The 56,650-nt window shown below is 71.4% G+C and carries 49 protein-coding genes and 1 pseudogene (1 of these 50 cut by a window edge); 23 read left to right on the top strand and 27 right to left on the bottom strand.

Translation table 11 applies throughout. The features are described 5' to 3' along the window. On the top strand, positions 1–24 hold the 3' portion of the coding sequence (locus ACWD0J_RS22645; protein ID WP_451497614.1) for a globin domain-containing protein. 747 nt of this gene lie to the left of the window's left edge; 24 of the gene's 771 nt are visible here — the last part of the coding sequence; its start codon lies beyond the left edge, outside the window; it ends in the stop codon at positions 22–24. A gap of 177 nt (positions 25–201) precedes the next feature. Here ACWD0J_RS22645 and ACWD0J_RS22640 read toward each other — a convergent pair whose 3' ends face one another. Continuing rightward, positions 202–1,119 carry a helix-turn-helix domain-containing protein gene (locus ACWD0J_RS22640; RefSeq protein ID WP_451497613.1) on the bottom strand — a complete coding sequence of 306 codons (918 nt, stop codon included), beginning with the start codon at positions 1,117–1,119 and terminating at the stop codon, positions 202–204. A gap of 173 nt (positions 1,120–1,292) precedes the next feature. Here ACWD0J_RS22640 and ACWD0J_RS22635 point away from each other — a divergent pair, with 173 nt between their 5' ends. Continuing rightward, positions 1,293–2,333, top strand: a complete 1,041-nt coding sequence (locus ACWD0J_RS22635; RefSeq protein ID WP_451497612.1) for an NAD(P)-dependent alcohol dehydrogenase — start codon at positions 1,293–1,295, stop codon at positions 2,331–2,333. 209 nt (positions 2,334–2,542) lie between these two features. Next, complete coding sequence (msrA, locus tag ACWD0J_RS22630; RefSeq protein ID WP_451497611.1) at positions 2,543–3,055, top strand: peptide-methionine (S)-S-oxide reductase MsrA; 513 nt, start codon at positions 2,543–2,545, stop codon at positions 3,053–3,055. Positions 3,056–3,194: 139 nt separating this feature from the next. Here msrA and ACWD0J_RS22625 read toward each other — a convergent pair whose 3' ends face one another. The 5 genes from ACWD0J_RS22625 to ACWD0J_RS22605 form a co-directional block, all read right to left on the bottom strand. Beyond that, entirely contained in the window at positions 3,195–4,199 is a 1,005-nt protein-coding gene (locus tag ACWD0J_RS22625) for a MerR family transcriptional regulator (RefSeq protein ID WP_451497610.1), read from the bottom strand. Positions 4,200–4,202: 3 nt separating this feature from the next. Continuing rightward, on the bottom strand, positions 4,203–4,877 hold the full coding sequence (locus tag ACWD0J_RS22620; protein WP_451497609.1) for a HEAT repeat domain-containing protein: 675 nt from the start codon (positions 4,875–4,877) through the stop codon (positions 4,203–4,205). 87 nt (positions 4,878–4,964) lie between these two features. Further along, positions 4,965–6,083, bottom strand: a complete 1,119-nt coding sequence (locus ACWD0J_RS22615) for a hypothetical protein (RefSeq protein ID WP_451497608.1) — start codon at positions 6,081–6,083, stop codon at positions 4,965–4,967. A 1-nt stretch (position 6,084) separates the two neighbouring features. Next, positions 6,085–7,707, bottom strand: coding sequence for a M48 family metalloprotease (locus ACWD0J_RS22610; RefSeq protein WP_451497607.1), 1,623 nt, complete (start codon positions 7,705–7,707; stop codon positions 6,085–6,087). Between the two features lie 175 nt (positions 7,708–7,882). Beyond that, entirely contained in the window at positions 7,883–9,001 is a 1,119-nt protein-coding gene (locus ACWD0J_RS22605) for a hypothetical protein (RefSeq protein WP_451497606.1), read from the bottom strand. A gap of 234 nt (positions 9,002–9,235) precedes the next feature. Between ACWD0J_RS22605 and ACWD0J_RS22600 the strand changes: the two genes are divergently transcribed. After that, positions 9,236–10,390 carry a cystathionine gamma-synthase gene (locus ACWD0J_RS22600; RefSeq protein ID WP_451497605.1) on the top strand — a complete coding sequence of 385 codons (1,155 nt, stop codon included), beginning with the start codon at positions 9,236–9,238 and terminating at the stop codon, positions 10,388–10,390. A 22-nt stretch (positions 10,391–10,412) separates the two neighbouring features. Here ACWD0J_RS22600 and ACWD0J_RS22595 read toward each other — a convergent pair whose 3' ends face one another. The 3 genes from ACWD0J_RS22595 to ACWD0J_RS22585 form a co-directional block, all read right to left on the bottom strand. Then, the gene (locus tag ACWD0J_RS22595; protein ID WP_451497604.1) at positions 10,413–10,661 is read right to left on the bottom strand and encodes a hypothetical protein; all 249 of its coding nucleotides are present in this window, start codon (positions 10,659–10,661) and stop codon (positions 10,413–10,415) included. A 31-nt stretch (positions 10,662–10,692) separates the two neighbouring features. Further along, on the bottom strand, positions 10,693–11,196 hold the full coding sequence (locus tag ACWD0J_RS22590; RefSeq protein ID WP_451497603.1) for a sigma factor-like helix-turn-helix DNA-binding protein: 504 nt from the start codon (positions 11,194–11,196) through the stop codon (positions 10,693–10,695). Between the two features lie 251 nt (positions 11,197–11,447). Next, the gene (locus ACWD0J_RS22585; protein ID WP_451497602.1) at positions 11,448–11,951 is read right to left on the bottom strand and encodes a MarR family winged helix-turn-helix transcriptional regulator; all 504 of its coding nucleotides are present in this window, start codon (positions 11,949–11,951) and stop codon (positions 11,448–11,450) included. A 164-nt stretch (positions 11,952–12,115) separates the two neighbouring features. On the opposite strand from ACWD0J_RS22585, the gene ilvA reads away from it, so the two are divergent. From ilvA to ACWD0J_RS22570, 3 genes are all read left to right on the top strand, one after another. Then, on the top strand, positions 12,116–13,345 hold the full coding sequence (ilvA, locus tag ACWD0J_RS22580) for a threonine ammonia-lyase (RefSeq protein WP_451497601.1): 1,230 nt from the start codon (positions 12,116–12,118) through the stop codon (positions 13,343–13,345). Positions 13,346–13,540: 195 nt separating this feature from the next. Next, complete coding sequence (locus ACWD0J_RS22575) at positions 13,541–14,560, top strand: ATP-binding cassette domain-containing protein (RefSeq protein WP_451497600.1); 1,020 nt, start codon at positions 13,541–13,543, stop codon at positions 14,558–14,560. After that, positions 14,557–15,414, top strand: a complete 858-nt coding sequence (locus ACWD0J_RS22570; RefSeq protein ID WP_451497599.1) for an ABC transporter permease — start codon at positions 14,557–14,559, stop codon at positions 15,412–15,414. Before ACWD0J_RS22575 ends, ACWD0J_RS22570 begins: the two co-directional genes overlap by 4 nt. A 101-nt stretch (positions 15,415–15,515) precedes the next feature. On the opposite strand, the gene greA is transcribed toward ACWD0J_RS22570, so the two are convergent. Together greA and ACWD0J_RS22560 are read right to left on the bottom strand one after the other, a co-directional pair. Then, entirely contained in the window at positions 15,516–16,016 is a 501-nt protein-coding gene (greA, locus tag ACWD0J_RS22565; protein ID WP_451497598.1) for a transcription elongation factor GreA, read from the bottom strand. A gap of 167 nt (positions 16,017–16,183) precedes the next feature. After that, a complete protein-coding gene (locus ACWD0J_RS22560) occupies positions 16,184–16,582 on the bottom strand; it encodes a DUF4307 domain-containing protein (RefSeq protein ID WP_451497597.1) in 399 nt (132 codons plus the stop codon). A 201-nt stretch (positions 16,583–16,783) separates the two neighbouring features. Between ACWD0J_RS22560 and mca the strand changes: the two genes are divergently transcribed. Together mca and ACWD0J_RS22550 are read left to right on the top strand one after the other, a co-directional pair. Continuing rightward, entirely contained in the window at positions 16,784–17,665 is an 882-nt protein-coding gene (gene mca, locus ACWD0J_RS22555) for a mycothiol conjugate amidase Mca (RefSeq protein WP_451497596.1), read from the top strand. Then, positions 17,658–17,954, top strand: coding sequence for a hypothetical protein (locus ACWD0J_RS22550; protein WP_451497595.1), 297 nt, complete (start codon positions 17,658–17,660; stop codon positions 17,952–17,954). Before mca ends, ACWD0J_RS22550 begins: the two co-directional genes overlap by 8 nt. A gap of 31 nt (positions 17,955–17,985) precedes the next feature. On the opposite strand, the gene ACWD0J_RS22545 is transcribed toward ACWD0J_RS22550, so the two are convergent. The 4 genes from ACWD0J_RS22545 to ACWD0J_RS22530 form a co-directional block, all read right to left on the bottom strand. Further along, positions 17,986–18,969, bottom strand: a complete 984-nt coding sequence (locus tag ACWD0J_RS22545; RefSeq protein WP_451497594.1) for a hypothetical protein — start codon at positions 18,967–18,969, stop codon at positions 17,986–17,988. Next, positions 18,966–20,288 (bottom strand): CHAT domain-containing protein, encoded by a 1,323-nt coding sequence (locus ACWD0J_RS22540; protein WP_451497593.1) that lies wholly within the window; start codon positions 20,286–20,288, stop codon positions 18,966–18,968. The genes ACWD0J_RS22545 and ACWD0J_RS22540 overlap by 4 nt, the downstream gene beginning before the upstream one ends. A gap of 2 nt (positions 20,289–20,290) precedes the next feature. Beyond that, a complete protein-coding gene (locus ACWD0J_RS22535; RefSeq protein WP_451497592.1) occupies positions 20,291–23,161 on the bottom strand; it encodes an AAA family ATPase in 2,871 nt (956 codons plus the stop codon). A gap of 74 nt (positions 23,162–23,235) precedes the next feature. After that, a complete protein-coding gene (locus tag ACWD0J_RS22530; protein WP_451497591.1) occupies positions 23,236–26,475 on the bottom strand; it encodes a tetratricopeptide repeat protein in 3,240 nt (1,079 codons plus the stop codon). A 183-nt stretch (positions 26,476–26,658) separates the two neighbouring features. On the opposite strand from ACWD0J_RS22530, the gene ACWD0J_RS22525 reads away from it, so the two are divergent. The 6 genes from ACWD0J_RS22525 to ACWD0J_RS22500 all read left to right on the top strand — a co-directional run bounded on the left by ACWD0J_RS22525 (position 26,659) and on the right by ACWD0J_RS22500 (position 35,849). Further along, on the top strand, positions 26,659–27,063 hold the full coding sequence (locus tag ACWD0J_RS22525; protein ID WP_451497590.1) for a hypothetical protein: 405 nt from the start codon (positions 26,659–26,661) through the stop codon (positions 27,061–27,063). 30 nt (positions 27,064–27,093) lie between these two features. Continuing rightward, complete coding sequence (locus tag ACWD0J_RS22520; RefSeq protein WP_451497589.1) at positions 27,094–29,121, top strand: thioredoxin domain-containing protein; 2,028 nt, start codon at positions 27,094–27,096, stop codon at positions 29,119–29,121. 200 nt (positions 29,122–29,321) lie between these two features. Then, complete coding sequence (locus ACWD0J_RS22515; protein WP_451497588.1) at positions 29,322–30,590, top strand: glycosyltransferase; 1,269 nt, start codon at positions 29,322–29,324, stop codon at positions 30,588–30,590. Further along, positions 30,587–32,245: an ArnT family glycosyltransferase gene (locus tag ACWD0J_RS22510; RefSeq protein WP_451497587.1), complete on the top strand. Its 1,659-nt coding sequence runs from the start codon at positions 30,587–30,589 to the stop codon at positions 32,243–32,245. Before ACWD0J_RS22515 ends, ACWD0J_RS22510 begins: the two co-directional genes overlap by 4 nt. Beyond that, complete coding sequence (locus ACWD0J_RS22505; RefSeq protein ID WP_451497586.1) at positions 32,242–33,435, top strand: glycosyltransferase; 1,194 nt, start codon at positions 32,242–32,244, stop codon at positions 33,433–33,435. The genes ACWD0J_RS22510 and ACWD0J_RS22505 overlap by 4 nt, the downstream gene beginning before the upstream one ends. After that, the gene (locus tag ACWD0J_RS22500) at positions 33,432–35,849 is read left to right on the top strand and encodes a galactose oxidase-like domain-containing protein (RefSeq protein WP_451497585.1); all 2,418 of its coding nucleotides are present in this window, start codon (positions 33,432–33,434) and stop codon (positions 35,847–35,849) included. The genes ACWD0J_RS22505 and ACWD0J_RS22500 overlap by 4 nt, the downstream gene beginning before the upstream one ends. Here ACWD0J_RS22500 and ACWD0J_RS22495 read toward each other — a convergent pair. The 3 genes from ACWD0J_RS22495 to trhA all read right to left on the bottom strand — a co-directional run bounded on the left by ACWD0J_RS22495 (position 35,846) and on the right by trhA (position 38,173). Beyond that, on the bottom strand, positions 35,846–36,580 hold the full coding sequence (locus tag ACWD0J_RS22495) for a Mut7-C RNAse domain-containing protein (protein ID WP_451497584.1): 735 nt from the start codon (positions 36,578–36,580) through the stop codon (positions 35,846–35,848). The genes ACWD0J_RS22500 and ACWD0J_RS22495 overlap by 4 nt on opposite strands. 99 nt (positions 36,581–36,679) lie before the next feature. After that, entirely contained in the window at positions 36,680–37,318 is a 639-nt protein-coding gene (locus ACWD0J_RS22490) for a TetR/AcrR family transcriptional regulator (RefSeq protein WP_451497583.1), read from the bottom strand. Positions 37,319–37,465: 147 nt separating this feature from the next. After that, complete coding sequence (gene trhA / locus ACWD0J_RS22485) at positions 37,466–38,173, bottom strand: PAQR family membrane homeostasis protein TrhA (RefSeq protein ID WP_451497582.1); 708 nt, start codon at positions 38,171–38,173, stop codon at positions 37,466–37,468. 337 nt (positions 38,174–38,510) lie between these two features. On the opposite strand from trhA, the gene ACWD0J_RS22480 reads away from it, so the two are divergent. Next, positions 38,511–40,334 (top strand): phosphoenolpyruvate carboxykinase (GTP), encoded by a 1,824-nt coding sequence (locus ACWD0J_RS22480; protein ID WP_451497581.1) that lies wholly within the window; start codon positions 38,511–38,513, stop codon positions 40,332–40,334. 726 nt (positions 40,335–41,060) lie between these two features. On the opposite strand, the gene ACWD0J_RS22475 is transcribed toward ACWD0J_RS22480, so the two are convergent. Further along, on the bottom strand, positions 41,061–41,486 hold the full coding sequence (locus ACWD0J_RS22475) for an SCO4983 family protein (protein ID WP_451497580.1): 426 nt from the start codon (positions 41,484–41,486) through the stop codon (positions 41,061–41,063). 66 nt (positions 41,487–41,552) lie between these two features. Further along, positions 41,553–42,764, bottom strand: a complete 1,212-nt coding sequence (locus tag ACWD0J_RS22470; protein WP_451497579.1) for a pyridoxal phosphate-dependent aminotransferase — start codon at positions 42,762–42,764, stop codon at positions 41,553–41,555. A 234-nt stretch (positions 42,765–42,998) separates the two neighbouring features. Here ACWD0J_RS22470 and ACWD0J_RS22465 point away from each other — a divergent pair, with 234 nt between their 5' ends. After that, the gene (locus tag ACWD0J_RS22465; protein WP_451497578.1) at positions 42,999–43,844 is read left to right on the top strand and encodes a S1 family peptidase; all 846 of its coding nucleotides are present in this window, start codon (positions 42,999–43,001) and stop codon (positions 43,842–43,844) included. A gap of 100 nt (positions 43,845–43,944) precedes the next feature. Here the strand turns inward: ACWD0J_RS22465 and ACWD0J_RS22460 are convergent, their stop codons facing one another. Both ACWD0J_RS22460 and ACWD0J_RS22455 read right to left on the bottom strand, forming a co-directional pair. After that, positions 43,945–45,555: an N-acyl-D-amino-acid deacylase family protein gene (locus ACWD0J_RS22460; RefSeq protein ID WP_451497577.1), complete on the bottom strand. Its 1,611-nt coding sequence runs from the start codon at positions 45,553–45,555 to the stop codon at positions 43,945–43,947. A gap of 36 nt (positions 45,556–45,591) precedes the next feature. Continuing rightward, positions 45,592–46,857, bottom strand: coding sequence for an amino acid deaminase (locus ACWD0J_RS22455; protein ID WP_451497576.1), 1,266 nt, complete (start codon positions 46,855–46,857; stop codon positions 45,592–45,594). 137 nt (positions 46,858–46,994) lie between these two features. Between ACWD0J_RS22455 and ACWD0J_RS22450 the strand changes: the two genes are divergently transcribed. The 4 genes from ACWD0J_RS22450 (at position 46,995) to ACWD0J_RS22435 (ending at position 50,168) form a co-directional block, all read left to right on the top strand. Next, positions 46,995–48,218 carry a PfkB family carbohydrate kinase gene (locus tag ACWD0J_RS22450; protein ID WP_451497575.1) on the top strand — a complete coding sequence of 408 codons (1,224 nt, stop codon included), beginning with the start codon at positions 46,995–46,997 and terminating at the stop codon, positions 48,216–48,218. Continuing rightward, positions 48,215–48,979 (top strand): IclR family transcriptional regulator, encoded by a 765-nt coding sequence (locus ACWD0J_RS22445; protein WP_451497574.1) that lies wholly within the window; start codon positions 48,215–48,217, stop codon positions 48,977–48,979. Before ACWD0J_RS22450 ends, ACWD0J_RS22445 begins: the two co-directional genes overlap by 4 nt. Further along, complete coding sequence (locus tag ACWD0J_RS22440; protein WP_451497573.1) at positions 48,976–49,386, top strand: RidA family protein; 411 nt, start codon at positions 48,976–48,978, stop codon at positions 49,384–49,386. The genes ACWD0J_RS22445 and ACWD0J_RS22440 overlap by 4 nt, the downstream gene beginning before the upstream one ends. Before the next feature lie 137 nt (positions 49,387–49,523). Next, on the top strand, positions 49,524–50,168 hold the full coding sequence (locus ACWD0J_RS22435) for a hypothetical protein (protein ID WP_451497572.1): 645 nt from the start codon (positions 49,524–49,526) through the stop codon (positions 50,166–50,168). 84 nt (positions 50,169–50,252) lie between these two features. On the opposite strand, the gene ACWD0J_RS22430 is transcribed toward ACWD0J_RS22435, so the two are convergent. Then, on the bottom strand, positions 50,253–51,602 hold the full coding sequence (locus tag ACWD0J_RS22430) for a M14 family metallopeptidase (protein WP_451497571.1): 1,350 nt from the start codon (positions 51,600–51,602) through the stop codon (positions 50,253–50,255). Between the two features lie 316 nt (positions 51,603–51,918). Here ACWD0J_RS22430 and ACWD0J_RS22425 point away from each other — a divergent pair, with 316 nt between their 5' ends. Then, complete coding sequence (locus ACWD0J_RS22425) at positions 51,919–53,229, top strand: Nramp family divalent metal transporter (protein ID WP_451497570.1); 1,311 nt, start codon at positions 51,919–51,921, stop codon at positions 53,227–53,229. A gap of 40 nt (positions 53,230–53,269) precedes the next feature. Here ACWD0J_RS22425 and ACWD0J_RS22420 read toward each other — a convergent pair whose 3' ends face one another. Next, on the bottom strand, positions 53,270–53,461 hold the full coding sequence (locus tag ACWD0J_RS22420) for a hypothetical protein (protein WP_451497569.1): 192 nt from the start codon (positions 53,459–53,461) through the stop codon (positions 53,270–53,272). Positions 53,462–54,378: 917 nt separating this feature from the next. On the opposite strand from ACWD0J_RS22420, the gene ACWD0J_RS22415 reads away from it, so the two are divergent. Further along, positions 54,379–55,128 (top strand): transposase family protein, encoded by a 750-nt coding sequence (locus ACWD0J_RS22415; protein WP_451497568.1) that lies wholly within the window; start codon positions 54,379–54,381, stop codon positions 55,126–55,128. Between the two features lie 9 nt (positions 55,129–55,137). On the opposite strand, the pseudogene ACWD0J_RS22410 reads toward ACWD0J_RS22415, so the two are convergent. The 3 genes and pseudogenes from ACWD0J_RS22410 to ACWD0J_RS22400 form a co-directional block, all read right to left on the bottom strand. Beyond that, positions 55,138–55,296, bottom strand: a pseudogene (locus ACWD0J_RS22410) (RHS repeat-associated core domain-containing protein); the annotation flags it as partial. Next, positions 55,295–55,489, bottom strand: coding sequence for a hypothetical protein (locus tag ACWD0J_RS22405; protein WP_286064374.1), 195 nt, complete (start codon positions 55,487–55,489; stop codon positions 55,295–55,297). The pseudogene ACWD0J_RS22410 and the gene ACWD0J_RS22405, both read right to left, overlap by 2 nt. Positions 55,490–55,497: 8 nt before the next feature. Beyond that, positions 55,498–56,349 carry a helix-turn-helix domain-containing protein gene (locus ACWD0J_RS22400; RefSeq protein WP_451497567.1) on the bottom strand — a complete coding sequence of 284 codons (852 nt, stop codon included), beginning with the start codon at positions 56,347–56,349 and terminating at the stop codon, positions 55,498–55,500. Between the last annotated feature and the right edge of the window lie 301 nt (positions 56,350–56,650).

The raw sequence follows: 56,650 nt of genomic DNA, 5'->3' as shown, positions 1-56,650 counted from the left end.
GCGGCACCGCCGCACCGGGGCTGACGGGAAGCGCGCGCCCACTGTCCGGGGCGCCGGTCCGGACGGGCCCGAACCCGGGGGCAGGGACTCACCGGTCCGGGCGGGCCCGAACCCGGGGGCAGGGACCCACCGGTCCGGACGGGCCCGTCCCCGGGAACAGGTACCCACCGGTCCGGGCGGGCCCTCACCCGCGGACCGCTCTCAAGCCGACGGCGCCGTCGTGCCCGCCCGGGTCGCGTCGGTCCCCCAGCTCGCCAGCAACCGCAGGGCCTGCGCCGACGGCGACCCCGGCTCGGCGTGGTACGTCACCAGGATCTGGTCCTGGTCGCCGACCACACCGAACGACTCGAAGTCGAGGTCGAGGTCGCCGACCAGCGGGTGCCGCAACCGCTTGACCCCGTGGTTCTTCTCCTTGACGTCATGGGTGGCCCACAGCCGCCTGAACTCCTCGCTCTTCACGGAGAGCTCGCCCACCAGGGCGGAGAGCCGCGGGTCGTCCGGATAGCAGCCGGCGTCCATGCGCAGCGTGCAGACGATGTCGATCGCCTTCTGCTCCCAGTCCACGAACAGGTCGCGGTACTCGGGCCGCAGGAACACCATCCGCGCCCAGTTCCGCTCCGCCGGCGGCAGCTCCGCCCAGTCGCCGAAGACCGCGGCGGCCATCCGGTTCCACACCAGGATGTCCGAGCGCCGCCCCACGACGTACGCCGGAAAGCCCTCCATCGAGTCCAGCAGCGTGCGCAGGGCGCCCCGCACCTGCTGGGTGCGGGCGGCCGGCTTCTTCTTGTGCTGCTTCGGCTTCGCCAGATGCGTCAGGTGCGCGTGCTCGGCGTCGGTCAGCCTGAGCGCGCGGGCGATGGCGTCGAGGACCTCCGCGGACACGTTCCGCCCGTTGCCCTGCTCCAGGCGCGTGTAGTACGCCACGGACACCCCGGCCAGCTGCGCCAGCTCCTCCCGCCGCAGCCCCGGCACCCGCCGGTGCCGGCCGAAGTCCGGCAGCCCCACGTCCTCCGGCTTCAGCCGGGCCCGCCGGGTGCGCAGGAACTCGCTGAGCTCGGCACGCCGGTCCAGAGCCGCGCCGACGGCCTCCGGTGGTGCGGATTCGGGGTATTCGTCCATGCCTCAAGTATCAACGGTCGTACGCCCACCATCCTGACCCCGCCAGTGGTACGAACGGCAGACGTACGCAAAGCCGTGACCTGGGTGAATGCCCGAGGTTCGGGCAGGCTGGAGAGCGTGCCCGGCCGGAAGAAGGCAAGCCGGGCGCGAAACCCCCGCAAGGAGAACCCCGTATGACCACTGTTGCCGCGTACGCCGCGCCCACCGCCAAGGCTCCGCTGGAGCGCACCACCATCGAGCGCCGTGCGGTCCGCGAGTCCGATGTGCTGATCGACATCAAGTTCGCGGGCATCTGCCACTCCGACATCCACCAGGCCCGGGAGGGCTGGGGCGAGGCGATCTTCCCGATGGTCCCGGGCCACGAGATCGCGGGCATCGTCTCCGAGGTCGGCTCCGGTGTGACGAAGTTCAAGGTCGGCGACCGCGTGGGCGTCGGCTGCATGGTCGACTCCTGCCGTGAGTGCGACAACTGCAAGGCCGGCCGGGAGCAGTACTGCGTCCAGGGCAACGTTCCGACGTACAACGGCGTCGGCAAGGACGGTGAGCCGACCTACGGCGGCTACTCGGAGAAGGTCGTCGTCGACGAGGACTTCGTCGTCCGCATCCCCGAGGGGCTGGGTCTCGACGAGGCCGCGCCGCTCCTGTGCGCCGGCATCACCCTGTACTCCCCGCTGAAGCGCTGGAACGCCGGTCCCGGCAAGAAGGTCGCGATCGTCGGCTTGGGCGGCCTCGGCCACATGGGCGTGAAGATCGCCCACGCGCTCGGCGCCGAGGTGAGCGTGCTGTCGCAGTCCCTGCGCAAGAAGGACGACGGTCTGAAGCTGGGCGCCGACCACTTCTACGCCACCAGCGACGAGAACACCTTCAGGGAGCTGGCCGGTACGTTCGACCTGATCGTGTCGACGGTGTCGGCCCCGCTGGACTTCGACGCCTACCTCGCGCTGCTGAAGACGGAGGGCGCGCTGGTGAACGTGGGCGCCCCCGAGGAGCCGGTCTCCCTCAACCTCTTCTCGGTGATCGGCGGCGGCAAGACCCTCGCCGGTTCCATGATCGGGGGCATCGCGGAGACCCAGGAGATGCTGGACTTCTGCGCCGAGCACGGCATCGGCGCGGAGATCGAACTGATCGGCGCCTCCGAGATCAACGAGGCGTACGAGCGAGTGGTCAACAGCGATGTGCGGTACCGGTTCGTGATCGACGCGGCGACGATCTGAGCCCGGCAGAACCAGTCGGGGCCCCGGGTGTTCCGGGGCCCCTCGCCGTTTCGCCGTCCGGTTCCGGACGGGCTGACGACATGCCCACCGCCGGACGGGCACGGAATCGCCAGGAGTCCTCACGCGTTGAGGAACGTGGGCAGGGGTGTGCCGGTGATGTGCGACCGAGCAACCCGAGTGAGCGAGCTGACAGATATGAGAGGACCGCAATGGCTGCGCAGACGCAGAGGGCCGTGCTGGCGGGCGGATGTTTCTGGGGGATGGAGGAGCTGATCCGCCGGCTTCCGGGCGTGACGGCGACCCGGGTGGGATACACCGGGGGTGACGTGCCGAACGCGACGTACCGTCACCATGGCACGCACGCGGAGGCCATTGAGATCCTTTTCGACCCCGCGAAGACCGACTTCCGGGCGATCCTGGAGTTCTTCTTCCAGATCCACGACCCGAGCACGAAGAACCGTCAGGGCAACGACATCGGCCTCAGCTACCGCTCGGCGATCTACTACGTGGACGACGAGCAGAAGCGGATCGCCGAGGACACCATCGCGGATGTGGACGCCTCCGGCCTGTGGCCGGGCAAGGTCGTCACCGAGGTGGAGCCGGTCGGCCCCTTCTGGGAGGCCGAGCCCGAGCACCAGGACTACCTGCAGCGCTACCCGGACGGCTACACCTGCCACTTCCCGCGCCCGGGGTGGCGGCTGCCGGCCCGCTCCGAGGGCTGACCGCGAGGCGGCCCGGCGGGAAGGCGGGGGCCGGCGGGCAGAGGCTCCGCGCCGGCCGCGCTTGCCTGCGCGGGCCTCGGCGGACGGTGAGAAGTCCGGGAGCCTCGCGCCGCGTACGCGGAGCCCCGGCGGAGATCCGTCACCGTGCGCCGCGGAGCCGGAGAAGGTACGTCGCGGTCAGCGCGACGGCACGGTCCCCGTCATGCGACAGCTCCACGAGGGCAGCTGATGCCGTGCTCCCCGGGATGTCCGCCAGCGCCTGGGCCAGCCGTACGCGTGCGGGTGCTTCGGTGGTGTCGTGGGCGAGGCGGCCGACGAGCCCGGCGGCGATCTGATCCGCCGTCGCGGTGTCGCTCGCCAGCATGCTCAGCGCATCGGCTGCATCGGTGTCGTTCCTTCCCGCCACGATCATGTCGACGAGTACCGGGATCACCTCGGCGGCTCCACGCGTGCCGAGCGCCAGAGCCGCATGGCATCGGACCACGACATCGGGGTTCGCGAGGGCGTCCCGCAGCCGGGCGGTGGCCTCGCCACCGGGCATCTCGGCCAGGGACCGCACGGCACGTTCCCGCACCGCGGCCACCGGTGAGCCGAGGCCCTCCGCCAGCAGTGCCGTGCCGCCCTCGCCCGACCGCGCCAGCGCCCATCGAAGGGCTCCGGCGACGTTCGGCTCCGACTCCCTCAGTACCGCCTCGACCAGAGCATCCACCGGCACCGGAACCTCGTCGACGGAGGAAAGGGCCGCGCGCTGGCGCGCGGCGGCGCTCTTCGACCCCAGCGCCTGGAGGAACGCGACGGCCTGGAGGACGTCCTCCCAGCCGGCGGGTTCCGAGGCATCGATCCGGCGGAGCCGGGTGAGCAGCTCCGTCTCGGCCGCGATGCGTTCGCGTGTCTGACGGATGAGGTCGTCCACGAGCACCGAGGGCGTGAAGCCGGGATCGTCGAGCGCGCGTCCGATCTCGCGCAGCGACAGCCCCAGCGACCTCAGGCTCTCGATGTGGAAGATCCGCCGGATGTCCTCGCCGGAGTACTCCCGATAGCCGGAACCCGTACGGCCCGAGGGCCGCAACAGGCCGAGCGACTCGTAGTGCCTGAGCATGCGGGCACTGACTCCGGACCGCCGCGCCACCTCACCGATCAACACCGCCTACGATCCCTCCTGGCCGGACCCGCCGAGGGCCACGACGCGCTTCGCCTCCTCGATCGCGCACTCGAATCCGGCGTCAGGGTCGCGCAGCAGCCCTTCCGTGGCGAGCGCGTGCGTGCGCACGCCCCGGTCGGGGGCCGTCGCCGCGCCGCGCAGAGCCGGCAGAACGACCTCACCCAGTGCGACCAGCGCCCGGCTGAGACTGAGCTGCGTCTCCCGCCCACCGCGCCCGAGCTGCGTCGCCAGCACCGCGGCCAACGCGGACTCCTCGCCTTCCGGCACGAGCACGACCGCGGTCCGCCAGGCGCTCCGCGCCACGTCGTCGTCGGCGTCGCACAGGAGCGCCCGGGTGATCGCCGGCCACGCCCGCCGGTCCCCGATCTTGGACAGCGTGTGCAGCGCCTGGCTCCGTGCCTGCGCTCGCTCCGAGCGGACTTCGCGGAGCAGCCCGGGAAGCGTCACGGACACCGGGTGGCGGGTGAGCGCCCAGGTCAGCATGTCGCGGACGAAGAACTCGGGCTCGATCGCGCAGCGCTCGATGAGCGGGTCGACGAAGCGCGGATCCGGCGTCGTGCCGACCGCCAGAGCCGCCCGCAGCCGCACGGACGAACGGCCGTCCTTCAGGCCCTGGAGCGCCCGTGCCGTATCCGCGTCCTGTCGTCCTGTCATGGTCATCGAGACCACCTCCTCGGCAACCAGTGAAGGCCTTCTCACTGTGTCAAGGTCAAAGCAGCAGGAGCTCCGTGGTGGGGCAAGGCGCGGTCAGCCCGGCACCGGCTCGTCCGTGTTCGCCAGGCTCAGGTCCCGCATCCGGCAGAACTCGCCCGCCGGGTCGCCGCGGTAGCGCCACGGGAGGGCACCGACGTACCCGTCCACCAGGCGGAACTGTTCCACGGCCGTCTCGTCCCGGTCCTGGAGGCACAGGTAGTACGCCAGCAGGTGGCGGACCTCCGGCAGGCGCGGGTGGGCCGGGTCGGCGGCGGCCACGTCCGTGAGGACCGCGTCGACCAGGGCCCGCATCTCGGGCGTACGGTCGCCGTCCGCCGAGTCGGAATCGTCGTGCTCGAAGTGCGCGATCAGGGGGAACGCCGTCATCAGGCTGCCCGCAGGGGCGTCCTCGGCGGCCCGCGCCGCGAACGCGCGGGCCAGTTCCTCGGATCCGCGCCACTTGGCGCACCAGTACTGCAGGGCGGAGAAGTGCGCCTCGTAGTGGTGCGGGGCGCGTTGCGAGATCTCCTTCCACAGCCGGTCCATCTCGGAGTGCGGGCAGCCGAGGCCCAGCCCCGTCCAGATCTCGCCGATGTACGGGGTCGGGTCGCCCTCCGGGGCCAGCGCGACCGCGCGTACGTGCTCCTCGCGGGAGCGGGCCAGCATCCGGCGGAAGCCCTCGAACTGCTCGGAGGTGGTGTACTTGGCCCGCTTGCCGCCCCGGATGTCCCACGCCAGGCGCACCGTGCTGCGGGCCCGCAGCAGCGCGGCGCCCGGGTCGCCGGGGCGGGCGGTCTCCCAGGCCAGCAGCCAGGAGTCGTCCTCGGCGGCGAGCGACGCGAGCCGTTCGGTGTGGAAGGCGCGGTACTCCCAGTCGCGCGCCTCGGCCGTCGCGTCGAGCAGGGCCGCGGCCGGCTGCCAGTCGCCGGCCCTGGCCGCTTCGAGCGCCGCGGTGAGCACGGCCGGGACCGGCGCCGCCGACTTCGTGTCCTGCCGTTCGGGCGGCAGCAGGCCGAGGGCGGCGGCCGCGGCGGGCAGCTCGTACTCCCCGTCCTCGTCGCCGCCTCCGCGCCAGCCCTCGACCGCGCCCTGGACGATGGCCTTCGCGAAGTACAGGCCGAGGGCGAGCAGGGGGAGTCCGATGAGGGCCAGGACGACCCAGAGGATGATCACGTCAGACCTCGGTGCTTCGCTCGTGGTGGGTGAGCAGCGCCCGCAGCGGGGCGGTGTCGGGGACGTCGGCGACCGCCGAGCCGACCGCGGCGTCGAGGTCGGCGCCGGTGCCGTCGGCGGCGGGGGGCAGATGCGGGATCGCCGCCCGCTCCCAGGAGAACTCCCAGCGCACCAGGGAACGGGCGCTGAGCTCGGCCAGGGCCATGGTGGTCAGCGACGCGTGCAGGGCGGGCCGTACGAACTCGCGGAAGGCGCGGCCGTTCGCGGCGGCCGCCTCGTCCGACAGGGGCAGCCGCTTCGCCAACTGCCACAGCTGCCCGTCCTCGATGAGCGTGAGCAGCGCGGGCAGCGTCGGCTGCTCCTCGGTGTACGCGGCGAACGCCCCGTGCAGGGGCGTACCGCTGGAGGCGAGCGACTCGGCCATCGCGCGGTCGAGGAGTTCCTGCCAGTCCCGGGTGCGCCCGAAGCGTCGTACGTCGTCCGTCAGGACCGCGTCCTCCAGGGCCGCCAGGGTCCGCCCGGGGGCGGACAGGAGGTCGAGGGCCGCGCCCGGGGCCTCGTCCGTGCGGCCGTCGTCGGGGAGTTCCTCGACGCGGCGCACCCGGTCGGCGATGGGCGGGTGCGAGTCGTACGGTGACCGGGACTCGGTGGGCAGTCCGGTGCGCAGCCCGGCCAGTTCGAGGCGGCGGGCGCTCAGCATCCGGCCGAAACCGCCGAACACCTCGCCGCGCGGCGGCAGCAGACCCGTGTCCGTGCCCAGGGTGGCGTAGCCGCCCATGTAGAACCCGAACGCGGCGTCCAGCACGGGGATCTCGCGCAGGGCCGACGCGGTGGCGTCCCGGCCGGTGATCCGGGCGGCCGCGGCGTCGGCGGCGTACTCCTGGCGCCGGGAGACGGCGAGCGTGGCGCGGAAGTACAGCTTGGCGTACGCCACGTAGATCTTCGCCATCACGCGGTACGTGACGCCCGCGTGGCCGGTGTCGACCTCCTTGGCCTTCTTGCCCTTGGCCTGGGCCTTGGCGTTCTTCTTCTCCTGCCGGGCCTGCTCGCGCGCCGCCGACTTGCCGGCCCGCTGCTCGAAGTGCGTGATGGTGCGCAGCACCTGGGCACGGCCGCGCACGGTGAGGGCGGCCAGGCGGGTGTCGGCGTTCGAGTAGTGGCCCAGTTCATGGGCGAGGACCGCCCGCAGCTGCGCCTCGGACAGTCCCTGCATCAGGGGTACGCCGAGGTACAGGCGGCGTGGCCCGGGCAGCAGGCCGAGCAGCCGGGCGTCCTCGGCGACGGCGGCGTTCACGTCGGCCGTCAGGACGATGCGGGACGGGGCACGGGTGCCGACCTCGTCGGCCATCTCCCGTACCGTGCGCCAGAGTTCGGGTTCGTCGGTCTCCGTGACGGGCAGTCCCGCCGTTTCCTCCTCCCGTGGTGTGCGCAGCATGAACAGGCCGCGTACCAGCGGGATCGCCAGGAGTACGGAGACGATGGTCAGCTTGACCGCGACGCTGCCGGGAGCGTGCCGGTACAGCAGGTAGTCGCCGCCGGCGAGCAGGGCCAGCAGCACGACGCCGAGCAGATAGAAGCCGGCGAGCAGCAAAAGGGCGCGCAGCGCGCGCAGAGTCGTGCCCATCGGGCAGAGGTCCCCCCACAGGACAGATCCGAGGATCGGAAGACGATGAGAAGGCCCGGTTGGCCGGCGGAGGCACGGGATGTGCTCATGACCAACACAGGTGTGACGGCGGAGTATGGCCGAATGACCGCCGGTGAGGCAAGACCTGCCTGGTGGGGGACGGTGCGCGGACGCCTCAGTGGGGCAGGGTGGCCGGGCTGCCGCCGTTCGCCTCGTAGCCCGCGACCGCCAGGGCCCGGTAGACCGCGAACTCCGCGGCCGGGTCGGCGGACAGCGTCCAGGGCAGGGCGCCGACGTGACCGTCGACGTGTATGAGCTGGCTCATCGCCTCCGCCCAGCGCTCGGAGCGGACCAGGAAGAAGACCAGGAGGTGGCGGACGTGCGCCAGCATCGGGTCGTCGGGGCGGGAGGAGTGCACGGCGTACAGCGCGCCGTGCATCGCCTTCGTCACGACCTCGCTCTGGTAGAAGCCGCTGACCAGGTTCACCTCGGGCAGGTGCTCGAAGACCGCGAAGAGCGGCATGGCGGCCAGGAGTGAGCCCCGGGGAGCACGGGCGGCGGCGGCTTCGGCGAAGTCGTACGCCAGCTCGCGGGAGCCGTGCCACTTCTCGCACCAGTAGTGGAGGGCGGCCAGGTGCGCCCCCATGTGGTCCGGCGCCCGGTCCAGGATCTTCAGCCAGAGCTGCTCGAACTCCGCCCGGGGATAGGCCAGTCCGCGCGCCACCGAAAGCTCGATGATGTACGGGATCGGGTCCCCGGGGGCCAGCAGCGCCGCGTCGTCGCACGCCGCCCTGGCCTCCTCCATGATGATCCGGAACTCGTCCGTGCCGGGCGTCGACGTCCGCCACGCCTGCTGGACCAGGAACTCCGCGTGCACCGCCGCGCCGCCCGCGTCCTTGGGGGCCTCCGTCCGCCACACCCGCAGCCACTGGCCGCCCGGCGTCTCGCTGACCCCGCCGGGCCGCTGCCGCAGCTCCAGCGAGGCGGCGCCCGCGAAGGCCTGCACGCGCTGCCAGCGCAGCTCGCCCTCGCTCCCGGTGCCGGCCAGGAGCTGGGCGGCCGCGCGGTGGTCCTGGGTGCGCTGCACCAGGTCCAGGACGTCCAGCAGGTCCTGGTCGGGGCCGGGCATCCGGATGTCCAGCTCCTCCTGCTGCGCGAACCCGTAGTGCGCGGGGTCCGCGGCGTCCGGATGGCCCGGATGCACCTGCTCGATCATGCCGCGCCGGCGCCGCATGAAGGGGAGCAGCACGAAGCCGAGCATGACCAGTGCCATCAGGACCCAGAGAATTTCCATGTCTCAAGGGTTCCAGACGCCGCCGACAATTGGCCAACCCGGTCGACAGCCTGTGGAAAACTTCCGCCGGCCCCGCCCCCACGGCCTGCGCCGGCCCCGTACCCGCACGGCCTCCGGGGCCCCGCCCGCACAACCCCGCGCCGGGACCCCGCGGCCCCGCGTCGGCCGCCGCCCGCTGCCGCCGCCGACCCGCCGTCCGGCATTCGCCGCGTCGGCGCACTACCCTCGGTGCCCATGAGCGACAGGCACATCAGTCAGCACTTCGAGACCCTGGCGATCCACGCGGGCAACACCGCGGATCCCCTCACCGGCGCGGTCGTCCCGCCGATCTACCAGGTCTCGACCTACAAGCAGGACGGCGTCGGCAATCTGCGCGGCGGTTACGAATACAGCCGCAGCGCCAACCCGACACGCACCGCACTGGAGGAGAACCTCGCCGCCCTGGAGGGCGGTCGCCGAGGCCTCGCGTTCGCGTCCGGACTGGCGGCCGAGGACTGCCTGCTGCGTACGCTGCTCAGCCCCGGCGACCACGTGGTCATCCCCGACGACGCGTACGGCGGCACGTTCCGCCTGTTCGCCAAGGTCGTCTCCCGGTGGGGGGTGGAGTGGTCGGTCGCCGACACCGCCGACCCCGCCGCCGTACGGGCCGCCCTCACCCCGAAGACCAAGGCCGTGTGGGTGGAGACCCCCTCCAACCCGCTGCTCGGCATCACCGACATCGCCGCCGTCGCCCAGGTCGCCCATGACGCGGGCGCCCGGCTCGTCGTCGACAACACCTTCGCCACGCCGTACCTCCAGCAGCCGCTGGCGCTCGGCGCGGACGTCGTCGTGCACTCGCTGACCAAGTACATGGGCGGCCACTCGGACGTCGTCGGCGGCGCGCTGATCGTCAGCGACCCGGAGCTGGGGGAGGAACTGACGTACCACCAGAACGCGATGGGCGCGGTCGCCGGGCCCTTCGACTCCTGGCTGGTGCTGCGCGGCACGAAGACGCTGTCGGTGCGGATGGACCGGCACAGCGAGAACGCCACGAAGATCGCCGACATGCTGACCCGGCACGCGCGCGTGACGCGGGTGCTGTACCCGGGGCTGCCGGAGCACCCCGGCCACGAGATCGCCGCCAAGCAGATGCGCGCGTTCGGCGGCATGGTCTCCTTCCAGGTCGAGGGCGGCGAGGAGGCGGCCGTGGAGGTCTGCAACCGTGCCAAGGTGTTCACGCTCGGGGAGTCCCTGGGCGGCGTCGAGTCCCTGATCGAACACCCGGGCCGTATGACGCACGCCTCCGTGATCGGCTCGGCGCTGGAGGTGCCCGCCGATCTCGTCCGCCTCTCCGTGGGCATCGAGAACGTCGAGGACCTCCTGGAGGACCTGCGTCAGGCGCTCGGCTAGGCCGTCGCGAGGGACCCCGTGCTCACCAGCCCGTGAGCGGTGGAGTCGTCTCGGACGGCGGCTCCACCCAGGGCTCGACCATCAGCGCCCACACGACGAACGCCACGGCCGCTCCCCACAGCAGCAGCCACATCAGCCGACGGGCGGCCCTCCTGCGGCGCAGCATCCGGCCACCGCGCCGCACGGCCTGCGCGTACAGCTCCGGCGGCACCGGCGCCGGCGTCCCCTCCAGGATCCGCCGCACGGCGGCCTCCCGCCGCGGCTCGCTCATACCTGCCTCCGCCCCGCCTCGCCGGCCCGCGTCACGACGGTGCCACCTTCGCGCCGGTCGTCACGGGGGCCGGACCCCGGGGCGGGTGGAGAAGGACCGTGATCGCGCGGTCGCAGACCGTGCGGACGCGTTCCGGGGAGAGGCCGAGCAGTGCCGCCGCCTGTTCCTCGGCGACGCCCTCGTACAGGCGCAGGACCAGGATCAGGCGTTCCCGCGGGCTGAGGCGGGCCAGGGCGCCGGGGCGGCGTGAGCGGGGCCGGCCGAGGGCGCCGTACCGGTGCCACGCCCCGCGGGCGAAGCGGGTGGCCAGGTACTGGCGCGCCCGGTCGTAGGGGTCCTCGCCGCGCAACCGGTCCCAGGACGCGTACATATGGGCGAGGACCGGCGTCAACAGGCGCCGCGCGCGCGGGTTGTCACGCGGGTCCTCGGCGGTGAGGAGCGTGGCGGCGTGCAGCAGCCGCCCGGCCGCGCCCGCCACGAACGCGTCGAACTCCCGGGCCCGACGGGCGTCCCGGGCCGCATGCCGTTCTCGCACCGCGCCTCCCGCCTGAGGGAGATCCTGAGGAACAACGGGCCTCGGCCGCGTACGGGCGCCACGGACAAGCCCCGTGTGCGCGTGGCGCGTACGGCGTACGGAGCCGCGGCGGACCGAGGGCCCGGTCTCATCTGAGGCCAGGAGCGGCCCGTCGGTCAAGAGCCGCGCAAGCGCCGAGTACCGCCCGCCGCCGGGAGCCGGCTACGGCCGGCCACCAAGAACGGCAGGGCACGCGCGCGTGGCGGGGCCGTTCAGGAGGCCGGCGGCTCCGTGCCCGGTACGCCCTGGGGCGCCATCCGGGAGGAGAGCGCGCTGTTGAAGCGTGTGAGGAGCGTGCAGAACGCCTCGCGTTCCTCCGGTGCCCAGTCGTGTGTCAGCTCGGCCATCAGCTGACGCCTCGACGAGCGCACTTCCTCGAGCCGCGACAGCCCGCGCGGGGAGAGCTGGAGCACCACGGCGCGCCCGTCCTCGGGATGCGAGGTCCGCTTGACGAGCCCGGTGTCGACGAGCGGAGCGACCTGCCGGGTGACCGTCGACGAGTCGATCCCCATGCTCGCGGCGAGCGCCTTGACGCCCATCGGGCCTTCCTTGTCCAGCCGGTTGAGCAGCAGGTACGCGGCCCGGTCCATGGAGTTGCGCACCTGCCCCACCCCGCCGAGCCGGGTCTGTTCGGCACGGCGGGCGAACACCGCCACCTCGTGCTGCAGCGTGTCGAGGAGACCGCTGTCACCGACGGTCGTCATGTCCATCGACATTTCAGGTGTTGTGGGCATGGCCGGGGGCTCGCTTCATGAATGGGGGAGCTGGGTTGGGGGACAGGGTACGCGGCCGGGACGCGGGCCGTACCGGCGCTGCGCAAACCAGTCTCGGAGGTTGGTCACAGCGGTGGCCCGCCCGTGTGAACTGCGAGACTTGAGTCATGAACTACCGCGAGGCCCAGTCCGTGCCGCCGGTCACGCTCGACGACGTGCGCGGTGCGCAGAAGATGCTCTCGGGCGTGGCGCGGGTGACCGCGATGGAGGGCAGCCGGTACCTCACCCAGCTGGTGGGAGCGCCGGTGCACTTCAAGTGCGAGAACCTCCAGCGGACGGGATCGTTCAAGCTGCGCGGCGCCTACGTCCGGATCGCCGGTCTGCTGCCCGAGGAGCGGGCCGCGGGGGTGGTCGCGGCGAGCGCGGGCAACCACGCGCAGGGCGTGGCGCTGGCGTCCTCCCTGCTCGGGGTCCGCTCGACCGTGTTCATGCCGAAGGGCGCCCCGCTGCCGAAGATCAGCGCCACCCGGGAGTACGGCGCCGAGGTGCGGCTGCACGGCCAGGTCGTGGACGAGACCCTGGCCGCCGCGCAGGAGTACGCGCGGGAGACCGGCGCGGTGTTCATCCATCCCTTCGACCACCCGGACGTCATCGCCGGTCAGGGCACGGTCGGCCTGGAGATCCTGGAGCAGTGCCCGGAAGTGCGCACGATCGTCCTCGGGATCGGCGGCGGTGGTCTCGCGGCCGGTGTCGCGACCGCGGTGAAGGCGCTGCGGCCGGACGTGCGGATCGTGGGCGTGCAGGCGGCGGGCGCCGCCGCGTATCCGCCCTCACTGGCGGCCGGGCGCCCGGTCTCGATCGGGAACCCGGCGACGATGGCCGACGGCATGAAGGTCGGCCGGCCCGGTGACGTGCCGTTCGGCATCATCGGCGACCTGGTCGACGAGGTGCGCACGGTGACGGAGGACGAGCTGTCCGCCGCGTTGCTGCTGTGTCTGGAGCGGGCCAAGCAGGTCGTCGAACCGGCCGGGGCGAGCCCGGTCGCGGCGCTGCTGAGTGACCCCGGCTCGATCGAGGGACCGGTCGTCGCGCTGCTGTCCGGCGGCAACGTCGACCCGCTGCTGCTCCAGCGCATCCTGACCCACGGCATGGCCGCGCAGGGCCGCTACCTGGCCGTACGCCTGCGGCTGACAGACCGGCCGGGCGCCCTCGCGACACTTCTCGGGGTGTTGTCAGTGGTGGACGCTAACGTCCTCGATGTGAGCCACGTACGGACCGATCCACGGCTCGGGCTCACGGAGGCGGAGGTGGAGCTGCACCTGGAGACGAAGGGGCCGATCCACTGCGCCGAAGTCGGCCAGGCCCTGCGCGATGCGGGTTACACGGTCATCGGCTGAGGCTGGGCCGAGGCGTTCCACGGGGGCAGAACCGCAGCTCAGGGCCTTTCCGTCACTCGATCCGGTAATTCCGTTGAGAGACGCGATACATCGCGTTACCGTGTGTCCCGTGGCACTCGCCGACTCAGCCATCCAAGCGCAACGCAAGCACCGACCCAGGCTTCCCGAATTATCCCCGACGACGTGGAGACTCATATGCCAGGCGCCATCTATGCCGAAGGTCTGGTCAAGACCTTCGGAGACGTCAGAGCCCTGGACGGCGTGGACCTCGATGTCCCCGAGGGCACCGTCCTCGGCCTGCTCGGACCGAACGGCGCGGGCAAGACGACCACCGTCCGCTGCCTGACGACCCTGCTGCGCCCCGACAGCGGCCGGGCCGTCGTCGCCGGCCTCGACGTGCTCAAGCAGCCCAACGAGGTGCGGCGGTCGATCGGCCTCTCCGGCCAGTTCGCCGCGGTCGACGAATACCTCACCGGCCGCGAGAACCTGCAGATGGTCGGCCAGCTCTACCAGATGAAGGCCGCGGCCGCCAAGGTCCGGGCCGGTGAGCTGCTGGAGCAGTTCCACCTCGCGGACGCCGCCGACCGTCCGGCGAAGACCTACTCCGGCGGTATGCGCCGCCGCCTCGACCTGGCCGCGGCGCTGGTCGTCTCCCCGCCCGTGATGTTCATGGACGAACCGACGACCGGCCTCGACCCGCGCAACCGCCAGCAGCTGTGGGAGGTCATCAAACAGCTGGTCCTGGGCGGTACGACGCTGCTGCTGACCACCCAGTACCTCGAAGAGGCCGACCACCTCGCCCACGACATCGCGGTGGTCGACCACGGCCGTGTCATCGCCCGCGGCACCTCCGACCAGCTCAAGGCCCGCACCGGCGGCGAGCGCGTCGAGGTCGTGGTGCACGAGCGGGAGCACATCGCGACGGCCTCGGAGGTGCTGCGCGGCTTCGGCAAGGGCGACACCACCGTCGAGGAACACATGCGCAAGATCACCGTGCCGGTCTCCGGCGGCGCGAAGCTCCTGGCCGAGGTCATCCGGGAACTGGACGTCCACGGCATCGAGATCGACGACATCGGCCTGCGCCGCCCCACCCTGGACGACGTCTTCCTGTCCCTGACGGGCCATGTCGCCGAGGTCAGGGACGAGGAGAACGGGGCTGCGGCGGACGCCCGGCGCCCGGCGGACACCCAGCCCAAGAAGGAGGTCTCCGAGTGAGCGCCGTCACCAGAACGACGAGGGCCGTGGCTCCGGCCAACCCCCTCGGCCAGTCCGTGCGCGACTCGCTCGTCGTCGCCAAGCGCAACCTGATCCGCATGTCCCGGATCCCGGAGATGGTGATCTTCGGACTCATCCAGCCGATCATGTTCGTGGTGCTGTTCAGCTACGTCTTCGGCGGATCCATGCAGATCGGCGGCAGCACCAGCTCCACCGACTACAAGAACTTCCTGATGGCCGGCATCTTCGCGCAGACCGTCACGTTCGCCACCGCGGGCGCCGGCGCCGGAATCGCCGACGACATGCACAAGGGCCTCATCGACCGTTTCCGCTCGCTGCCCATGGCCCGCGGAGCGGTGCTGACCGGGCGCACCCTCGCGGACCTGGTGCAGACGGCCCTGACGCTCCTCGTCCTCGCCGTGGTCGCCCTCCTGGTCGGCTGGCGGATGGGATCGGACGGCGACACCAACGCCGGCAAGGTCCTCGGCGCCTTCGGCCTGCTGCTCCTGCTCGGTTATGCCTTCACCTGGATCGGCGCCCTGATCGGCCTGTCGGTCCGCACGCCCGAGGCGGCCACGTCCGGCGGACTGATCTGGCTCTTCCCGGTGACGTTCCTCTCGAACGCGTTCGTGGACTCGGGCAACATGACGCCCTGGCTGCGTCACATCGCCGAGTGGAACCCGTTCAGCGCCACGGTCCAGGCCTGCCGCGTCCTGTTCGCCAACCCGGGCCAGTCGCAGTCCGGCGCCTGGCCCATGCAGCACCCGGTCTGGGCCTCACTGATCTACTCGGTCCTGATCATCGTCGTGTTCAGAACGCTGGCGGTGCGCAAGTACCGGTCCGCGACGGCGTGAGGCGCCACGCGTGAGGTGCCACGGATGACCGCGACCCGGTCATGACGAGGCCCCCGGTGCCGTGAGACACCGGGGGCCCGTCGACACCAGGGCGGTCGCGGTCAGCCGCTGTACGGCTCGGCCTTGAGGATCTTGACCGACGCCTTCCTGCCGTTCGGCAGTTCGTACTGCGCGTCCTCGCCGACCTTGTGACCGATCACGCCGGAGCCGAGCGGGGACTGCGGCGAGTAGGTCTCGATGTCGGAGCTCGCGTATTCCCGCGAGGCGAGCAGGAAGGTCAGCGTGTCGTCCTCGTCGCCGTCGAAGGCGATCGTCACGACCATGCCGGGCGCCACCGCGCCGTCCGTCGAGGTCGGCGCCTCGCCGACCTTGGCGTTGTCCAGGAGCTGGGTCAGCTGGCGCACCCGGAGCTCCTGCTTGCCCTGCTCCTCCTTGGCCGCGTGGTACCCGCCGTTCTCGCGCAGGTCGCCCTCCTCGCGCGCGGCCGCGATCTTGGCGGCGATCTCCGTGCGCGCAGGACCAGACAGGTACTCCAGCTCGGCCTTGAGCTGGTTGTACGCCTCCTGGGTCAGCCAGGTGACGTTCTCGCTGGTCTGGGTCACAGGTGCTCCTCGTAGGTACTGGGAATACAAAGCATCGCCCTACCCAGAAGAATGTTCCTTCATGGAAGGGCGAAACCACGAGCCTAACAATTCGGGGACGGAAGGGGGAGGACATAAGCCGTCGAAGTCGCTTCGGCGCAGGTCACCGCCCCGGTATTGGCGGGAGGTCAGTCCGCGTGACAGCCCAGGAGCTCGGCCGTGGTGCCGGGGGACGTCGTGCGCAGGGTGACGACCTTGTCGATGCGGGTGGCTTCCCCGTCGAAGCGGAAGTCGGCCCGGCCCACCTCGGCGCCGTTCTCCGCCTGGGAGCGCACGGTGCAGTAGCCGCTCGCACCGGCGTCCTTGCGGACCTCCAGGTGCACCTCGACGGAGTCCTTCAAGGGCTTGAACGTGATCACCTGGGCGCTGATCTTGTTCTGGCCCACGTAGTGGTACGCGAAGTAGCCGACGAGGGCGAGCAGCAGGGCCCCGAGGACGGCTCCGGCGATCTTGAGCTTGTGGTCGGCGCGCTCGTCCGAGGAGCGGCTGTAACGGCCCTCGGGCGGTCGGGTGCTCGCCGTACTCATGATCGTCCTCTCGGCAGGGGCGGGACCGCGGTCCCGGAAGGGGTTCCCGGAGCCGGACCCCGGAACAATTCGCCCCCCGATTCGGTCACTATAGAAGCCCCCCGTCCGTCACCCGACCGCCGCCCCTGACCGACGTCCCGCGGGACGGCACCCAATGAATCGCACCCGTTCACACCGGGCGCCGACTACAAGGATTGAGTCTTGACTGACCAACTGCGACTGATGGCCGTGCACGCCCACCCCGACGACGAGTCGAGCAAGGGCGCGGCCACCATGGCGAAGTACGTGTCCGAGGGGGTGGACGTGCTGGTGGTCACCTGCACGGGCGGGGAGCGCGGCTCCATCCTCAATCCGAAGCTCCAGGGGGACGCGTACATCGAGGAGCACATCCACGAGGTACGCAAGAAGGAGATGGACGAGGCCCGCGAGATCCTCGGCGTCAAGCAGGAGTGGCTCGGCTTCGTCGACTCCGGCCTGCCCGAGGGCGACCCGCTGCCGCCGCTGCCGGAGGGCTGCTTCGCCCTGGAGGACGTCGACGTGGCGGCCGGTGCGCTGGTGAGGAAGATCCGCTCGTTCCGTCCCCAGGTGATCACGACGTACGACGAGAACGGCGGCTACCCGCACCCCGACCACATCATGACCCACAAGATCTCGATGGTGGCGTTCGAGGGCGCGGCGGACACCGAGAAGTACCCGGAGGCCGAGTTCGGCCCGGCCTACCAGCCGCGGAAGCTCTACTACAACCAGGGCTTCAACCGTCCGCGCACCGAGGCGCTGCACCAGGCGATGCTGGATCGCGGCCTGGAGTCCCCCTACGGGGACTGGCTCAAGCGCTGGGACGAGTTCCAGCGCACCGAGCGCACGCTCACCACGTACATCCCGTGCGCCGAGTTCTTCGAGATCCGGGACAAGGCCCTGATCGCGCACGCCACGCAGATCGACCCCGACGGCGGCTGGTTCCGCGTCCCGATGGACCTCCAGCGGGAGGTCTGGCCGACGGAGGAGTACGAGCTCGCGAAGTCCCTCGTCGATACCTCCCTCCCCGAGGACGACCTCTTTGCGGGCATCCGAGACAATGCCTGACATGAGCGCAAGCGCAAGCCTGGCAATGACGCACCTCGCCGCCCTCGCCAAGGAGGTGGACGAGGACAAGGTGACCCCCGGTGTCCTCGGCTTCATCGTCTTCGCGGCGATGGCCCTGGCGGTGTGGGCCCTGATGAAGTCCATGAGCCGTCACATGAACAGGGTCGATTTCACGGAGGTCCCGGACCGCGAGGCCCCGGCCCCGTCCGCGGGCACCTCGGCCCCGTCCGCGGACATCCCGGCCGAGTCCGCGGACACCGCGGCCGGGCCCGGGACGAAGCAGGGCTGAGACCCGCGCGAGCCGCCCGCCGCGCGTCCTGTCACCGGCAGTGGCCGGCCAGGGACAGCAGCAGGTGGGCGGACTCCGCCCGCAGATGGTCCGAGTGCGCGCCCGCGGGCCCGCGCCCGCGCACGAAGACGTCGCTCGCGTCGACGCTGACGAAGCGGTGGTCGAGGGCGGCCCGCGGGTACGGCTGCGCGGGCGGCAGCATCCGGATCGCGGAGACCGGCGCGGGCGCGGTGCCGATTCCGGCGTATCCGATGCCCGCCCGTCGCTCCGCGCGCAGATGCCAGAAGCCGGTGGCGCGGTCGTGCCGGGAGTACGTCGCGACGACGGGCCCGCGTAGGGGCGCCCCGGCCAGGGCGGTGAAGGTGGTGGCGAAGGCGTCCCGGGGGGCCGCCATCTGGAGCAGCAGCATCGAATCCACGGTGAAGGGCCGCCCAGGCGGCCCCGGCGTACTCCACCCCAGGGTGACCGGCTCCTCGTCCGCCGCCCACTGCACGGCCTCGCACAGCAGCCGGCAGCCGAAGGAGTGGCCGACCAGGTGCAGGTACTGGCCGGCGTGGTTGGCGAGGACCGGCGGCGCGGCCGGGTCGCCGCGATGCGCGTCCAGGTAGCCGAGCAGCCGGCCGATGACCCGGGCCGCGTGGCCCCGCGTACTCATGGCGTGGGCGCGGTCCCGGATGCGGCGGTAGCCGCCGAGCGAGGGCAGGGAGCGCGACGGCCAGCGGACCAGGACCGTCCACGGCCGCCAGGGAGCCAGCCCCGGGTACGTCACCGGGTCGTACCGCGTGCTCGTCAGCGCCAGCAGCCGGCGCACGGCGGCGAGGGCGGACTCGGGCGCGGTCTGCCAGCCGTGGACGTAGACGACGATGTCCGTGGCCCAGCGCGGGGGCGTGAGCTGCTCGGCGAGGTGGGCGTCCAGCCGGGCGGCCGGCACCGGGAGCGCGCCGGTGGCGGTGGTCCGCGTCAGCCAGCCGTTCTCGTCCAGGTCCACGGCCCGCACGGCGTCCGGGCCCGTCATGGGGTGCGCTCCGGTCGTGGCTGCGGTCCGCGCTCCAGTCTGCGGTCCATGCCGCAGTGCAGCGCGTACGTGAAGCCCAGCGGATTGCGGAAGGTGTCCGCGAAGTGCCGGGCCAGGAGGTGCGCGATCTCGCCCGCCGTGGCGGTGCCGGACAGATACCGCGTGACGAAGGCGTACGCGTACTCGGCGGCGAAGACCTGCGGGATCTCGATCTGCGGCCCGAGCACCCCGCCCGCTCCGGCCCGGATCAGCGCCCCGCCCAGGTGGGTCAGGTCGGCGGAGCCGGGCAGCCCGGCGTAGCAGGCGTTGAGCAGCACCACGGGCTGGTACGGGAACAGCGGGCCCGCCGCGGCCGCCCGCCGGGCCAGCAGGGTGTGCGCGTCGATGTCCCGGTGGTCGCTCAACTGCACGACGAACAGGGCCGGTCCCGACTCGTCGACGGGGCGGAAGTGGCCGTGGCACCAGAAGTACACGAGCTGCTCGTCCAGCCGGTCGGACTTCAGGGCGCTGAGGAGTTCCTCGCGGCGGGTGCGTTCGACGCGTACGGTCCCGTCGGCGAGCGCCGCGGCGACCTCGGCGGCCCGCGTCCGCCCCTCGGGGTCGATGCCGGTGTCGTGGTTCAGGCTCACCACCGGGGTCGGGGGCAGCCGTGCCGCGTCGTCCTCGTCGGGGAAGTCCGGGTGGTGGCCGCCGGTCTGCTCGATCTGATGGCGGTACCCGAGGAAGCGGGCGAGGAGCTCGTCGGGGCCGTCCTTGCTCTGCGGACCGTGTTCGGGGGGCAGGCACAGCATCGGCCAGGGCAGGAACAGGTCGGAATCCACCCGGATCCGCAGAGGCCCCGGGCCGGAGAAGGCGTCCAGCACCACCTTGCGCAGCCGCTCGGCCCCCGGCCCGCCGGCTCCCAGCAGTTCCTCCCACAGCAGGTACGTCCCCTGCTCGACGAGTTCGTCGAGGATGGCCCGCAGCTCGTGTGCGGGCTCGGCGGTGAGATCCGGGCAGGCCGCGTACGGCAGGCGCGGGCGGCCGGGCCGGGGCACGCCGTGGTCGTCGACGGGTTCGTACGCCACCAGCTCCCGCTTCCACAGCGCGCGCAGGCGGGCGGCGGAGGCGCGCAGGGCGGCGGGCGCGACGTCCAGCCTCGCCGTGTACTCGGCGAACGCCGCGGGCACCACGTCGCCGTAGGCCCGGGCCCGGACGTGGTCGCCCGCGTAGGCGTCCAGGACCAGCACCAGGTCCGGGTGGCGGATGGCGCGGGCCGGCCGGCGGGTGAAGCCCTGGCTGGGGTCCTGCGTGATGCGGACGGGCAGGTCACGGGCCACGGTCACCGTCCGCGCAGGGGCTCGGACAGCGGCGTGGCAGCCGGAGGTGCCCCGTCCCCGGCGTCGGCTGTGTCGATCTCCGTCTCGACCTCCTGCAGCACGACGCCGGTGGCGTGGTGCTCGACGACGAAGCGGATGCGGTGCCGGCCCGGCCTCCTCGGGGTGAACCGGAACTCGGCTCCGGCGCCCGGCCCGTCGCCGGCGGAGGGCAGGAGGGCGACGGCGTGCTCGGGCTGCACGTCGGCGGCGGTGAGGGGGATCGCCCGGGCGGACAGCCAGGGCAGCCCGGGCCCGGCGGCGGAGGCCCAGGGATGGTGCACGCCGGGTACCAGCCGCAGGGCGATGCGTGCCGCCCGGTCCGCGCCGGGGGCGTCGTCGAGCAGGGTGAGGCGGAGGTGCGACTCCGTGGTGGGGAAGCGGGGGACGCCGTCGTAACGCGGCTCGGGGACGGTGTGGCGGGCGGCGCGGGGGACGCGGAACCGGCCGCGTTCCTGCGGCCATTCGATGGCGGCGAGCAGGGAGGGCGGACAGCGGCGGGAGAGCTCCCACAGCACGGCGCGGGGAGGGTCCTCGCCGTCGAGGACGGTGCGGGCGAGGTCGGTCCAGGCCCTGCCCGCCTCGTCGCCGATGGAGTCGAAGAGAGCGCGGGCACGGGCCAGCGCATGCCGGCCCGGGCCGCGCAGAGGCTGCCGGATGCCCTGCTCCAGAGCGGTCCAGGCCTCGCCGTGCGGGCACCCGGCGTCGGTGAACCGTCTCGCGGCCACCGCGAGGTACCCCGGGGTGTCGTCGCGGAGCCCCAGGTAGTGCGCGTCCCAGGCGCCGCGCAAGGCGTCCGCCGCGTCGCCGAGCCGGAGGGCCTCCAAGGACCCGGGTGCGGACCCGGCCACGGACCTGTGCCGGGCCACGGACCCGTACTCGTACCCGGCCACCGCCGCGGCCATGGCCACGGACCCGTGGCCGGGCGCAGTGCCCGGCTCCCCCTCCCGCAGCAGGCCGGAGTACAGCGCGCGCCACGCCTCGACCCGGCTGTGGCCCGGCGTCCGCCGCGTACGGACAAACGTCCCCGGCGTCCCCGGCGTCTCGGTGACCGCCAGGCCGCTGTCCCGGGACACGACGGAGAGCCTCAGCAGTTCGGTGTCCGCCCAGTCCCCACCGTGCGGGTCCTTGATGTCGAGGAACATCATCCGTGCGGCACTGAGCTGCTTGACGGCGTCGTCGAAGTCCCCTCGCAGCAGGCACCAGCGCCCGTACTCGAGCACGGCCCACGCCTCGCCCCGCAGGTCCCCCGCGACCTGGTGCGCCTCGATCGCGCGGCGCAGCAACGGCCCCACACCGCGCAGGTCCCCCCGGTCGCAGGCGACGGCGGCCTTGGTGTGCAGGACCCAGCCGTCGGCGCCGCGTCCGGAGGAGAGCCCGGCCAGGTGACGCTCGGCGTCGCGCAGCCGCCCCAGATCACGCCACAACAGCGCGAGCTGGAGCCGCTCGGCCGGTCCGGGGCTGTCGTGGGGCAGCACCTTGCGGGCCAGAGCCGGTTCCTCGCACCGCCGCAGGGCAAGGGCCAGGGGAGCCGCGAACCCCTCGTCCTCTCCGAGCTCGTGCCGTACGCACTCCCGCAGCGCGAGGAGCGCGAACACCCGTCCCCGGTGGGCCAGTTCGTCCGCCAGGTACGCGCTGAAACTCCGCACCTCCGGATCCCGGGCGGACAGCATCCGCGTGACCAGCAGGAGGTACGGCGTCGGATGGTCACCGATGAGGGAGGGGGAGCGTCTGGCCTCCCACAGCAACGGCCGTGCCGCGGCGAGGGCCCGCTCCCGCGCCTCCTCGCGCGGCCAGTCGCGGGTGAGCTGCGCGACGACCGCCCGGTGCAGGCGCACTCCCGTCCCGTCGCGCTCCAGCAGCCCCAGGCCCTCCAGCAGGGCCAGGTCCCGCCGCAGACACTCGGCGCAGCGCGCACGGCGGCCGTCCGAGGCGTCCGCGTCCGGCAGCAGGCGCGCCACCAGTTCGTCCGGCAGCCACAGTCCGTCCGGCGCGGTCAGCGCCGCCAGTGCGTCCCACAGCCGCAGCGCGCTCCCGCGCAGCAGCTCCCGGGCGGACGCGATCAGGCCGGGGAGGGTGTCCGGCAGGTCGCCGGTCCGGTGGCAGACGCCGGCCAGCGCCCCGCCGATGCGCAACGCGAGCGGGGTGAGCGCGGGCCTGCCCAGGGTGGCGGGGCGCACCAGCCTGTCGGCCGCCGCGTCGCTCGTCGTCCTGCCGCTCGTCGTCCCGCCGCTTGTCGTCCCGCCGCTCGTCGTCCCGTCGGCTGTCGTCCCGTCGGCCGTCGTCCCGTCGGCCGTCGCGTCGGGCGCCGACCCGTACCCCGCCGCCTCACCGACGAGCCGCCGTGCCGCCGGCCACGACAGGTCACCCAACTGGCAGCGGTACGCGGAGGGCGGTACGTCGGCCTGCTCGGTGAGGGCGAGAACCTGGCAGTTGGAACCCTGCACCACCGACCGCAGCGCGTCCAGGAGCGGGCCGCCGGCGCCGTCCACGACGAGCACGGGCCACATGCGGTCGGCCAGTTCCCGCCGGCAGAGCTCGACGACCGTGTCGCGGACCCGGTCGGCCGGTGCCTCGACGACGTCCGCCAGCCGCCCGGGCCGCGCTCCCACGGCGTCCAGCAGCCGCAGCAGCGTCGTCTCCGGCCGTTCCCGGACACCGACGTCCTCGATCCGGAACACCTCCGGCGAGCCCGGCCCGGTCCGCGTCACCTGCCGCGCCAGGGCCGACTTGCCGATGCCGGACGGCCCGGTGAGCACGACCATCCGGCGGGGCGCCAGCGCCTCGCGCACCTCCCGCAGCTCCTCCTCGCGCCCCACGAACGGCACACCGCTCACCCAGGACACCTCCCCTGTACCGCTGATGTACCGCCGATGCAGCGCCGTCGTAGCGCCGGGCCCCCGCAGCGCGACTATGCCCGCGACGTCGTCACCGCCACCCCCATCACCTCCCGAGCATGCCTCCCCGGCACCATCCCCAACCGCCAGGCCTGCCAGCCCGCCTCCAGGCTGACCCCGCGCTCCAGCAGCAACCGGTACGCCCCCACACAGTCGTCGAGCTTCTCGTCCCGCACCGGATGGCCCGCCTGCGCCAGCTGCGCCAGCTCTTCCTGCGCCACCGCCGTGCCGACCTCCACGCCGCCCGGGGACGCGTACGGCAGCAGCGTGCAGCGCAGGAAGCGGGCCCAGTCCTCGCCCCGGCGGTCCCCGTACGACGTGAACAGGCCGATCGCCTCGCCGCACAGCGCCAGTGCCTGCGGCGTCCGGGCGTTCCCCGCGTCGACCACCGCCAGTTCCAGGCAGGTCCACGCCTCGCCGTGGGCGACGCCGATGCGCTGGAAGTCGGCCCGCGCGTCGACCAGCAGCTGACGGGCGAAGCCCGAGTTGCGCAACGAGCCCGTCTGCGCCGCCCGTTGGTCACGGGTCGCCCGGGCCGAGTGGTGCCGGGCGCAGGCGAGGCCGTAGACGTCCCGCATCCGCGAGAACATCGTCCGGGACCGCTCCAGGGCGCGGACCGCCTGGTCGAGATCGCCCGTCTCCTCCAGGGCCTGGCCCAGGTAGTAGACGGTCCACGCCTCGCCGCGCGCGTCCTCGTTGTCGCGGTGCCGGGCAGCGGCCAGGTGCAGGGCGTCCAGCGCCTCCGAGGCGTCACCGGCGACCAGCCGGGCCCGGGCCAGCTGGGTCAGGGCCCAGGCCTCGCCGCGGGCGTCACGGGTGCGGCCGTACAGATCGAGGGCCGTGCGCAGTTCCCGTTCCGCGCGCGGTACGTCACCCATGCGCAGGCCGAGCTGGCCGAGCTGGAAGTGGGCCCACGCCTCGCCGTGCACGGACTCGCCGGCCCGGTGCAGGACCAGGGACTCCTCCAGCAGCTCCAGGGCCTCGGACAGGTGCGCCCGGTCCCGCTCCACCGCCGCCAGCGCGTGCATCGTCCAGGCGCGGTCGGTGGCCAGTTCGGGGGCCGACTGGAGGTCCAGGGCCTCACGGAGACGGGCCGCCGCCTCGGTGAGGTTGCCCTGGTGGTGGAGGGTGATGCCGAGCGAGCCCAGGGCGCGGGCCGCGCCCGCGTCATGGTGGGCCTCCATGTACAGGTCGACCACCGAGGTCAGCGTCGTGCGCGCCTTGTCCAGCTCGCCGAGCTGCCGGGCCGCGATGCCCGTACGCCACTGCACCGAGCGGACCAGGAGGCCCTGGTCGACCTCCCCCACACTCGGCTCCGCTCGAGCGGGGGGACCCCCACGCGCCAGCTCGCTGATCTCGCCCAGCCGGTAGAGGTCGCCGCGCAGCAGGCAGTAGTCGCACAGCGCGCCCAGCAGGTTCAGCACGGCCTCCTGGTCGACGCCCTCCGCGTGTCTGAGGGCCGCCGTGATGAAGCTCGACTCGTCGTCCAGCCAGCGCAGCGCCTCGTCCAGGGAGTGGAAGCCGTGCGGGCTGAAACGGTCCGAGCGGGTCGACATGTTGCCGTCCACCAGGCGCAGCACCGAGTCGGCGAGGTCGGCGTAGTTCACGATCAGCCGTTCCTGTGCCGCCGTCCGCTCGGCCGGCTCCTCCTCGTCGAGGAGACGGGCCCGGGCGAAGGCGCGGACCAGGTCGTGGACGCGGTAGCGGCTGCCGCGGACATGGTCGATCAGGCCCGCCCGGGCCAGCGCCGCCAGGTGGCGGGTCGCCTCCGTCTCGTCCGTGGCCAGCAGCGCGGCGGCCGCGGCGGCGCCGAGGGAGGAGCGGCCGGCCAGCGCGAGCCGGCGCAGCAGCCGGCGGGCCGGTTCGGACTGGTCGGTGTAGCGCAGCCAGAGCACCCTCTCGGCCGCTTCGACCGGGCCGTACACGCCGAGGTCCGCGGCCAGCCGGCGGGGCGAGCGCGGTCCCAGGGACGAGCCCGCGACGCGCAGCGCCAGCGGCAGACCGCCGCACAGCTCCCTGATCCGGTCGGTGGACTCGGCGTCGTAGGGGCCGGAGCTGTCCTCGGCGCACGCCCTCAGCAGCTCCTCCGCGCCCGGCGCGTCCAGGGCCTCGACGGGCAGGTGGTGCACCTGGGCGGTGAGGCCGGCGGGCAGCGCGAGGGCCTCCCGGGCGGTGACCAGGACCAGACTGTCGGAGCGGTCGGGGACGAGTGCGCGGACCTGTTCGGGGTCCGAGGCGTCGTCCAGGACGATGGTGACCGGCAGACCGGTCAGATGCTGGTGGTACAGCTCGCTCAGCCGCTTGACCTGCTGGTCCGCGGAAGACCGCTCCCGGAACAGGAGCTGCTCGCGGGGCGCGCCGAGCCGGTTCAGCAGGTGCAGCAGCGCGTCCCGGGTGGACAGCGGCTCCTCCTCCGGGCTGTCGCCGCGCAGATCGACCACGCACGCGCCGCGGAAGTAGTCCTTGAGGTCGTGGGCGGCGCGCACCGCGAGCGTCGTCCGGCCGCTGCCGGACGCCCCGTGCAGCACGACCACCGTCGGACGGGTCTCGGTGGTCGCCCGGGACGCCTGCACCCACTGCCGGATCCGCGCCATCTCCTGGCGGCGGCCCGCGAACGGGCCGCCCAGCTCCGGGAGTTGCCCGAACGACTGTCGCAGCACACTGCGCCCGCGGGCCGCCGCGCTCTTGTCCGCGCCCTTCAGCCGCGGGCCCGTCTTCTTCGGCCCGGTGGACGCGCTCAGCACCCGCTGCTGGTCGAGGAACGGGCGGATGCCGCGCACCTCCAGCGCCGTCAGCCACTGCAACCGCAGCTGTTCGGGCCCGCCGGGCTGGCCGATCGCGCCCGCGCGGTGGTGCGCGGCGGGCAGATGGACGCCGGCCACCTTCACGACGGTCGCCGCCGCGCCCACCACGCCCACGGCCAGCCCGGCGCCCAGCGCCGTGCCCGTGCCGGTGCCCAGGGCCAGGTCGGCGACGGTGGCCGCGACCGCGGCGACGCCCGCCACCAGCAGGGGAGTACCGCCCCCCTCCTGGGCGTACCGCTGCCCGAAGGTGAGCTGACCGGCCTTCGCCTCGTCCAGCGCGCGTGTGTAGGCCCCGTACTCCTCGGCGGCGGTCTGCGCCATGGCGTCCAGCGATCCGCGCGCCCGCGCCAGCAGTACGCCGCCCTCGATCCGCCCGCCGGAGCGCCGCGCCTCCTCCTCCACGGCCCGCGCCAACAGCCGTTCCGCCTCCGCACGATGACTGTCCCGCATGTCAGGTCCCCCTCCGACGGCAGCGGCTTGTCGATCCTTGGTCAAGTGTGCTGCGGACGGCGGGTGGGTGCGAGAGGGCGGCCCCGATCACCGTGCTCCGCAGGGAGAATTGGTGCGGAGGGCCGCCGTGGCTATCGTGATCGCGGCCACAGGGCGGAAGGACGGGGGCGCCACGTCAGTACGGTGAACGACGGGTCGACGGGCCCGCCGCAGGGTTCCCACCAGCCGCGCTGGGCCTGGTGGGTGATCGGGATCGACCTGGACACCTCACCGGCACCGACCGTGTCGGGCGGCAGCACGGACGGCGCGGACATCACGTTCGGCGCGCCCTCCGGCACCCCGGAGCTGTACGTGCCGGACTACGCCAAGAACCTGGTCCCCTGGCCTGCCCCTGATGTCGTTCCGACGGCGGCGGAGTGCGCCGCGAGCGTGGACGCCAACGGCAGCCCGTACGCGGCGGTGAAGCCGGGTGACCGCTTCTGCCTGCGGACCGGCGAAGGCCGGACCGTGTACCTCAGCGCCAAGGCCGCGCCGATCCAGGGAACGGGACGACTCGAGGTCACCGTCTGGGACACGCCTGCCGCGTGACGGACTGGGTACTGCGGCAGGATGGACCACATGCCGAACCGACTGGCGCACGAGACGTCCCCCTACCTCCTGCAGCACGCCGAGAACCCCGTCGACTGGTGGCCCTGGTCGGACGGGGCCTTCGAGGAGGCGCGGAAACGGAACGTCCCCGTCCTGCTCAGCGTCGGCTACAGCAGCTGTCACTGGTGTCACGTCATGGCCCGCGAGTCCTTCGAGGACCAGGAGACCGCCGACTACCTCAACGCCCACTTCGTCAACGTCAAGGTCGACCGTGAGGAACGTCCCGACGTGGACGCCGTCTACATGGAGGCCGTGCAGGCGGCGACCGGGCAGGGCGGCTGGCCGATGACCGTGTTCCTCACCCCGGACGCCGAGCCCTTCTACTTCGGCACCTACTTCCCGCCCGAGCCCCGGCACGGCATGCCTTCCTTCCGGCAGGTGCTGGAAGGGGTGCGGAGCGCCTGGGCCGACCGGCGGGACGAGGTCGCCGACGTCGCCGGGAAGATCGTCCGGGATCTCGCCGGGCGGGAGATCTCCTACGGTGACAGCCGGGCCCCCGGCGAGGAGGAGCTCGCGCAGGCCCTGCTCGGCCTCACCCGGGAGTACGACGCGCAGCGCGGCGGATTCGGCGGGGCGCCCAAGTTCCCGCCGTCCATGGTGATCGAGTTCCTGCTGCGGCACCACGCCCGCACCGGCTCCGACGGCGCCCTCCAGATGGCCCGGGACACCTGCGAGCGCATGGCCCGGGGCGGGATCTACGACCAGCTCGGCGGCGGCTTCGCCCGGTACTCCGTGGACCGCGACTGGGTCGTGCCGCACTTCGAGAAGATGCTGTACGACAACGCCCTGCTGTGCCGCGTCTACGCCCACCTGTGGCGGGCCACCGGCTCGGAGCTCGCCCGCCGGGTCGCCCTGGAGACCGCCGACTTCATGGTGCGGGAACTGCGCACGAACGAGGGCGGGTTCGCGTCCGCGCTGGACGCCGACAGCGACGACGGGACGGGCCGGCACGTCGAGGGCGCCTTCTACGCGTGGACGCCCGAGCAGCTGCGCGCGGTGCTCCAGGACGACGCCGAGCTCGCCGCCCACTACTTCGGCGTCACCGAGGAGGGCACCTTCGAGGAGGGCGCCTCCGTCCTCCAGCTCCCGCAGGACGAGGGCGTGTTCGACGCCGAGCGTGTCGAGTCGGTGAAGCGGCGGCTGTTCGACGCCCGCGCCCGGCGCCCCGCTCCCGGCCGGGACGACAAGGTGGTGGCGGCCTGGAACGGCCTCGCGATCGCCGCGCTCGCCGAGACCGGCGCCTACTTCGACCGTCCCGACCTGGTGGAGGCCGCGGTCGGCGCCGCCGACCTGCTGGTGCGGCTGCACCTGGACGAGCACGCCCGCCTCGCCCGTACCAGCAAGGACGGCCAGGCGGGCGCGAACGCGGGGGTGCTGGAGGACTACGCCGACGTCGCCGAGGGCTTCCTCGCGCTGGCCTCCGTGACCGGGGAGGGCGTGTGGCTGGAGTTCGCCGGCTTCCTCCTCGACCATGTCCGCACCCGGTTCGCCGACGACTCCGGCGCCCTCTACGACACGGCCGCCGACGCCGAGAAGCTGATCCGCCGGCCGCAGGACCCCACCGACAACGCCACCCCGTCCGGCTGGAGCGCCGCCGCGGGCGCCCTGCTGAGCTACGCCGCCCAGACCGGCTCCGAGCCGCACCGCACCGCAGCCGAGAAGGCCCTCGGTGTCGTCAAGGCCCTCGGCCCGCGCGTCCCCCGTTTCGTCGGCTGGGGGCTCGCCGTCGCCGAGGCGCTGCTGGACGGTCCGAGGGAGGTGGCGATCGTCGGACCGGCGCCGGGCGATCCCGGTACGCGGACCCTGCACCGCACGGCGCTGCTGGGTACCGCCCCCGGCGCGGTGGTCGCCGTCGGCGTGCCGGACGGCGACGAGTTCCCGCTGCTCGCCGACCGGCCTCTGGCCGGCGGTGAACCGACCGCTTATGTCTGCCGTAACTTCACCTGTGACGCTCCGACGACCGATCCGGAGCGTTTGCGTGCGGCCCTGACGCGCTGACCGGCGAGAACGGAGGGGCTCGTTCGGGATGCCCGAATGGGCCAAGTGTGCGGATACCTCCCAGTAGTCGCCCGCCGTTCCGAAACACGTTATTTATCGGAACAGCTCCCGCGCTTCACAGTTCCCCCCTAATCTCTGCACAGTGACGTCACGGACGGGGAGTCCGTCGCGCCAGGGGGTTCGGGATCTGGGGGGATCTGTTGTTGACGTCTGTCTTCATCGCTGCCGTTTCACTGGCCTTGTTCTGGATGGCGGCCTTCACCCTGTGGTGGCAGATGCACGCGTGGCGTACGCCCGAGGTGCTCGCCTCCACGCGCTTCCACAGACCGGACGGCGGCGAGAGCCTGTCGTTCTCGCTGCTGCTTCCGGCGCGCCACGAACAGGCCGTGCTCGACCACACCATCCAGCGGCTGCTGGAGTCGAGCCACACCGACTTCGAGATCATCGTGATCGTCGGGCACGACGACCCGGAGACCACGGAGGTCGCCCGCGACGCCGCGGCGCGCGACCCGCGCGTGCGCGTCGTCGTTGACACCCACGAGAAGAAGAACAAGCCGAGGGCCATGAACACCGCGCTCCCGCACTGCCGCGGTGACGTCGTCGGGGTCTTCGACGCCGAGGACCAGGTCCATCCGGAGCTGCTCGCGCACGTCGACCACGCGTTCCGGACCACCGGCGCGGACGTCGTCCAGGGCGGGGTCCAGCTGATTAACTTCCACTCCAGCTGGTACAGCCTGCGCAACTGCCTGGAGTACTTCTTCTGGTTCCGCTCGCGGCTGCACCTGCACGCGCAGAAAGGTTTCATTCCGCTCGGCGGCAACACCGTCTTCGTCCGCACGGACGTGCTGCGGGAAGCCGACGGCTGGGACCCCGACTGCCTCGCCGAGGACTGTGACCTGGGAGTGCGCCTGTCCAGCGTCGGCAAGAAGGTCGTCGTCGCCTACGACTGCGACATGGTGACCAAGGAGGAGACCCCCGGTTCGCTGATGTCGCTGCTGAAGCAGCGCACCCGCTGGAACCAGGGCTTCCTCCAGGTGTACCGCAAGAAGGACTGGAAGCAGCTCCCGGGCTTCGGCCAGCGGCTGCTGGCCCGCTACACGCTCATGACGCCGTTCATGCAGGCCTTCACCGGCGTGATCATCCCGCTGAACGTGGCCGTCGCGCTCTTCCTCGACGTGCCCGTGAGCATCGCCTTCGTCACCTTCCTGCCGGCCGTCACCGCCCTGGTCACCTTCGTCTTCGAGGTCGTCGGACTGCACGACTTCGGCAAGCAGTACGGCCTCCGGGTGCGCTTCGTGCACTACCTCAAGCTCGTCGTGGGCGGCCCCTTCTACCAGGTGCTCCTCGCCGGTGCCGCCGTCCGTGCCGTCTGGCGCGAGCACCGCGGCCGCGACGACTGGGAGCTGACCACTCATGTCGGCGCGCACCTCACGGCGTCCGAAGTGACCCGAGAGGACGTCCCCGCGTGACCTCCACCCTTCCCGCGGTGACCACCCCTACGGTCCCCGCGCAGCGGCAGCCTGCGCCCGCGTCCGCCCCGGCCGGCCGCACCACCCCGCCGAGCCGGCCGCGTACCTCCCGCCCCGACCTCCTGCTGTGCGGCCTGCTCCTGGTGGCGATCCTGATCGTGCAGGGCTGGAACATCGCCGACTACCCGACGCTCAGCGACGACGAGGGCACCTACCTCGCCCAGGCCTGGGCGGTCCAGGAGGGCAGGGGCCTCGCCCACTACACCTACTGGTACGACCACCCGCCGCTCGGCTGGATCCAGCTCGCCCTGCTGACCTGGATACCCTCGCTGATCAGCCCCGAGTCGATGACCGTCGGCTCGATGCGCGTGATGATGCTGGTCGTCAGCGGCGTCAGCGCGGTGCTGGTCTACGTCCTGGGCCGCCGGCTGTCCCTGCCCCGCTGGGCCGCGGGGCTCGGCATGGTCCTGTTCGGGCTCTCCCCGCTGTCCGTCGTCCTCCAGCGGGAGATCTTCCTCGACAACCTCGCGGTGATGTGGACGCTGCTGGCGTTCACCCTCGCCGCCTCCCCGAGCCGTCACCTGTGGCACCACTTCGGGGCGGGCATCGCGGCCGCCACCGCCGTGCTCACCAAGGAGACGATGCTCGTCGTCCTGCCCGCCCTGCTGGTCACCATGTGGCGGCACAGCCACCGGGACACCCGGAAGTTCGCGGTCACCGGCGCCATCACGGCCTGTGTGCTGATCGGCTTCTCGTATCCCCTCTTCGCCCTCCTCAAGGGCGAGCTGCTGCCCGGCGGCGGCCACGTCTCCCTCTGGGACGGCGTCACGTACCAGATGACCCGGCCCGGTTCGGGCTTCATCCTCGACCCCGGCTCCGGTTCGCACGGCGTCTTCCAGTCGTGGCTCTACTACGACCGTGTGCTGCCGCTGGGCGGCCTGGCCGGCGCCCTCCTGCTGCTGGCCACCTGGCGCTGGTCGGTGACCGCCCGCGCGCTGGCCGGACCGGCCCTGACGGTGGCCATCCTCGCCGCGCTGGCCCTGCGCCCCAACGGCTACCTGCCCGCGATGTACGTCATCCAGGCCCTGCCCTTCCTCGCCCTCGTCCTCGCCGGAGGCACCGCCTCCGTCGCCCACGCCGTGCTGCGCAGATGGCGGGCCGCGGAGGAGAAACGATGGGTCACCGGCGGGCGGTACGCCCTCGCGGCGGTTCTCGCCGTCGCCGCCGGCGCCCATGTCGTACCGAAGTGGTACGACGGCGCCCGCACCGCCGTCACCGTCGACGCCAACGCCCCCTACGAGGCCGCCTCGAAGTGGCTGAGCACCGAGGTGGACCACCCGCAGGACACGCGGGTGCTCGTCGACGACGCGATGTGGCTGGACCTGGTGCACGCCGGGTACCGGCCCGGGCTCGGCGTCATCTGGTTCTACAAGGCCGACCTCGACCCCGCGGTGACGAAGACCATGCCGCGCGGCTGGAAGGACATCGACTACGTGGTCGCCTCGCCGACGGTACGGCGGGACGCGGTCGACCTGCCCAACGTCAGGGCGGCCATCCAGCACTCGACACCGGTCGCCGTCTTCGGCACCGGTGCGGACCGGATCGAGATCCGGCAGATCCAGACCACCGGCACCGCCGTGGGAGGCGTCCGATGAGCCAGGAATCCATCGTCCCCAAAGAACTCGGCGAACCGGCCCTACGCGCTGTCGAGGTGCCCGAGCCGGGCGCCGTCACCATCGTCGTCCCGACCTTCAACGAGTCCGCCAACATCCGTGAGCTGCTGCACCTGATCACCGAGTCGGTGCCTTCCCGGCTGCCCTGCGAGGTGGTCTTCGTGGACGACTCCACGGACGACACCCCCCAGGTCATCCGCGAGGCGGCCAAGGACTGCCCCTTCCCGGTCACCGTCCTGCACCGGGACGAGCCGGCCGGCGGGCTCGGCGGCGCCGTCGTCGAGGGCATCAAGGCGGCCTCGTCCGACTGGGTCGTCGTCATGGACGGTGACTGCCAGCACCCGCCCTCGCTGGTGCCGGAACTGGTGGCCACCGGCGAGCGGACGGGCGCGGGGCTGGTCGTCGCCTCCCGGTACATCAAGGGCGGCAGCCGCGCCGGGCTCGCGGGCAGCTACCGGGTGGCCGTCTCGCGCGGTGCGACCTGGCTGACCAAGTCGCTCTTCCCGCGCACACTGCACGGCATCAGCGACCCGATGAGCGGGTTCTTCGCGATCCGCCGCAGCGCGGTCACCGCGGACGTGCTCCAGCCGCTCGGCTACAAGATCCTCCTCGAACTCGCCGTCCGCAGCCGCCCGCGCCAGGTCACCGAGGTCCCGTTCGTCTTCCAGGACCGGTTCGCGGGCGAGTCCAAGTCCGGCGCCCAGGAGGGCCTGCGCTTCCTGCGCCACCTGGCCGGCCTGCGCTCCGCCTCCCCGGCCGCCCGCATGATCGGCTTCGGCCTGATCGGCGTGACCGGCTTCGTGCCGAACCTGCTCGGCCTGTGGGCCCTCACCGCCGCCGGCCTGCACTACGTACCGGCCGAGATCCTCGCCAACCAGCTCGGCGTGGCCTGGAACTTCGTCCTCATCGAGCATCTGCTGTTCCGCGACCGGCGGCGGCACCGGAAGTGGTGGGACCGCGCCGGGCGGTTCGCGCTGCTCGCCAACGCGGACCTGGTGCTGCGCATCCCGCTGATCGCGCTGTTCGTCCACCGGCTCGGCATGGGCGTGCTGTCCGCGACCGCGCTCGCCCTGGTGACGACCTTCGTCCTGCGCTTCGCGGCGACCGAAGCGCTGGTCTATCTGCCGCGCAGGGGGCTGCGCGGGAGCAGCACAGCAAGGAGAGCCGCGTGAGAAGACGTCAGCTGACCAGGTACCGGAGAAGAACCGCACTCGTCGGGGTGGGGGCGCTCACCGCCGGCCTCCTCCTCGTCTCACCCCAGTCCGCCTCCGCCGCCAACCTGGTGAAGAACCCCGGCTTCGAGACCGCCGGCACCGGTGACATGCCGTACTGCTGGGAGAGGTCGGGGTGGGGGGACAACGACTTCGCCTTCTCGACCGTGGGCGACGCCCACAGCGGCTCCAAGGCCATGAAGGTCGAGCTCACCCGCCGCGTCGACGGCGACCGCAAGGCGCTGATCACGGAGTCCGCCGAGTGCGCGCCGGTCGTGACGGCGGGCAGGCAGTACGACCTCGGGCTCTGGTACAAGTCGACCACCCCGGACGCCTCGCTCACGCTCTTCCGGCACGACACGGCCGCCGGCTGGCAGTACTGGACCGACCTCAAGACGCTGGAGATGGCCGGGAGCTGGACCGAGGCCACCGTCCGCACCCCGGAGGTCCCGGCCGGCACCGACCGCATCACCTGGGGCGTCTCCGTGTACGGCACGGGCTCGGCCACCACCGACGACCACACGATGGAGCAGGTCGCCGACCCGGTACCGGACCCGGTGTGCACGGGCACGGCCGCGGAGTGCGCCGACGGCAGGTGGGACGTGCTGCCCACGGAGAACCCGGTCCGCTCCATGCACTCCGTCGTCCTCCACAACGGCAAGGTGCTGCTGATCGCGGGCTCCGGCAACAGCGAGGAGCAGTTCGCGGCGGGCACGTTCACCTCCGCGGTGTACGACCCGGTCAAGGGCACCTACAAGGTCATCCCCACGCCGAAGGACATGTTCTGCGCCGGGCACGTGCAGCTCCAGGACGGGCGCGTGCTGGTGATGAGCGGCAACAAGGCGTACCCGGTGGCGGGCGGGCACGGCTACGAGGGCTACAAGGACTCGTACGTCTTCGACCCGGTCACCGAGACGTACAGCAAGACCAACGACATGAACGACGGCCACTGGTACCCGTCGGCGACCGCGCTCGGCAACGGTGACGTCATCTCCTTCGGCGGGCTGCGCGAGGACTCGACCGGCTCGGTGACCGCCGAGCTGTGGTCGGACGCCGAGCAGCGGTGGCTGCCGACCTGGAAGGTCAACCAGACCTGGTCGTACTGGGGTCTGTACCCGTCGATGATCCTGATGCAGGACGGCCGCCTCTTCTACTCGGGCAGCCATGTCTTCGGCAACAACATCCCCGGCACCGGATCGGCGATCTACGACTACGCCGCCAACACCGTCACGCAGACCCCGGGCCTGCAGAACAAGGACCAGCGCGACCAGTCGGCGAGCGTGCTGCTGCCGCCGGCGCAGGACCAGAAGGTCCTCACCGTCGGCGGCGGCAACATCGACTCCAACCCGGACGCGGGCCGGCTGACCGACGTCATCGACCTGAAGTCCGCCGACCCGTCCTACGTCGCCGGCCCGCCGCTGCCGCAGGGCACCGTCGACCTCGGCAACGGCCGGGTCCCGCAGACCGGCGGCCAGGGCAAGATGTACGTCTCCACCGTCCTGCTGCCCGACGGCACGGTGCTGGAGACCGGCGGCGCGCTGCACAACCGGGCCGACCCGGTGTACGAGTCGTCGATCTACGACCCGGCCACCAACACCTTCGACCCGGTGGCCGCCGACCCCGAGGCACGCGGCTACCACTCGTCCTCGTTCCTGCTGCCGGACGGCCGGGTGATGTCGACCGGCGACAACCCGGGCAACGGCACCTGGAACCACGACGTGTCGATCTACACCCCGCCCTATCTGCTCAAGGGCCCGCGCCCGGCGATCACCTCGGTGATCGACACCGAGTGGAACTACGGCGACACCCAGCGGATCACCGTCGACCGGCCCGTCGCCAAGGCCGAGCTGATCCGTCCGGCCGCCGTCACCCACTCCTCCGACCCGAACCAGCGGTTCGTGGACCTGCCGCTGTCGGTGGACGGGAACAACATCGACCTGAACGTGACGAGCAACCCCGACCTGGCGCCGCCCGGCTGGTACATGCTCTTCGCGGTCGACGCCAACGGGGTGCCGTCCGTGGCCGAGTGGGTGCACCTCCAGGGCCCGCAGGCGCTGAAGGCCACCGACGCCTCGGCGCACGTCCACTCCTTCGCCGACTCGCTCGACGGCACCGTCACCGGGCCCGGCAAGAAGCGGACCTCGCAGCAGGTCAGCCCGGCCGTCTCCGGCTGCGACCGGCACTACGGCTCGATCAACGTCTGTGTGCCGACCGCGTTCCCGGACGAGGTGAAGAGGACGACGGCCGCCCGCTGCGCGTGGCTGAAGACGAACGACTACGGCCGCCTGAAGGTCAACGGCAAGGACGACCCGCTGCGGCTCGACCGGAACAAGGACGGGACCGCCTGCGGGAAGGGTGACGTGCGCAGGAATTAGCGGTCGCCCGCGAACTCTTTGAGGGCGCGCTCCACGATGGCCTCCAGCCGTTCGTGGTGCGCGCCCTTCCAGTACGCCTGCCCGCACTCCCGGCACTGCGCGAAGACGTCGTACGACCGCCGCGTCCCGCCTTCGAGCCGATCCGCCAGCTCCTCCTTGGTGACCTTGCGGAGCAGGCCGTTGCAGGCGGTGCAGCGGGTCCAGGGCCTGAGACCGGGACGGAACCGGCCGAGGACGTCCTGGAGCTGTTCCTCGGGGCGGGTGCTGTAGACGAAGGCGCCCGCCCACAGTTCCCGGCGGTGCAGCAGGCCCCGGTCCCGGCTGAGCATGACCCGCTTCTCGGCGGCCGAGCGAGCGGCGAGGGCCGGGTCGCCGATGTCCGTCGACTCGTACGCCGTGTCCACGCCGAGCAGGCGCAGCCTGCGGGCGAGGGTGCCGAGGTGGACGTCGAGGAGGAAGCGCAGGGGAGCGCCGGGGACCTCCTGGGGCCGTTCGACGGCCCGTACGCGGACGGACTCGCCCGCGGCCGGGAGGTGCGAGACGGGCCTTACGCGGCCGTCCACGACGAGGGAACCGACCTCGGTCAGCGGGACGCCGAGGGACTCGACGACATGGCCGAGGGTCGAGACACCGTCGGTGACGACCGGGGTGGCGCCGGTGCGACGCCGGCGCGCGACGAAGAGGGCCAGTTCGGGAGCGAACTCGACGTGGATCTCGGGTGCTGCGCTCACCGGGTCAGGATGTCATGCCCTCGGAGGCCGGCCGCGGGAGTTCTCCCGGGCCGGGCCGTGCTCACCGGTCGCGGTACACCTCGCGTCGACGGGCGGTCGCTAGCACCCGCACGAAGACGTCCGGGCCGCCTGCTCGAAGACATCGTCCAGGGCGCGGTCGGCCAGGTCGGCCAGGTCGCCCTGGTGGCCGTGTTCCGCCCAGTACCGCGAGACCTCCATCAGGCCGCCGATGAGGGACATCGTGAAGACCCGCACCTCCAGGCTCCCCGCGTCCGGGCCGGAGCGCCCGGCGATGGCGTCGGCCAGCAGGCGGCCGGTGGCCGACAGGCTCTCCAGCATCCGGGAGCGCACCGCGGGAACCTCGGCCATCAGCCGCGTCCGCAACCGCGTGACCTCGGGCTCCTCGCCGGTCCCGATGCCGATGGCCTTGCGCATCACGTACCGGACGGAGTCCGGCCACGGCTCGCCGGCCGGCCGGGCGGCGAGCTCCTCCGCCATGACCGGGTCGTACTCGTCCGTGAGGACGATGTCCTCCTTGGCCGGGAAGTAGCGCAGGACGGTCGACGGCGACACCTCGGCACGGTCGGCGATCTGCTCGATCGTCGTGGCGTGGTACCCCTGCTCCCCGATCAGCGCGTAGGCCGCGGCGCGGATCGTCCCGCGGGTCTTGATCTTCTTCCGCTCACGGAGTCCCAGCGGGGGGCGGCCGGCGGGGGCGGTGGTGCGTGCTGCCGTCATGAACGCCATTGTCCGTCGTTGCCCGTTGTCGTCCGTCGTCGTCCGTCGGTGTCCGGCATCGGTGTCCGGCATCGGTGCCGGCGTGACCACGGCCGCGCTGCTTCCTCCGCGCGCCGCGCGGTCGCCGTGTCCGGCAGGGACGAAGGTCTAGTAGGCGATCAGCGAGATGCAGACGTAGTGCGCGGTGAACGCCGCCAGGGTGAGGGAGTGGAACACCTCGTGGAAGCCGAACCAGCGCGGTGACGGGTTCGGGCGCTTGAGGCCGTAGATCACTCCGCCCGCGCTGTAGAGCAGGCCGCCGGTGATCACCAGGACCAGGACCGCGATGCCGCCCGCGCGCATGAAGTCGGGCAGGAAGAAGACGGCCGCCCAGCCCATCGCGATGTAGCACGGCGTGTACAGCCAGCGCGGGGCGCCGACCCAGAAGACGCGGAAGACGATGCCCGCCGCCGCGGCGCCCCAGATGCCCCACAGCAGCCACCGCCCCGTGGAGCCGGGCAGCAGCAGCATCGTCAGCGGGGTGTAGGTGCCGGCGATGATCAGGAAGATGTTGGCGTGATCCAGGCGGCGCAGCACGCCGTCCATGCGGGGGCTCCAGTCGCCCCGGTGGTACAGCGCGCTCACGCCGAACAGCAGGCAGGCGGTGAGCACGTAGACGGCGCAGGCGATCCGGGCTCTGGTGGTGTCGGCGAGGGCGGTGAGCACCAGGCCGGCGATGAGTACGGCCGGAAACATGCCGAGGTGCAGCCAGCCGCGGAGCCTGGGCTTGACCGGATGCGGCAGGGAGAGCGCGACGGGAGCGCCGCCGGCGTCGGCCGGCGTGTCCGTGTGCGCGTCAGGGGCGGACGCATTCATGCGGGCATCGTACCTACGGAGGCGTAACTTACGGATCGCCGTGATCCGCTGACCGGCAAAGAGTGGCCATCGTCTCACGCGCTGTGTGCGGGCGTACCGGAGTCTCCGTGTCAAGGAACCGTCCGCCGAATCCCATGTGGACGCAAAGTGGCCGCTCTACACGTGGCGATCCTCACTCTGCTCACTTGGGCGGCCCTCTGGACAGATGGGCGGACTCGTCGGATGATCAAATGAGTGCGGTCGGCACCGGATGAGCGCCAGAGGGACTCGACGCGAAGCATCCGGGTCGCGGCCCCCACGGGGCAACAAGGACAAAATCCCTCATTTAGGAGCAATCGTGGCGCGCGACATCGCGGCTCCCCCCGTCATCCCCACCACCCACAAGGAACTGATCTCGTGGGTGAACGAGATCGCGGAACTGACGCAGCCGGACCGCGTGGTCTGGTGTGACGGATCCGAGGCCGAGTACGAGCGACTGTGCGAAGAGCTCGTGGCCAAGGGCACCTTCAAGAAGCTCGACCCGGTCAAGCGCCCCAACTCCTACTACGCGGCCTCCGACCCGACCGATGTCGCGCGCGTCGAGGACCGCACCTTCATCTGCTCCGAGAAGGAGGAGGACGCGGGTCCGACCAACCACTGGAAGGCCCCCGCGCAGATGCGGGAGATCTTCACCGGCGAGCAGGGTGTCTTCCGCGGCTCGATGCGCGGCCGGACGATGTACGTCGTCCCGTTCTGCATGGGCCCGCTGGGCTCGGACCTCTCCGCGATCGGCGTGGAGATCACCGACTCCGCCTACGTCGCCGTGTCCATGCGCACCATGACCCGCATGGGACAGCCCGTCCTCGACGAGCTCGGCTCCGACGGCTTCTTCGTGCGTGCCGTGCACACGCTCGGAGCACCGCTGGAGGAGGGCCAGGAGGACGTCCCCTGGCCGTGCAACTCCACCAAGTACATCTCCCACTTCCCGGAGACCCGCGAGATCTGGTCCTACGGCTCCGGCTACGGCGGCAACGCCCTGCTCGGCAAGAAGTGCTACGCCCTGCGCATCGCCTCCGTCATGGCCCGCGACGAGGGCTGGCTCGCCGAGCACATGCTGATCCTCAAGCTGACCCCGCCGCAGGGCGAGTCCAAGTACGTCGCCGCCGCCTTCCCGAGCGCCTGCGGCAAGACCAACCTCGCCATGCTGGAGCCGACCACCCGCGGCTGGACCGTCGAGACCATCGGCGACGACATCGCCTGGATGCGCTTCGGCGAGGACGGCCGCCTCTACGCCATCAACCCCGAGGCCGGCTTCTTCGGCGTCGCGCCCGGCACCGGTGAGCACACCAACGCCAACGCGATGAAGACGCTGTGGGGCAACGCCGTCTTCACGAACGTGGCGCTGACCGACGACAACGACATCTGGTGGGAGGGCATGACGGAGGAGACTCCGGCCCACCTCACCGACTGGAAGGGCAACGACTGGACGCCGGAGTCGGGGACCCCGGCCGCCCACCCCAACGCCCGCTTCACCGTCCCCGCCGCGCAGTGCCCGATCATCGCGCCCGAGTGGGAGGACCCCAAGGGCGTGCCGATCTCGGCGATCCTCTTCGGCGGGCGCCGCGCCACCGCCGTCCCGCTGGTGACGGAGTCCTTCGACTGGAACCACGGCGTCTTCCTCGGCGCCAACGTGGCCAGCGAGAAGACCGCCGCCGCCGAGGGCAAGGTCGGCGAGCTGCGCCGCGACCCCTTCGCCATGCTGCCGTTCTGCGGCTACAACATGGGCGACTACATGGGCCACTGGGTCGACGTCGCCAAGGACAAGGACCCGGCGAAGCTCCCGAAGATCTACTACGTCAACTGGTTCCGCAAGAACGACGAGGGTCAGTTCGTCTGGCCCGGCTTCGGTGAGAACAGCCGTGTCCTGAAGTGGATCGTGGAGCGTCTGGAGGGCAGGGGCGAGGGCGTCGAGACCCCGATCGGCATCCTGCCGGCGAAGGGTGCCCTCGACACCGACGGCCTGGACCTCTCCGAGTCCGACCTGGACTTCCTCCTCACGGTCGACAAGGAGGTCTGGCGCGAGGAGGCCGCCCTGGTCCCCGACCACCTCAACACGTTCGGCGAGCACACGCCCAAGGAACTGTGGGACGAGTACCGGGCGCTGGTGCAGCGCCTGGGCTGAGCCCGCGACAGACTCCGCGGCCGGTCTCCGAGTATGCCCTGACCAGCGACATCGTCACGGCCGGCCGCGGTGCCGACACCCCATGCCGGCGAGGTTCCGTACAACGGCGTGCGGGACCCGGGCCTGCCGTCGCCCTCCCGTCCGCCCCGACGGGAGGAGGGTGACGGCAGGCCTTCGCCTCTACCTCCGTGCCTGCCCCTCGCTCACGTCGAGCGGTCCTCCAGACACCCCCTGTGGGCCCCTGCCGCCGCGCCTCCGTCTCGCGCAGGCTCGCCGCCGGCCGCTCCGCCTCCTCGTCGAGACGTGCTCGGGGATGACGACGGCGTCGGCGAGGCGCATGCGGCCGCCGCGGGGTGTTCGACCTCCGGGCCGCTCGCACAGATGTGACCGGGGTGCGTGGTGCGGATGTGACCGGGACCCGTGGTGCGGATGTGACCGGGGTGCGTGGTGCGGAACTGGTCGTCGAGCTGCTTGCGGATGCGGCGGATCGTGCCCTCGTGACGCTTCGACGGGCACATTTGGCCAGGATCGGACCGGACGGGCCGATCTCGACGCTCCGGGCTCCTTCGAGCCGCTCGGCGTAGGCCCCGAGTTCCTCGGCGGTGGCGCGTATCTTCGCGCCCTCCATGGCCATGCCCTCACGGTACTGAGGATGTGGCGCCCGGTCCGCGCGTCGCTGCGGGTGCACGCGGACCGGGGCCGTTCATGGGGACCCTGGCGGGAGGGTCAGCCGGTGGCGCTCAGTTCCCTCGGTTCGGCCAGGGCGGCGGCGTGCGCGTCCATGCGCTGTGCCGACAGGATCGCCGCGGCCGTGTCGGCGCGCGAGGCCGCGACCACCAGGGCTCGCCCGGCCAGGGCGTGCGCCCGCCGGTGCAGTGCGGTGAGCTGGCTCTGGCGTCCGCCGGTGGCCACCGCACGGACCGGCGCGAGGCCTCCCCGCAGCCGCGTCACCTGCTCGGCGAGCCGGTCGGCCGCCGTGTCCAGGTCGGCCGACGGGGCCAGCGCGCGGAGTTCGTCCGTGACGGCGAGCAGCGCGGCGAGGTGTCCCGCGAGCTGGATGTCGAGCTCTTCCTCGCGGGAACGGTGGGGGAAGTCGGGGTTGGGGCCGTCCACCGTGCTGTGGACCGACTTGGTGCGGATCGGTTCGTACATGGGATGGCCTCCTGAAACTGTCAGGAAGCCATCCTAGCTTAGATTCCGTCTAAAGTTGAAATCCCCCTACGGCTGGCTGTAGCCGTCCAGGAAGTTCCCTATCCGGGTGATCGCGGACCGCAGATCGCCCACCGAGGGCAGGGTCACCACCCGGAAGTGGTCCGGCTCCGGCCAGTTGAAGCCGGTGCCCTGGACGACCATGATCTTCTCCTGGCGGAGCAGGTCCAGGACCATCCGCCGGTCGTCCTTGATCTTGAAGACCTGAGGGTCGAGGCGCGGGAAGAGATACAGCGCCCCCTTCGGCTTCACGCAGCTCACCCCGGGGATCTGGGTCAGCAGCTCGTACGCCACGTCCCGCTGCTCCCGCAGCCGCCCGCCCGGCAGGACCAGGTCGTTGATGGTCTGGCGGCCGCTGAGCGCGGCGACGACCCCGTGCTGCCCCGGCATGTTCGCGCACAGGCGCATGTTCGCCAGGATCGTCAGACCCTCGATGTAGGAGTCGGCGTGGGCGCGCGGCCCGGAGATCGCCATCCAGCCGACCCGGTAACCGGCGACCCGGTACGCCTTGGACATGCCGTTGAAGGTGAGGGTGAGCAGGTCCGGGGCGACCTTGGCGGTCGGGGTGTGCGTGGCCTCGTCGTACAGGATCTTGTCGTAGATCTCGTCCGAGCAGATCAGCAGGTTGTGCCGGCGGGCGATGTCGGTCAGCCCCCGCAGCATCGCCTCGTCGTACACCGCCCCCGTCGGGTTGTTCGGGTTGATGATGACGAGTGCCTTGGTGCGGTCGGTGACCTTCCGCTCCACGTCCGCGAGGTCGGGCATCCAGTCGGACTGCTCGTCGCAGCGGTAGTGCACGGCGGTGCCGCCGGAGAGGGAGACGGCCGCGGTCCACAGCGGGTAGTCCGGCGCCGGTACGAGGACCTCGTCCCCGTCGTCCAGCAGCCCCTGCATCGCCATCACGATCAGCTCGGAGACGCCGTTGCCGATGAAGACGTGCTCGACGTCCGTCTCGATGCCCAGGGTCTGGTTGTGCATGACCACCGCCCGGCGCGCGGCCAGCAGGCCCTTCGCGTCGCCGTAGCCGTGCGCCGACGAGACGTTGCGGAGGATGTCCTCCAGGATCTCCGGCGGGCACTCGAAGCCGAACGCGGCCGGATTCCCGGTGTTCAGCTTGAGGATGCGGTGGCCTGCCGCTTCCAGGCGCATCGCCTCCTCGAGAACCGGGCCCCGGATCTCGTAACAGACGTTGGCGAGCTTGGTCGACTGGATCACCTGCATGTCAGGGAGCTTACGGCCCGGTAACGCTCCGTGGGTGGTGTTTTCCGCCACGCGAGACGCGGCGGTTTGGGTGGATACCGCCACCGGCGGTCCCGCAGGCCTGTTCTCCGGCCCGTCCCCGGCCGAAAACGACGCCTTGCCCCCGCATTTCCCTGCAATCACAATGCGCATGACAAGTCAGTGGGTGGCCGGACGATCTTCGGCCACCCTCGTCGTGCAGAGGGGACCCCCCACATGAGAAAGCCTCTCGTCGCCGCGCTCTTCGCCCTGGTGATCGCCGGGGCCGGTGCGGCACCGGCCGTCGCGGCACCCGCGCCGGCCGAGGACGGCGCCGCTCCCGCGGTCCAGGCCGTCACCTTCGCCGGCACCGTCTCGCTCAGCAACTGCTCCGGCTCGGTCGTCCGCTTCCCCGGATCGGAGGAGAACGACCCGGCGATGGTGATGTCGAACGGGCACTGTCTGGAGACCGGGTTCCCGGCCGCCGGGGAGGTCGTCGTCGAGCGCGCGTCCACCCGCACCTTCGGCCTGCTCAACTCCGCCGGCACCCGACTCGGCACCCTGCGGGCCAGCAAGATCGCCTACGCGACGATGACCGACACGGACGTCGCGCTGTACCAGCTCACCACCACGTACGCGCAGATCAGAAGCGCGTACGGCATCGCCGCGCTGACCCTGGACGACACCCGCCCGGCCGCCGGTACCGCCATCACGGTCGTCTCCGGCTACTGGAAGCGCACCTACTCCTGCAACGTCGACGGCTTCGCCTACCGCCTGAAGGAAGGCGCGTGGGCCTGGAAGGACTCGGTCCGCTACACCTCCGCCTGCCAGACCATCGGCGGCACCTCGGGCTCACCCGTCATCGACAACACCACCGGCAAGGTCGTCGCCGTCAACAACACCGGCAACGAGGACGGCGGGCGCTGCACCGACAACAACCCCTGCGAGGTCGACGCCAACGGCACCGTCACCGTCCGCCGGGGCATCAACTACGCCCAGCAGATCCACCAGATCCCGGCCTGCTTCGGCCTCGACAACAAGCTGGACCTCGGCAGGAGCGGCTGCACCCTGCCGAAGCCGTAGACCCGTAGACCCGTAGACCCGTAGACCCGTAGACCCGTAGACCCGTAGACCCGTAGACCCGTAGACCCGTAGGGCCCATGGAGTGTAGGGCCGTAACCGCCTACGGGGTGGTCCTGCGTACCGCCCGCCCCGCCCGTACGTCCGTCCGGCGGCCGTCCTCGATCACGAAGCGGCCGTCGATCAGGACGTACGGGATGCCCCTCGGGAGCGCCCGCGGGTGCTCGAAGGTCGATCCGGCCGCGACCGTGGCCGGGTCGAACAGCACGAGGTCCGCCCGGTGGCCCTCGCGGACCAGCCCCCGGTCCGGGAGCCGCAGCCGGGCGGCCGGGCGTGCGGTGAGGTGGGCGACGCACTCCTCCTGGGACAGCACGCCCAGCTCCCGAACGTACCGGCCGAGGTAGTGCGGGAAGGTGCCGTAGGCGCGCGGGTGCGGCTTGCCGCCCTGGAGGATGCCGTCCGAGCCGCCGGTGTGCACCCGGTGCCGCATGATCGCCCGTACGTTCTCCTCGTGGCCGACGTGCTGGAGGACCGTCGAGCCGAGCCGGTCGTCGAGGAGGAGCCGGCGGGCGGTCGTCCACGGGGCCTCGCCGCGCAGGCCGGCCACGTCCTGGACGGTACGGCCGACGTGGTCCGCGAGTCCCGGATCCGTCACCCCGGAGATCTCGATCGTGTCCCACTCCACAGGCACGCCGTGGCAGCCGTCCGCGCCGACGACCTCCAGATCGTGCCGAACGCGCTCCGCCGTCTCCTCGTCCGCCAGCCGCCTGAGGATCTCCGCCGGACCGCCCTCGCTCGCCCAGCTCGGCAGCAGCGCCGCGAGAGTGGTGGAGCCGGGAGTGTAGGGATAGGTGTCGAGGCTGATGTCGGCTCCGGCGGCCAGCGCGTCGTCGAGGAGGGCCAGCAGCTCGGGCGCGCGGCCCTTGTTCACGCCGAAGTTCATGGTGGCGTGCGCCAGATGCAGCGCGCAGCCGGCCTCCCGGGTGAGGGCCACCATCTCCTCGTACGCCTCCAGGGCCCCGGCCCCGTAGGAGCGGTGGTGCGGGCAGTAGTAGCCGCCGTACGACGCCACCACCCGGCACAGCTCGGTCAGTTCGGCGCCCCTGGCGTACATGCCGGGGGTGTAGGTCAGGCCCGACGACATCCCGACGGCACCCTGCTCCATGCCCTCGGCGACCAGCCGCCGCATCCGGTCCAGCTCCTTCGGCGTCGCCTCGCGGTCCTCCCAGCCGACGACGAGCGCGCGGACCGTGCCCTGCGGGACGAGATAGGCCGCGTTCACCGCGATCCCCTGATCGAGCCGGTCGAGGTACTCGCCCACCGACCGCCAGTCGAAGTCGACGTCGTCGCCGTCGCCGTTCCAGCCGGTGATCGCGCGGCGGACCTCGGCGAGCGTGCGGTCGTCGACCGGCGCGTACGACAGCCCGTCCTGGCCGAGGACCTCCAGGGTGACGCCCTGCGCGGCCTTGGCGCTGTGGCCGGGGTCGCGCAGCAGCGCGAGGTCGCTGTGGGCGTGCATGTCGATGAAGCCGGGGGACAGGACCAGCCCCCCGGCGTCCAGCTCGCGGCGGGCCCTGGGCCGCTGGCAGCCGGCCGCCGCGGCCTCCTGGACGATTCCCACGATCCGGCCGCCGTCCACGACCACGTCGGCGCGGTACGAGGGGCCGCCGGAGCCGTCCACGACGTCCGCGTCCCGGATGACGAGCTCCTCCACGAAGGGCCTCCTGGCGGTCTCTGGAAGGGCGGGTCTCTAGAAGAACGTACGGATGTAGTCGACGACCGTGCCGTCCGCCTCGGTGAGCGGGATCAGCTGCCACTTGTCGAAGGACGTGCACGGGTGGGAGAGACCGAGGCCCAGCCAGTCGCCGACCTCCAGGTCCGCCTCCGGCGCGGTACGCACCCAGGCGTGCTGGTCGGACAGGGCGGTCACCTCGATGCCGGTGGCCGGGCGCTCGGCGCCGTCCCGGCGGACGGCCTGCGCGACGGGCAGGCCGAGGTCGTACGCCGCGTCCCGCTTGCCCGCGTTCACGAACGCCTGCTCGGCGGACGGCCGGGACACCACCTGCGTCCACAGCCGGAACGCCGGCTCCAGGGCGCCCTCCTCGGGGACCCGGGTGAAGGGGGTCAGCTCGCGGTAGTGGCCGTCGTCGTGCGAGACGTAGGCGCCCGAGCGCAGCAGCTTCAGGACCGGGCGGGACAGTTCGGGGATCCCGGCGAAGACGTCGGCGACCGCGTCGAACCAGGCGCTGCCGCCGGCGCTGACGACGATCTCGTCCGCCGCGGAGAACCGTCCGGCCGTGTCGAACCCGGCCGCCAGGGCGACCAGCCGCCGCAGCCAGGCCCGCACCCGCTCGGGGTCCGCCCGCGGGACCTCGCCCTCGTAACCGGCCACGCCGACGAGCCGCAGGGTCCGGGCCGCCGCCACCGCGTCGGCGACCGCCGCGCCCTCCGCGTCCGTACGGACGCCGGTGCGGGCGCCTTCCCCGGCGGCGAGCTCGACCACCACGTCCAGGGGGCGGCGGGCGCCGCGCAGGGCCGCGTCCATCAGCCCGACTCCGCGCACGGAGTCGACGTAACAGATCACCCGGAAGTCGTCGTCGGCGTCGAGCCGGCCGGAGATCCAGCGGAGTGCCGCCGGGTCGACCAGCTCGTTCGCGAGGAAGATCCGCTGGACGCCGAAGGCCCGGGCCACCCGCACCTGGTGCGGTACGGCGAGGGTGATGCCCCACGCCCCGTGCTCGATCTGGCGCCGGAAGAGCTGCGGGGCCATGGTGGTCTTGCCGTGCGGGGCGAAGGCGAGGCCGTGCCGGGCCGCGTACGTCTCCATGAGCCGCAGGTTGTGGTCCAGGCGCTCGGCGGAGAGGGAGAGCACCGGAGTGGTGAAGCCGTCGGTGAAGAGGCCGCGGCGCTGGGCGGCCAGCTCGCCGACGGTCAGCCCGTCCGCGTCCGGGGGGAGGCCCTTGAAGCGGTGATCGACGCGTTCCTCCGCCAGGCGGGCGAGCGCTTCGGTGGCCATGAAGCCTCCTGGTCAGAATGGTTGCATTCCACGCAACGAGCATTGCGTACATCGCTTACCGCTGTCTAACATCTCGGCCGACGCGGGGTCAACGGAGCCGCCGCCAGCCCCCACCCGGCCGAGGAGCTGCCACCATCGTGACCACCACCGGGCCCCGCACCGCCCCCGGCGTCGTGGACGTCGTCGCGCTCGGCGAGTCCATGGTCACGTTCCTGCCCACCCGGCCGGGCCGTCTCGCCGATGTTCCCTCCTTCGACCGGTCCATCGGCGGCGCGGAGTCGAACGTGGCGTGCGCGCTGGCCGCCGCCGGCCACGCGGTGCGATGGATCAGCCGGGTCGGCGCCGACGGGTTCGGCGACCACCTGGTCGGGACGATCGGGTCGTACGGCGTCGACGTGTCCGCCGTACGGAGGGACCCGGCGCGTCCCACCGGCGTCTACTTCCGCACGGCGGGGGACCGCTCCACCGACGCCCACGAGGTGGCGTACTACCGGGCGGGATCGGCGGCCTCCGCGATGTCGGTGCACACCGTGGACCTCGCGGCGGCCAGGGCGGCCCGCATCCTGCACGTCTGCGGCATCACGGCGGCCCTGTCCGAGGACTGCCTCGGCCTGCTCCGCGAGCTGACGGCCCCCGGACCCGGCCGCCCGCTGGTCTCCTTCGACGTCAACCACCGCGCCGGCCTGTGGCGGGACACCGACGGACCGCGGATCCTGCTGGAGCTGGCACGCGGGGCCGACATCGTGTTCGTCGGGGCGGACGAGGCGGCACAGGCGTGGGGGATCACGGGCGGGCCGCGGGCCGTCCGGCAGGCGCTGCCGGAGCCGGGGCTGCTGGTCGTGAAGGAGGGGGCCCGCGGGGCGACGGTGTTCGGACACGGGGGTGACGGCGAGCGGACGGACGGCTCCCCGCGGCCACGCGTCCGCGTCACGCCCGCGGGCGGCACCCCGGCCGGCCGCCGGACGCCGGGAAGCCGGGCCGCCGGGACGGCTCCCGCCCCGGCGCAAGACGGCACCCCGCCGGCGCGTGGCCCGGCTCCCACCCCGCGTGCCGGACAGCCCGCCACCTTCGTCCCGGCCCTCCACGTCGACGTGGTCGCACCCGTCGGCGCCGGCGACGCCTTCGCCGCCGGTTTCCTCTCCGGCACCCTGCGCGGCCTGCCCGTGCGGGACCGCGTCCGCCACGGTCACCTCATGGCCGCCGCCGCCCTCACCGCCCCCGGCGACCTCGCCCCGCCCCCGGCCCGCCACCACGCCGACCGCCTGGTCGCCCTGGACGACGACGCGTGGGGGAGACTTCGACTCGGCCCCGGCTGGACACAGACCGAACAGCGGGCCGAGGAGGAGGTACGTACGCCATGAGCCAGACCGTCGACCGCGCGCTGAGCATCCTGCCGCTGCTCGCCGAGGGCCCCGCCGACCTGGGCCAGGTCGCCGACCGCCTCGGCGTGCACAAGTCCACCGCACTGCGCCTGCTGCGCACCCTGCACGAACACGGCATGGTCTACCGCCAGTCCGACCAGCGCTACCGCCTGGGCGCCCGCCTCATCGCCCTCGCCCAGGAGGCGATGGAGAACCTCGACATCCGCGAGATCGCCCACCCCCACCTGGTACGCCTCAACGAGCAGTGCGGGCACACCGTCCATCTCGCCGTCCACGAGGAGAACGAGGTCCTCTACATCGACAAGGTGGAGAGCCGGTACCCGGTGCGCATGTACTCGCGGATCGGCAAGCCGGTCGCCATCACCGTCGCGGCCGTGGCGAAGCTGCTGCTCGCCGACCTCCCGGACACCGAGCGCCGCGCCCTCGCGGAGAAGCTCGACTACCCCCTGTACACGGCCCGTTCGACACCGAACGCCGCCGCGTTCCTGCGCGAGCTGGACACGGTGCGCGAGCAGGGCTGGGCCACGGACCTCGGCGGCCACGAGGAGTCCATCAACTGCGTCGCGGCCCCCGTCCGCGGCGCCGACGGACGGGTGGTCGCCGCGATGTCGGTCTCCGCGCCCAACGTCGTGGTCACCGCCGACGAACTCCTCACCCTGCTCCCGCTGGTGCGCCGCACCGCGGACGCCGTCAGCGGCGAGTACTCCGGCAGGACCCCCGTCAAGGAAGCCACCTCATGACAGAGAAGACCGCGCTCACCCCGAAGACCCACACCACCCCGCCCGCGAAGTTCTCGCACGGCGTGAAGAAGGGCAACATCCTCCAGGTCGCCGGTCAGGTCGGTTTCCTCCCCGCCGAGGAGGGCCGGCCGCCCGCACCCGCCGGCCCGACCCTGCGCGCGCAGACCCTCCAGACCCTCGCCAACGTCAAGGCGATTTTGGAGGAGGGCGGCGCGAGCTGGGACGACGTGATGATGATCCGCGTCTACCTCACGGACGTGGACCACTTCGCCGAGATGAACGCCCTCTACGACGCGTACTTCGAGGAGCAGGCCCTCACCGCGCCCCCGGCCGCCCGCACGACGGTCTACGTCGGCCTCCCTGCCGGGCTCCTCATCGAGATCGACGCGCTCGCCGTACTCGGCTGACGCTCCCTCATTTCCCCGCTCAGCCTGTCCGTACAGCCGTATGCGCGGCTGTTGTTCGTGCAGCCGTATGTAGGCGTCTGATAACGAAGTAGGGGTTGGCTGTGTCCGACACAGGATCGTCGACCATACTGCCCGCTGTGGAGCAGCGCATAGGTTCGAGCAGCCAGCCCCTGGAAGGCGCCGGATTCGACCCGGCTTTCATCCCCGGGCTCACCGCACCCGTGTCCGGCGGACCGGCGGACGCCAAGCAGCGGGAGCCGGAGGAGACCGACTCGGACGAGGCCGGTGCGCAGGAGGCCGCGGCGAAGGCGCCGGGCGCCTCGGGCGCCTCCGCCCCGGACGGCTCCGACGCGGACGCCTCCGACGCCTCCGACGCGGACGACTCCGACGAGGTGCCCGACGGGCCCGTGTTCGAGGCGTCCGACCGTCGCGCGAAGATCGTCGCCGATCACCGGGGCGTCCGGCTCGCCCTGGACGACCAGGCGTGCGAGTTCCGCTGGGACGAGATCGGCGCGGTCGAGACGGAGTCCCCCCGCTTCGGCAAGCGGTTCACCATCACGGTGCACACGCCTGACCGCCGCTGGTACCCGATCGAGATCGAGGCCACGTCCAGGAGCCGCTTCGCGGAGTGGGACGAGCAGCTGGACGCGGTCCTCGACGCCTATTTCGAGGACGGCGACGAGGCCACCGAGGCGGAAGCGGACACCGAGGAACCGGACACCAAGAAAGCGGACACCAAGAACACGGACACCAAGAAGGCGGACACCGAGGTGGAGAGCTGAACGGCGGAGCCGTCGCCGGGCGGGTGTACGCCCGGCGACGGCTCACGCGCGCCTGACCGCGGTAACCGCGGTACTGGGCCCGCCTCAACCGCAGTACTGGGCCTGCTTCCCGATGGACCGGTACATGCAGTCCGCGTTCTCCAGCAGTTGCAGCACCGCGTCCCGGTTGCGCGAGGTCTCCCGCTCGATGACCTCGTCGGGCGGGTAGAAGCCGCCCCCCGAGCTGGACGACGGGTACATCTCGAACGTGTAGCCGAAGATCTTGTGCGTACCCCACAGGTAGTCGTCGATCGACCCGTCCGTGATGTACAGGTCGCTCGACTGTTCCGCGGTGTACCCGTTGCTCGCGCCCATCTTCTGCCCGACGGCGGCGAAGGCGTTCCGGTCGTCGGCCGTCATGCCCGTGGCCGTGTCCGCGGTGGTGTACCCGAAGGGCCACAGCACGAGTTCGCTGTACGTGTGGAAGTCGATGCCGGCCGCGATCTGCTGCTTGCCGCCGACGACCCGGCTGCGCACGAAGTCGGCGACGACCTTGACCTCCGGCGCCGACTCGGGAGCGGTGCCCCGGTAGGTGTCCGAGGACGGCGACCCGGAGGAGCCGCCGCAGCAGCCCCACCGGTAGGCCCAGTTGCGGTTCATGTCCGTACCGACGTACGAGGAACCGCTGTTGGGCTGCCGGTTCTTGCGCCACGAACGGTACGAGCCGGTCGCGATGTCGTACTCGCCGCCGTCCGGGTTGAGGTCGGGCACGATCCAGATCTCACGGTTGTTCACCATGCTCGTGACCCGGGAGTCGGAGCCGTAGCCCGCTCCCAGTTCGCGGATCAGGTAGAGCGCCATCTCGACGGTGAGGTGCTCGCGCGCGTGCTGGTGGTGCGTGAACAGCACTTCGGGCTCGGCCTCGTCGGTCGCCACGTTGTCGCTGATCTTGATGGCGACGATGTCCCGGCCCTGGTAGGACTTCCCGATCACGCGCCTGCTCATGATGTTCGGGTAGGCCGACAGCCGCGTGGTGATCTCGGCGTTCATCTCGGCGTAGTTGTGGTAGCGGGAGTCGGCCGAGGGGAAGTCGAGGAGCCGGACGTCGTCCTCGCCGTTCGACCGGTCCGGCACCGCGCCGAGGGGCGAGACGTCGTAACCGAGTTGTTTCAGCTTCTTGACCTGGTCCGCGCGCCCGGAGATGAACACCGAGTGGTCGTCGGCGTCGTCCACCGTCACGCCGGACCGCTGCAGCGCGGTGCGTGACGCGGAGTCCGAGTGCATGTGGACCTCGTACTGGCGGATGTCGTCGGCCGCCGGTGCCGCCTTCTGGGCGCTGTCGGCGTTCGCGGAGAGCGAGCCCGTGAGGGCGAGTGCCGCGAGGGTGGCGACGGCGGCGACGGCGGCGCGCCGTCTGCCGCTGCGGGCGCCCGAGCCTCGTGTGCGAAGTCGCATGAAGTCTCCTAGGTTCTCCAGGGATTCCGGGATCTCCGGAAGCGGGGAGTGGAGCGGGGGGTGGATCAGCGACGGTGCTGGTGCGGGTGTGCCGCTCATCGTCTGCTCATGGCATGAGCAGGTCAAGAGTGAGTAGGGACGCGGTGGCGTGAACCGGCCGGTGCGTGGCCGGTGAACGACCGCGCAGTGTACGCGGTTTCACCCCGGGAGGACGCCCTCGGATTCGCCCCCACCCCCCGACCCCGACACCCGCCGGTGCCTTCCTTCACCGCACGCCCCCTTGTGCCCTCGTCCGCTTTGCGCTTTCTTGATCGGCATGGCGGACACCACGGGCAACACAGCGACAGGGACCGGCAGCTCGGCACCCCGCAAGTCCAGTTGGAAGTACATCGGCCCGGGCATCGTCGTCGCCGCGACCGGCGTCGGCGCCGGCGACCTGGTGGCGACCCTCATCGCGGGCAGCAACTTCGGCTACACCCTCCTGTGGGCCGCCGTCCTCGGCTGCCTGGTCAAGATCTCCCTCGCCGAGGCGGCGGGCCGCTGGCACCTGTCCACCGGCCGCACCCTCTTCGACGGCTGGGCGAGCCTGGGCCGCTGGACCACCTGGTTCTTCGTCGTCTACGTCGTGATCTGGGGCTTCGTCTACGGGGCGGCGGCGATGTCGTCGAGCGCGCTCCCGCTCCAGGCCCTGTTCCCGGACGTCATGGACCTCAAGTGGTGGGCCATCGCCTGCGGTCTGGTCGGCCTGGTCTTCGTCTGGTTCAACAAGTACGCGGTCTTCGAGAAGGTCATGACGGTCCTGGTGGGCGTCATGTTCGTGGTGACCGTGTACCTGGCGATCAGGGTCACCCCGAACCTGGGCCACGCCTTCGCGGGCCTGCTGCCGGTCCTGCCCGACGAGAAGGACTCGGTCCTCAACACCCTCGGCCTGGTCGGCGGCGTCGGCGGCACGATCACGCTCGCCGCGTACGGCTACTGGGTCAACGCGAAGGGCTGGACCAACACCGGCTGGATGAAGGTGATGCGGCTGGACAACCGGGTCGCCTACGCCACGACGGGCATCTTCGTCATCTCGATGCTCTTCGTCGGCGCGGAGCTGCTGCACTCGGCGAACGTGGCCATCGCGAGCGGCGACAAGGGCCTGATCCAGCTCAGCGACATCCTGGAGGACAAGTACGGCACGGCCACCGCCAAGTTCTTCCTCATCGGGTTCTTCGCCACGTCCTTCACCTCCCTGATCGGCGTCTGGCACGGCGTGAGCCTGATGTTCGCGGACTTCGTGGAGCGCTACCGCAAGCGTGACGCGGTGAGCGGCGAGGAGGTCGCCTCGGGCGCCCGCGAGAAGTCCTGGCCCTTCCGCGCCTACCTCCTCTGGCTGACCTTCCCCCCGATCGTCCTGCTCTTCCAGGGCCAGCCGTTCCGCCTGATCATCCTCTACGGCGTCCTGGGCGCCGCCTTCCTCCCCTTCCTGGCCGGCACCCTGATGTGGCTCCTCAACTCCTCCCGCACCCCGTCCGAGTGGCGCAACGGCCACCTGAGCAACGCGATGCTGGCCATCGCGGGCCTGCTGTTCCTGGTCCTGTGCGTGAAGCAGATCTGGGACCAGCCGTGGTCGGAGTTCTTCTAGGGCCGGCCCGGTGCGGGCCGGCCCTCAGCAGGGGGCCTGGTCAGAGCAGGTGGTCGGCCTTCCCCGCCTTGATGTCGAGGATCATCGCGCGGAGCGCTTCGCGGGAGTCGGTGAGGTAGGCGTCCTCGGCACCGGTTATGGCGATGTAGGCGTTGCCTTGGGGGTCGGTGCCGAGGCGGAAGCAGCTCGCTCCCTCACCACAGAAGGGCTCTTCCCACGTGATCTCGTCCATCGGGTCACTCCTCACAGCGATTGATTCTTTGCGGCGGACTCGGTGTGGACAACCGACGCGGAATGGTTCGAGTGTGCTCCATCATCTACCTATGAATGGGCAAGGATGCTTCGTTTCTCCGCTTCATATTTCTGCAAAGCCTCGGGATCACGATCGTAATAGGAATCCCAAAACCCCGCCTGACTCCATATGTCAGGGCGGAGTGCGAATGAGCCCGTGTCAAATTGAAAGTATCGCCAACTGGGTGGTAGCGCAGAAGAGGTTACTGTGAAGACTCGATTGTCGAAGAGGGCGGGAGACTCCCCGGCGATTGGTTCGATTCGGAAAAGGGTGCTCCTCTCGTGGGGTGCGAAGACTTCTAGGACAACGTACTCCTTCCCTTCCCTTAATGCATCGATTCCATGAATCGATGGCTGACCTTCAATTTTTCGAGTAAGGAACTTAACGCGCATTTTATTGCCTTTTGTTCATGATGACTCTGTAGTCATATTGAAACACCTTGCCAGTTTCTTCATTGCAGTAAGGCGACTGGTGTGTTCGGGTTGTTACTTCCCCTAATCGGCGCAACTGCTTTCGTCAGCTGTCATGAATTCGCGTACTGCCGGATTTCCGATATCTTCTCCCGGGATTACGGTGCGTGATTCCCTAAGTGTTGTGGGGTGAGCATGCCGCTATCGTCGCATAGGGATTCCGCAGAGTCCCTGCGTAGTGTGTCTACGAGGCGCTGCGCTTCGGCGGATCCGGAGATGAAGTTCTCGTTGACATCCTTGCCCTCCTTGCTCAACACGTTGAGGCATCACGGAGCGTTTTCAGAGTGGCCACCGGTCGGGTGACGGGGTGGCCTTCCACAACGCACGAGGCTCCTGTGCCGTTGAGGGAGGTGTTCGACGTCTCAACTCATCAGCCCAGGAGCCTCGTTGGTTCCCTATCCTGCCGCACACGACCTCCCGCCCGCCCTGGTCGAGTGGGTAACCATGCTCATCGTCACCCGCGAGGGTGACCGCCGCTGCAAGCTCCCGCCTCACCAGGGTGCTCTCGTCGGCCTGGTCTACCTTCGCCGGCACGACACGCTCGCGCAGATCGCCGCCGGTTTCGGCATATCCGTCGGCACTGCCCACGCCTACGTCACCGCCGTCGTCGGCCATCTGTCCCGCCGGGCGCCCGGGCTGCTGCGGGTCCTGCGGGAGACGGATCCCGATCACGTCCTGCTCGACGGAACTCTCGCCGAGTGCGACCGGGTCGGTGACAGCCGGGCCGACTTCTCCCAAAAGCACCGCCGCCACGGCGTGAACGTGCAGGTCGTCGCCGACCCTACGGGCAAGCTGCTGTGGATCTCGCCCGCACTGCCCGGCCGCACCCATGACCTGACCGCGGCCCGCACCCACCGCATCATCCGGATCTGCGAACGCCAGGGCGTGCCCGTCCTCGCCGACCACGCCTACATCGGAGCCGGCTCCTGGGTGACCACCCCAATCAGACGCCTTCCCCACCAGGACCTCACCGCGCCCCAGCGGACGATCAATCGGGCCCTGTCAGCGGCACGAGCACCGGTCGAACGAAGCGTCGCGAGACTGAAGTCCTGGCGCGTCTTCCGCAGAGCCCGCTGCAGCCCCAACCGCATGACGATCATCGCCGCTGCCGTCCTCACCCTGGAGCGTCAACGCTGAAAACGCTCACGGTGCCAACCCCAGAGGATCGCCCCATGTCTGCGGGTTGTGGACGTAGGTCGTGGGGTTGGGCGCCGGTGCCAGGCCCAGGGGGCCGGGGGTGAGGTAGCGGGCGGTTTCGGGGTCGTAGTGGCGGAAGTAGTTGTAGTCCAGGCTCGTTTCCGGGTCAGAGCAGGTGGTCCGCTTTGCCCGCCTTGATGTCGAGGATCATCGTGCGGAGCGCTTCGCGGGAGTCGGTGAGGTAGGCGTCCTCGGCACCGGCTATGGCGATGTAGGCGTTGCCTTGGGGGTCGGTGCCGAGGCGGAAGCAGTTGTTGCCTTCACCGCAGAAGGGTTCTTCCCAGGTGATGGGGTCGGTCACGACGTCTCCTACAGGTCACGGGCGATCTTGTGGATGACGTCCCGTGATGCTTCCGGACGCATCGCTGCGTCATCCAACCAGTCCAGATGCGCACGGTACTTCGTCAGCTGCGCCTCGGCATGGGTGAATTCCGGTCCGTGCGCGGAGTCCAACTGCACGGTGTCGAGTTGTGGGACAGCCCCGTCCGCGTAGAGCAGGGCATGCCCCGCGCCGGGGAAGTCGCCCTTGGATGTGGGGATCACCCGGACCTCGACGTTCTCCCGCTCGGACTGGCCGGCCAGATGCTCGAGTTGTTCCCGGGTCGCTTGAGTGCCGCCGTACGGCATGCGCAGGGCGGCTTCGTGGACGTACGCCACGTACGGCAGCGGCTCCGGCCGCTCGAAGACCAGCTTGCGCTCCATGCGGTGCGCGACACGCAGCTCGATCTCCAGACGGCTCAGTGGCGGCAGCACGGCAGCGAAGACGGCACGGGCGTATGCCTCGGTCTGGAGGAGTCCCGGAACGTGCATGACCTGAGCGGTTCGTACGCGGACGGCATGCCACTCCAACTCGGCGATGTCCAGAAGCCCGGACGGGAGCGTTCCGCGGTGGCGTTCCCACCACCCACGCTCTTTCCAGGCGGCCATGCCCACAAGGGCTTCGACGTAACTCTCGTCCCCACAGGTGTAGTTGCAGGCCAGCGTAAGGACGCGTTCGGGTGAGAAGGGCCGGATACCCGACTCCATATTGGACAACCGTGTCCTGTCGATGCCCAGAAGGCCCGCCGCGTACTCCGTGGTGGCACCCGCCGCCAGCCGCATCTTGCGCAGTTCGGCACCGAGGCGCTTCTGCCGTTCCGTAGGGGTGGTTCTGGTTGGCATGGCGTCAGTCTGCCCGTATGGGGGAGAGCCCGTCCACGCTCGAAGGGGGTAATTGCCTCTGAAGCGATGGACACTGTGACTGCACTCTCTCTACATTCGGTAACGCGTCAGCCACTTACGGCAGTTGGAAGCGCATCGCGCGAGCCTGCCCGCACTCTCCTGCCCTGGGAGGGGCGGGCCCGCGTCAGGGAGACAAGCCACCGGCTGCCGGCGCAGGAAAGCCCACGTACCCGCACCCGAGGAGTCGCGCCATGCCCATGTCCCGCTGCCCCGTGACACCGCCCTTCACGGCGGACGCCAC

Source organism: Streptomyces sp. NPDC003011 (genome assembly GCF_053591515.1).
This window is presented reverse-complemented; position numbering and strand designations above follow the sequence as displayed.

What these genes read in the sequence shown, in the direction of transcription:
- ACWD0J_RS22640 (WP_451497613.1), bottom strand. Translation starts at nt 1,119, where the DNA reads ATGGACGAATACCCCGAATCCGCACCACCGGAGGCCGTCGGCGCGGCT.
- ACWD0J_RS22635 (WP_451497612.1), top strand. Translation starts at nt 1,293, where the DNA reads ATGACCACTGTTGCCGCGTACGCCGCGCCCACCGCCAAGGCTCCGCTG.
- msrA (WP_451497611.1), top strand. Translation starts at nt 2,543, where the DNA reads ATGGCTGCGCAGACGCAGAGGGCCGTGCTGGCGGGCGGATGTTTCTGG.
- ACWD0J_RS22620 (WP_451497609.1), bottom strand. Translation starts at nt 4,877, where the DNA reads ATGACCATGACAGGACGACAGGACGCGGATACGGCACGGGCGCTCCAG.
- ACWD0J_RS22610 (WP_451497607.1), bottom strand. Translation starts at nt 7,707, where the DNA reads ATGGGCACGACTCTGCGCGCGCTGCGCGCCCTTTTGCTGCTCGCCGGC.
- ACWD0J_RS22605 (WP_451497606.1), bottom strand. Translation starts at nt 9,001, where the DNA reads ATGGAAATTCTCTGGGTCCTGATGGCACTGGTCATGCTCGGCTTCGTG.
- ACWD0J_RS22600 (WP_451497605.1), top strand. Translation starts at nt 9,236, where the DNA reads ATGAGCGACAGGCACATCAGTCAGCACTTCGAGACCCTGGCGATCCAC.
- ACWD0J_RS22595 (WP_451497604.1), bottom strand. Translation starts at nt 10,661, where the DNA reads ATGAGCGAGCCGCGGCGGGAGGCCGCCGTGCGGCGGATCCTGGAGGGG.
- ACWD0J_RS22585 (WP_451497602.1), bottom strand. Translation starts at nt 11,951, where the DNA reads ATGTCGATGGACATGACGACCGTCGGTGACAGCGGTCTCCTCGACACG.
- ilvA (WP_451497601.1), top strand. Translation starts at nt 12,116, where the DNA reads ATGAACTACCGCGAGGCCCAGTCCGTGCCGCCGGTCACGCTCGACGAC.
- ACWD0J_RS22575 (WP_451497600.1), top strand. Translation starts at nt 13,541, where the DNA reads ATGCCAGGCGCCATCTATGCCGAAGGTCTGGTCAAGACCTTCGGAGAC.
- ACWD0J_RS22560 (WP_451497597.1), bottom strand. Translation starts at nt 16,582, where the DNA reads ATGAGTACGGCGAGCACCCGACCGCCCGAGGGCCGTTACAGCCGCTCC.
- ACWD0J_RS22550 (WP_451497595.1), top strand. Translation starts at nt 17,658, where the DNA reads ATGCCTGACATGAGCGCAAGCGCAAGCCTGGCAATGACGCACCTCGCC.
- ACWD0J_RS22545 (WP_451497594.1), bottom strand. Translation starts at nt 18,969, where the DNA reads ATGACGGGCCCGGACGCCGTGCGGGCCGTGGACCTGGACGAGAACGGC.
- ACWD0J_RS22530 (WP_451497591.1), bottom strand. Translation starts at nt 26,475, where the DNA reads ATGCGGGACAGTCATCGTGCGGAGGCGGAACGGCTGTTGGCGCGGGCC.
- ACWD0J_RS22520 (WP_451497589.1), top strand. Translation starts at nt 27,094, where the DNA reads ATGCCGAACCGACTGGCGCACGAGACGTCCCCCTACCTCCTGCAGCAC.
- ACWD0J_RS22505 (WP_451497586.1), top strand. Translation starts at nt 32,242, where the DNA reads ATGAGCCAGGAATCCATCGTCCCCAAAGAACTCGGCGAACCGGCCCTA.
- ACWD0J_RS22490 (WP_451497583.1), bottom strand. Translation starts at nt 37,318, where the DNA reads ATGACGGCAGCACGCACCACCGCCCCCGCCGGCCGCCCCCCGCTGGGA.
- trhA (WP_451497582.1), bottom strand. Translation starts at nt 38,173, where the DNA reads ATGAATGCGTCCGCCCCTGACGCGCACACGGACACGCCGGCCGACGCC.
- ACWD0J_RS22475 (WP_451497580.1), bottom strand. Translation starts at nt 41,486, where the DNA reads ATGTACGAACCGATCCGCACCAAGTCGGTCCACAGCACGGTGGACGGC.
- ACWD0J_RS22470 (WP_451497579.1), bottom strand. Translation starts at nt 42,764, where the DNA reads ATGCAGGTGATCCAGTCGACCAAGCTCGCCAACGTCTGTTACGAGATC.
- ACWD0J_RS22465 (WP_451497578.1), top strand. Translation starts at nt 42,999, where the DNA reads ATGAGAAAGCCTCTCGTCGCCGCGCTCTTCGCCCTGGTGATCGCCGGG.
- ACWD0J_RS22455 (WP_451497576.1), bottom strand. Translation starts at nt 46,857, where the DNA reads ATGGCCACCGAAGCGCTCGCCCGCCTGGCGGAGGAACGCGTCGATCAC.
- ACWD0J_RS22445 (WP_451497574.1), top strand. Translation starts at nt 48,215, where the DNA reads ATGAGCCAGACCGTCGACCGCGCGCTGAGCATCCTGCCGCTGCTCGCC.
- ACWD0J_RS22440 (WP_451497573.1), top strand. Translation starts at nt 48,976, where the DNA reads ATGACAGAGAAGACCGCGCTCACCCCGAAGACCCACACCACCCCGCCC.
- ACWD0J_RS22430 (WP_451497571.1), bottom strand. Translation starts at nt 51,602, where the DNA reads ATGCGACTTCGCACACGAGGCTCGGGCGCCCGCAGCGGCAGACGGCGC.
- ACWD0J_RS22425 (WP_451497570.1), top strand. Translation starts at nt 51,919, where the DNA reads ATGGCGGACACCACGGGCAACACAGCGACAGGGACCGGCAGCTCGGCA.
- ACWD0J_RS22420 (WP_451497569.1), bottom strand. Translation starts at nt 53,461, where the DNA reads ATGGACGAGATCACGTGGGAAGAGCCCTTCTGTGGTGAGGGAGCGAGC.
- ACWD0J_RS22400 (WP_451497567.1), bottom strand. Translation starts at nt 56,349, where the DNA reads ATGCCAACCAGAACCACCCCTACGGAACGGCAGAAGCGCCTCGGTGCC.